The sequence below is a fragment of the Mycobacterium sp. E1747 genome (assembly GCF_001667775.1).
Lineage (GTDB): Bacteria > Actinomycetota > Actinomycetes > Mycobacteriales > Mycobacteriaceae > Mycobacterium.
In genome coordinates, this window is the sequence record NZ_LZJI01000249.1 from 55961 (window position 1) to 112127 (window position 56167).

The following is a 56167-nucleotide window of genomic DNA, read 5'->3' on the forward strand; positions in this document are numbered from 1 at the left end:
GCCGGCTACATCGGCGTCGTCGCCACCAACTGCGAACAGACCTATCACCGTTACCTGAGGCCCGGCGAGCAGGTCAGCATCACCTCGGAGATGGGTGACGTGATCGGGCCCAAGCAGACCGGTTTGGGCGAGGGCTACTTCATCAACCAACACACCATCTGGCGGGTGGGCGACGAGGACGTCGCCGAGATGGACTGGCGCATGCTGAAATTCAAGCCTCGGGAGGCCGCGTCCGGGCCCGCGGTGCCCGAGGACCTGGATCCCGATGCCATGATGCGCCCCGCGTCTTCGCGGGACACTGCCTTCTTCTGGGAAGGCGTCAGGGCGCACGAGCTGCGGATCCAGCGGCGGCCCGACGGTACCCTGCAGCACCCGCCGGTGCCCGCGGTGTGGCAGGACAAAGCAGCGCCGATCGACTACGTCGTGGCCAGCGGCCGCGGTGAGGTGTTCAGCTTCGTCGTGCACCACGCCCCGAAGGTGCCCGGCCGCGCACTGCCCTTCGTCATTGCCCTGGTCGAGCTCGAGGAGGGCGTGCGGATGCTGGGCGAGCTGCGGGGCGCGGACCCGGCCGAGGTGAGGATCGGAATGCCCGTGCGCGCAACGTATATCGACTTCCCTGCCAGTGACACCGGCCCGGAGTGGACCCTCTACGCCTGGGAGCCCCGGGCATGAGCGCGCCGGCCATCGAAGTGGGTACCACGCTGCCCGAGCTCAAGATCTACGGCGACCCCACGTTCATCATCTCGACCGCCATCGCCACCCGCGACTTCCAAGATGTCCACCACGACCGTGACTTGGCGCAGGCCAAAGGGTCGAAGGACATCTTCGTCAACATCCTCACCGACACCGGTCTGGTGCAGCGCTACGTCACCGACTGGGCCGGCCCGTCGGCGCTGATCAAGTCCATCGGGTTGCGGCTCGGGGTGCCGTGGTACGCGTATGACACCGTCACCTTCTCCGGCGAGGTGACCGCCGTACAGGCCGGTCTGATCACCGTGAAGGTGTTCGGCCGCAACAGCCTTGGCGATCACGTCATCGCGACCGTGACGTTGACGATGGGAGACGCTTAGATGTTGGCGGGCAAGGCTGCGATCGTCGGCATCGGCGCCACCGACTTCTCGAAGGACTCTGGTCGAAGCGAATTGCGTCTGGCGGCCGAGGCCGTGCTGGACGCTTTGGACGACGCCGGCCTTTCGCCGTCGGACGTCGACGGGCTCACCACCTTCACGATGGACACCAACAAGGAGATCGCCGTCGCGCGGGCCGCCGGCATCGGCGAGCTGAAGTTCTTTGCCCAGACCCATTATGGCGGCGGTGCCGCGTGCGGGACCGTTCAGCATGCCGCGATGGCCGTCGCGACGGGGGTGGCCGACGTTGTCGTCGCATACCGGGCGTTCAACGAGCGGTCGGGCATGCGGTTCGGTCAGGTGCAGACCCGGCTGGCGGGAGACGCCCGCGCGCAGGCGGATTCGACGGCGGCCGACAATTCGTTCTCCTACCCGCACGGCCTGTCCACACCGGCCGCCCAGGTCGCCATGATCGCGCGGCGCTACATGCACCTGTCCGGTGCGACCAGTCGCGACTTCGGCGTCATCTCGGTGGCCGACCGCAAGCACGCCGCCAAGAACCCTAATGCGTACTTCTACGAGAAGCCGATAACCATTGAGGACCACCAGAATTCGCGGTGGATCGCCGAGCCGCTGCGGCTGCTGGACTGCTGCCAGGAGACCGACGGCGCGGTGGCGATCGTGGTGACCTCACCTGAGCGCGCCCGAGACCTCAAGCAGCGGCCGGCCGTCATCGAGGCCGCGTCACAGGGTTCGAGCCCGGACCAGTACACGATGGTCAGCTACTACCGACCGGAACTGGGCCTACCCGAGATGGGTGTGGTGGGGCAGCAGCTGTGGCAGCAGTCCGGTCTTTCGCCGTCGGACATCCAGACCGCCATCCTTTACGACCACTTCACCCCCTTCACGCTGATTCAGTTGGAGGAGTTGGGATTCTGCGGCAAGGGCGAGGCCAAGGACTTCATCGCCGACGGCGCGATCGAGGTCGGTGGCCGGCTGCCCATCAACACGCACGGTGGCCAGCTCGGCGAGGCCTATATCCACGGCATGAACGGCATCGCCGAGGGTGTGCGGCAATTGCGTGGGACCTCGGTTAACCCGGTCCCGGATGTCGAGCACGTCCTCGTCACCGCGGGAACCGGCGTGCCCACGTCGGGCCTCATCCTCGGTTAGCGCTCGCTACGTCCTCCTCTCTGCGCCGAGTGCCCGGCTGGTCGGGCACTCAGCAGCTGCGGCCCGGCCAGCCGGGCACTCGACAGCTGAAGTGACGTCGGTGGTTCGGCATGCGACGCTGCGCCGATGGGTGAGCCATTTGTCGGGAGTGAAGCCGTTGCCTGCGGACTGCTGACCAAAAGTCATTTGGAAACGCGCTATGTTCGGCTGTTCCGGGGCGTCTACATCGATCGTGATGCTGAGCTCACCGCGGTAGTACGCGCGAAGGCTGGATGGTTGTGGACCGGCCGGCGGGGCGTTGTCGCGGGCTTCTCGGCGGCTGCGCTGCACGGGAGCAAATGGGTCGACGATCGAAGACCTGTGGAGCTGATCCACGACAACCACCATTTCGCGCCCGGGATACAGCTGCATAGGGAAACCGTCGGCGCGGATGAGGTCGAATCAATCGACGGCGTTGCGGTGACATCACCGACCAGGACAGCGCTGGACCTCGGGTGCTGGTACCCGTCGATGACCGCTGTGGCGGGTATCGACGCGTTGGCGGGTGCGACAGAAATCAAGGCGGCTGACATCGAGCTGCTAGCCCGTAGATACGCGGGACGCCGAGGCATCGCACGAGCACGGCGAGCAGCCGAACTATTCGATGCGGGGGCGCAGTCGCCAAAGGAGTCTTGGCTTCGGGTTCTGTTGATCGAGGCCGACCTGCCGCGGCCCCAGACACAGATTCCGGTACTTGACGAGTTCGGCAGCGTGTTCGCTTATCTGGATATGGGTTGGGAAGACGTCAAAGTCGCTGTGGAGTACGACGGTGAGCAGCACCGCAACGATCGCCGCCAATACGCCTGGGATGTCCGGCGATTGGAAACGCTTCAGCGGCTGGGTTGGATCGTAGTAAGGGTGGTCGCCGGCGATCGTCCCGGTGACATCATCCGCAGGGTGCGCGGCGCGCGTGCTCGTCGCATGCCCGGCGAGCCGGGCATGCGAGGCCTACGGCCCGGCTAGCCGGGCGCTCGGCGAGAAGCCGAACGACCCTAGGCCGGGACCAGCTCGACGCCGGCCACGAAACGGCCACCTTCTTTCCACACGTTGACGCGCAGGGTCTCGCCGGGGAACGCCACGCCGGCGAAGCGGGCGCCGTAGGCGGCGACCGCGCCGGCATCGCCGTCCAGCAGCGTGTCGACGATGGCTTTGCACGTCATGCCGTATGTGCACAGACCGTGCAGAATGGGCTGCGAAAAGCCTGCGGCCGCAGCGAATTCCGGGTCGGAGTGCAGCGGGTTTCGGTCGCCGCACAGCCGGTAGAGCAGCGCCTGCTGCGGCAGGATGGGCACCGCGATCTCAACATCGGGCGCCCGCTCGGGCGCGGCGTCCGAGGTCGAAGGCCCACGCTCGCCGCCAAATCCGCCCTCACCGCGCGCGAAGATCGATCGCCGCTGCGTCCACAGCAGCGTGCCGTCGGGCGCGCTGACGGTCGTCTCGCTCCAGATCACCGCGGCCTTGCCCTTGTCCCAGATGTCGGTGAACCGGGTGACGGCGCGGGCCGAACCCGACGGTGGCAGCGGGCCGGGCACCTCCACCCGCTCGCTGGCGTGCAGTACCTTGCCCAGCTCGATGTCGATGCCGGGGAATTGCACGGTCGGCGGCTTGGTCATGTGAAAGGACGCCGCCACGTTGCCGAACGTCGGCAGCACCTGCGGGGTGTCGTCAACCAGGTAGCGCAGTTCGCGCGGATCCACCGGGTCCTTGCCGGCGCCCAACGCCAAGTGGTAGAGCTGCACATCGCTGCTCGTCCACGAGAAGTCGATGGGCTCCAGCTCGGCGGCCAGCGCGACGTCCACATCGATGGGCATCAGCGTTCCCCCGCAATGTGCAGAGCGGCCAGGTAGCCGAAAGTCATCGCCGGGCCGATGGTTCCGCCCGGGCCCGGATAAGTGTGGCCCATCACCGGCGCGCTGACATTTCCTGCGGCGTAAAGGCCTTCGATGATCGAGCCGTCGTCGCGCAGCGCACGTCCGTGGACGTCGGTGCGGACGCCGCCCTTGGTGCCCAGGTCACCGGGCACCATCTTGGCGGCGTAGTACGGCGCGCGGGCGAGCTCGCCCAGGTTGGGGTTCGGCTTATTGGTCGGGTCACCGTAGTAGCGGTCGTACGCGCTCTCGCCGCGGTGGAAGTCCTCGTCGACGCCGGAGCGGGCGAAGCCGTTGAAGCGCGCCACCGTCGCGGTGAAGTCGGCAACCGGAAGGCTGGCCTTCTGCGCCAGCTCCTCGAGCGTGTCGGCGGAGATGATGACCCCCGACTCCAGCCACTTGCGGGGAATGCGTTGTCCCGGCTGTAATCCCGCGAAGATATAGCGGTCACGGTATTGCTGGTCGAACACCAGCCACGCCGGAATGTTCTCGCCCGGCCCGGGGCCCTGGCCGAATTCGCCGCCGTACATGTGGTGGCAGGCCTCGACATAGGGCATCGACTCGTTCATGAACCGCTTGCCCGACATGTTGACGATGATCGATCCCGGCGAATTGCGCTCCGACAACGCGAACCATGGCGCGCCCACCAGCGGCACCGTCGGGCCCCACCAGGCGTCTTCCATCAATTCGAGTGCCGCGCCGAGCTTTTCGGCGGCGACGATGCCGTCGCCGGTGTTGGCCTTGGCCCCGACGGTCCACTCGGTGGTGATCGGCGCGCGCTGATACTTCACCCGCATCTGCTCATTGTGCTCGAAACCGCCCGATGCCAGGATCACCCCGCGCCGGGCCCGGATCAGCCGCGGTTCGGACGATTCCGACGCTGTGGTGTCGCGCACATAAACGCCGCGCACCACGCCGTCCTCGACGTACAGGTCGGTCAGCGCGGTGTTGAGCAACACCGGGACGCCAGCCTGCTGCAACCCGATCCGCAGCGGGCCGATCAGCGCCCGGCCCATGCCGACGAGGTTCTTACCGGTCGCCTTCGCCCACATGGTGCGCGCGCCCACCTTCAGGCTGCGCAGCACGCCCCGCGGGTGCCGCTTCAGCTGGTTCAGTCGCACGTAGTCCTGTTGCATGACAACGACGTTGAGTGGCACTTTGCCGTATGCCGGCTCGAGGCCGGCCATGTCGGCGCCGAGCTTGCGTGCGTCGAACGGCTTCGGCTCGATCGAACGTCCTTCGGCGCGGCCGCCCGGCGCCTCCGGGTAGTAGTCGGAGTACCGCGGAACCCAGCACATCTTCAGCGGGGTGTGCTTCAGCACGAACGAGAGCATCTCGGGTCCACGCTGGAGGTAGGTGTCGATGCGTTCCGGGTCGACGACGTTGCCGACGATGCTGTGCAGGTAGGTCCGGGCCGCCTCGGGGTCGTCCCGCACCCCGGCGCGCTTGAGCACTTCGTTATTGGGAATCCAGACGCCTCCACCGGATCGGGCGGTGGAGCCACCGAAGTGCGCAGCCTTCTCGATGACTACTGCGGAAAGGCCCCGGTGAGCGGCGGTAAGGGCAGCCACCATGCCGGCTCCGCCGCTGCCGACCACGACGACGTCGAGCTCCTGTGCTGTCATGTAGAACACGTTATAGAATTGCCGGGGCCGGGCGCTACTGGGCCGGTCACACGAACGAGGGGACTTCTGCAGATGCTCAGTGTTGCGACACGAGATGAGCTTGCTGCCGACTTGGCGCAGGCTGAGCGGAGCCGCTCACCGATCGCTCCGCTGACCGCCGTTCACCCGGAGATCGACGTCGTCGACGCCTACGAGATCCAGCTGATCAACATCCGCCAGCGGGTAGCCGAGGGAGCGCGCGTGCTGGGCCACAAGGTGGGCCTGTCGTCGAAGGCGATCCAGCAGATGATGGGGGTCGACGAGCCGGACTACGGGCATTTGCTCGACGAGATGCAATTGTCCGAAGACACCCCGGTGCAGGCGAGCCACTACCTGTGGCCGCGGGTCGAGGTCGAGGTCGGTTTCATCCTCAACGCCGACCTGCCGGGAGCCGACTGCACCGAGGACGACGTGCTGGCCGCCACCGAGGCGCTGGTGCCGTCGATCGAGTTGATCGACACCCGGATCACCGACTGGAAAATCGAGTTGTGCGACACCATCGCCGACAACGCCTCGTCGGCGGGCTTCGTGCTGGGGAAGGCGCGCATCTCCCCGAACGACGTCGACGTCAAAGGGATCGATGCGGTGCTGAGCTGCAACGGTGAGGTCGTCGCCAAGGGTCGCACCGACGCGGTGCTGGGCAACCCCGTCACCGCGGTGGCCTGGCTGGCCCGCAAGGTGGACGGCTTCGGCGTGCGGTTACGCAAGGGCGACCTGGTCCTCCCGGGGTCGTGCACGCGCGCCATCGACGCGCACGCCGGCGACGAGTTCGTGGCCGACTTCACCGGCCTGGGCGCTGTCCATCTATCGTTCGAATAGCTCGAATTAAATCGTCGGACTTAAATACGAGAGCTTCGCGAAGGAGCGTCATGCCGGCTAAGGCGAGTGTGGCCATTGTCGGGTCGGGAAACATCAGTACTGACCTGCTCTACAAGTTGCTGCGGTCGGAGTGGTTGGAGCCGCGCTGGATGGTGGGCATCGACCCGGAAAGTGAGGGCTTGGCGCGGGCCCGCAAACTGGGTTTGGAGACCACGCACGAGGGTGTGGACTGGTTGCTGGCCCAGCCGGAAAAGCCCGACCTAGTGTTCGAGGCCACCAGCGCCTACGTGCACCGGGACGCGGCGCCGAAGTACGAAGCCGCCGGGATTCGGGCCATCGACCTGACACCGGCCGCCGTCGGGCCGGCGGTCATCCCGCCGGCGAATTTGCGCCAGCACCTGGATGCGCCGAACGTCAACATGATCACCTGCGGCGGGCAGGCCACCATTCCGATCGTCTACGCGGTGAGTCGCGTCGTCGAGGTGCCCTACGCCGAGATCGTGGCGTCGGTGGCGTCGGTATCGGCCGGCCCGGGCACGCGCGCCAACATCGACGAGTTCACCAAGACCACCAGCAAGGGTGTGCAGACCATCGGCGGCGCCGAGCGGGGCAAGGCCATCATCATCCTCAACCCGGCCGATCCGCCGATGATCATGCGCGACACCATCTTCTGCGCGATCCCCGAGGATGCCGACCGGGACGCGATCGCGAAGTCCATTCACGACGTGGTGGCCGAGGTGCAGACGTACGTGCCGGGCTACCGCCTGCTCAACGAGCCGCAGTTCGACGAGCCGTCGCTGCACTCCGGTGGGCAGGCGGTCGTCACGACGTTCGTCGAGGTCGAGGGCGCCGGCGATTACCTGCCGCCGTATGCGGGCAACCTGGACATCATGACCGCCGCGGCCACCAAGGTCGGCGAGGAAATCGCGAAGGAATCCCTCTCCGCTGCGGCGCCAGGAGCGCAGGCATGACAACCGACATCTTCTTCAATCCGATCTGGGACGTGCGGTTGACCGACACGTCGTTGCGGGACGGCTCGCACCACAAGCGCCACCAATTCACCAAAGAAGAGGTCGGCGCGATCGTGACCGCCCTGGACACCGCGGGCGTGCCGGTCATCGAGGTGACCCACGGGGACGGGCTGGGCGGCTCGAGCTTCAACTACGGGTTCTCCAAGACGCCCGAGCAGGAACTGATCAAGCTGGCCGCCGAGACGGCCAAGGAAGCCAAGATCGCCTTCCTGATGCTGCCCGGGGTGGGCACCAAGGACGACATCGTCCAGGCCCAGGACAACGGCGGCTCGATCTGCCGGATCGCCACCCACTGCACCGAGGCCGACGTGTCGATCCAGCACTTCGGCCTGGCCCGCGAACTCGGCCTGGAGACCGTCGGGTTCTTGATGATGAGCCACACCATTGCGCCCGAGAAGCTGGCCGCCCAGGCCCGCATCATGGCCGACGCCGGTTGCCAGTGCGTCTACGTGGTCGACTCGGCGGGCGCGCTCGTCCTCGAAGGGGTGCGCGACCGGGTCGCGGCGCTGGTCGCCGAGCTCGGCGACGACGCCCAGGTCGGCTTCCACGGTCACGAGAACCTCGGGCTCGGGGTGGCCAACTCGGTCGAGGCCGTCCGCGCGGGCGCCAAGCAGATCGACGGTTCGTGTCGGCGGTTCGGCGCCGGAGCGGGCAACGCACCCGTGGAGGCGCTGATCGGCGTGTTCGACAAAATCGGCGTCAAGACCGGCATCGACTTCTTCGACATCGCCGACGCCGCCGAAGAGGTGGTCGCGCCCGCCATGCCCGCCGAGTGCCTGCTGGACCGCAACGCCCTGATCATGGGCTACTCCGGGGTCTACTCGAGCTTCCTCAAGCACGCCATCCGCCAGTCCGAGCGCTACGGCGTGCCCGCCCACCAGCTGCTGCACCGTGCCGGTCAGCGCAAACTCATCGGCGGTCAAGAGGACCAACTCATCGACATCGCGCTGGAGATCAAGCGCGAGCTGGGGGCACCTCCCGCTCGCGGGGGAGAGAGCGGTGCCGCCGCCAAGTAGCCGGCCGTCGCACGCACAGGCGACGCAAAGCAACGCGGAGTAGCCTGGACGCATGACCGTGACATCCAGGAAATCTCGTGGCCGCGGACTGTACGGCGTCCTCGCCGGGAGTTTGCTGGCCGCCACCGCCGCGACGGTGATCGCGCTCCCGGTCGCCGGTGCCGCGCCCCAATGCAATCAGACCGTGGGTAACTCCATCGACCAGTACCTGCAGCGTCATCCCGACCTCCATGCGCAGCTGCAGGCCAAGTCGGAGGCGGAAGGCGGTGGCCCCAACGTCATCGACTACCTGAATCGGCATCCGGACGTGCGGCAGCATCTGATCGACCTGTCCCAGCAGTGCGCATCGTAGTGAGTCGGCCTCGTCGGTGAATGCCGCGGCGGACGCGCGGGGACGTTCGCCATTGACGAAAAAGTAGAACACGTTCTAGCGTCTATGCGTGTTCTCTGATCCTCTCACCGCCGCGATCGCCGAAGCCGAGAAATTGGTCGCCGACGCGCCCTTCATCGAGACCGAAGCCGACCTGCTCGAAGGGCTGCAGTATCTGGCCGGCTGTGTCTCGGCATGCATCCACCTGGCCTTCGACTACGACCGGGACCACCCCTTCCTGCAGTCGGGCACCGGGCCGTTCACCAAGATGGGCCTGGACAACCCCGACACCCTCTACTTCGGCACCCGGGTGCACGCCAACCACGACTACGTGGTGACCGGTCGGCGTGGCACCACCACCGACCTGAGCTTCCAGCTGCTCGGCGGCGAATACACCGACGACAACGTACCGGCCAGTCAGGCCGCGTTCGACGACCGCGAGCTGGAGATCGCGGCCGACGGCAGCTTCGAGTGGCGGGTGCGGCCCACCAGCAATGGGCAGCTGGTGATCCGCGAGGTGTACGGCGACTGGTCGGCACAGCGCGGCACGCTGGCCATCTCCCGGCTGGACACCGCGGGCACCGCGCCCCCGCCGCTGACCCGCGAGACGATCGAAAAGCGTTACGCCACAGCCGCAAAGCAACTCGTCAACCGGGTGAAGACGTGGCTGCAGTTCCCGCAGTGGTTTTACCTCGATCTCCCGGTGAACACCATGGTCGCGCCCCGGTTGACGCCGGGCGGCCTGGCCACCCAGTACTCGTCGGTCGGCCACTACGACCTGCGGCCAGATCAGGCGCTGGTGATCACCGTGCCGGTTTCCGACGCGCCATACCTCGGCTTCCAGCTGGGCAGCCTGTGGTACATCTCGCTGGACTACATCAACCACCAGACATCGCTGAACAACACTCAGGCGCAAGCGGATCCGGATGGCAAGGTGCGCATCGTCGTCGCCGACCAGAATCCGGGAGTGACCAACTGGGTGGAGACGCTTGGCCATCGGCGGGGCTTCTTGCAGTTCCGCTGGCAGCGGGTGTCGCGTCAGCTCACCGAGGCGGACGGGCCCACGGTCGAGCTGGTCGACTTCGACGCCGTCCCGGCCGCGTTGCCGTACTTCGAGCACAATAAGATCTCCGATGACGAATGGCGTGCGCGAATAGTGCTGCGCCAACAACAAATTGCGGCCAGGATGCTGGGGTGACGATGTCAGGCTTGCTCAACGAGAAGGTGGTCGTCATCAGTGGCGTCGGGCCGGGGCTCGGTACCACGCTGGCGCACCGGTGCTCCCAGGACGGCGCCGACTTAGTGCTGGCGGCGCGGACGGCGGAACGGCTGGAAAGCGTCGCCAAACAGGTCAACGACGCCGGGCAGAGGGCGTTGGCCGTGCGCTGCGACATCACCGACGACGACGAGGTCAACTACCTCGTCGAGACCACCATGGCGACCTACGGCAAGGTCGACGTGTTGATCAACAACGCCTTCCGCGTGCCGTCAATGAAGCCGTTGGCCGGCACCAGTTTTCAGCACATCCGCGACGCGATCGAGCTGAGCGCGCTCGGCGCGCTGCGGCTCATTCAGGCCTTCACGCCCGCGCTGGAGTCCTCGCACGGATCGATCGTCAACGTCAACTCCATGGTGCTACGGCACTCCCAGGCCAAGTACGGCGCGTACAAGATGGCCAAGTCGGCGCTGCTGTCGATGTCGCAATCGCTGGCCACCGAGTTGGGCGAGAAGGGGATCCGCGTCAATTCCGTTGCACCCGGCTATATCTGGGGTGAGACACTACAGGCTTATTTCGAGCACCAGGCCGGCAAGTATGGCACCACGGCGGACCAGATCTACGCCGCCACCGCGGCGAACTCCGACCTGAAGCGCCTGCCCACCGAAGACGAGGTGGCCTCGGCGATCCTTTTCCTGGCCAGCGACCTGTCCAGCGGCATCACCGGGCAGACGCTGGACGTCAACTGCGGGGAGTACCACACCTGATGCCGCCATCGACGATGCAGTGGGGGCACCTCCCGGTTGCGGGGGACGAAGCGATGTGGGGGTACCTCCCGCTTGCGGGGGAGAGGAGATGGCGACATGGGAGCTGATCGCACCGATATCGGTACCGTCGACGAGCTGCACGCGTCGGCCAGCAAGCTCACCGGGCTGGACGACTTCGGCGCCAACGACGACAACTATCTGGAGGCGCTGGAGGTGCTGCTGGACTCCTACCGCCGCGAGGCCGGCCTAACGGTGTTGGGCAGCAAGATGAATCGGTTCTTCCTGCGCGGCGCGCTGGTGGCCCGGCTGCTGTCCGAGGCTTCCTGGAAGCAGTACCCGCAGCACGCCGACGTCGTGATCGAACGCCCGATCTTCGTCACCGGCCTGGTGCGCACCGGCACCACCGCGCTGCACCGGCTGCTGGGCGCCGACCCCGCGCATCAGGGCCTGCACATGTGGCTGGCCGAATTCCCGCAACCGCGGCCGCCGCGCGAAACCTGGGAATCGCACCCCCTTTATCGCCAGCTCGACGAGCAATTCAACCAGCACCACCGGGAGAATCCCGGCTATACCGGCCTGCACTTCATGGCCGCCTACGAGCTCGAGGAATGCTGGCAGCTGCTTCGGCAGTCGTTGCACTCAGTGTCTTACGAGACCCTGGCGCACCTGCCCAGTTACGCACAATGGCTGTCGGAGCAGGACTGGACGCCGTCCTACCGGCGACACCGCAAGAACCTCCAGCTGATCGGCCTCAACGACGCCGAAAAGCGTTGGGTGCTGAAGAATCCTAGCCACCTGTTTGCGCTGGACGCCTTGATGGCGACCTACCCCGACGCGCTGGTGATCCAGACCCACCGGCCCGTCGAGACGATCATGGCCTCCATGTGCTCGTTGGCCCAGCACACCGCCGAGGGCTGGTCGACGTCATTCGACGGGGCTCAGATCGGTGCCGACGCGATGGACACCTGGTCGCGCGGACTGGAGCGCTTCAACACTGCCCGCGCCAAGTATTCACCGGCCCAGTTTTACGACGTCGACTACAAGGAGCTGATCGCCGATCCGATCGGCACGGTGGCCGACATTTACCGGCACTTCGATTTGACGCTCACCGACGAGGCGCGCGCGGCCATGGAGAAGACGCACGCCGACAGCCAGTCCGGCGAGCGCGCGCCGAAACATCGGTACTCGCTGGCCGACTACGGGTTGACCGTCGAAACCGTCAAGGAGCGCTTCGCTGGGCTGTGATCAGTCGTCGTCCGGATCGCCGAGATAGCCCTCCGCGACCGCGTGCTCGATGCTGTCGCTCAGTTTGGGGCACGACCGGGTGCGGGCGGTATCACCACCGGAGTTGCGCACCTCGGTGAAGTGGGCGCAGCGCTGCCACGCGTCGGTGTTCCATTGCACGGCGGTGTGACCCGGGCCCAGTCTCCGGACGGTTACGGCGACGTGGCAGAACCGGCAATCCACCGGCAGCAACCCCGAGCTGAGGTAGCGCTCGCGGTCCGCGCGGCTGGCTTCGGCGACGGCCGCGGCGCGCTGCGGATCGTTGGCGAAATCCCATGATTTGGACCAGGATCCCGAGCCGCCGTTGCGGGCCGGCGCGTCATCGTGGTCGTGATGGTCGCCGTGCAGCATCAGCATCGACCGGGCGAGCCGGTCGACGTCGGGGACTGCCGGTTGATCCTGGGTCATGGAATCAGTGTTGCTCCGCGGGCACTTCGTCCTTGGCCGCCTTGAGGTTCTCCTCGACCTCGGCGTTCCAGTACTCGTTGGCGCGGGTGGTGTCCACCTCGATCTCGAAGCGCTCCACCATTTCCGGTTGGATGTCGGCCACGTCGACGTAGAACTGCTGATACCAGCGGCGCAGCTGATAGACGGCGCCGTCCTCCTCGACCAGCAGCGGGTTGTCGATGCGGGTCTTGTGCTTCCAGATCTCGACGTCCTGCAGGAAGCCCTTGCTGACGCCCTCGGTGAATACCCGCGACAGCTTCTCGGTCATCGCGTCGTCCATGCCCTTGGGCTTTTCGACGATGACGCCCCACTGCAACACGAACGAATTCTGGGTCACCGGGTAGTGGCAGTTGATCAGGATCGACTCGGCCTTGTAGCCGCCGTAGCTGTTGTGCAGCCAGTTGATCATGAACGACGGCCCGAAGTACGACGCCTCGGAGTCGAGGTGCGCCTCGCCGTACGACGTGCCCAGGTCGTTGACGTCCGGCCGGCCCACGTTGTGCAGGTACTGCGACGCGATGTGACCCTCGAACACGTTCTTGAAGTACGTCGGCAACCCGAAATGGATGTAGAAGAAGTGCGCCATGTCGGTGACATTGTCGATGATGTCGCGGCAGTTCGAACCCTCGATGAGGATGCGGTTCCACCGCCATTCGGTCCACTCCTCGCTGGCGGCTTCTGGGATGTCGGGGATCCGGACCGCGGGGTCGGGCGGATTCTGTTCGTGGTCGTGCCAGACGAACAACAGGCCGCCGCGCACATCGGTCGTCCACGAGCGGGTGCGCGCCGTCTTGGGTGTGCGCTTGGCGTATGGCACCAGCTTGCAGCGGCCATCGCCGCCCCAGCGCCAGTCGTGGAACGGGCAGGCCACCTCGTCGCCCTTGATGGTGCCCTCCGAGAGGTCGCCACCCATGTGCCGGCAGTAGCCGTCCAGGACCTTCAGGTCACCGTGCGAGTCGGCGAAGACCACCAGCTTGGTGCCGAACGCCTCGATCGAGTGCGGCTTGCCGTCCTGGAAGTCCTTCGCGACGCCCAGGCAATGCCAGCCTCGGGCGTACCTCGTCGGCAAAGCACCGGGATCGATCTCCCGAACGCCGACCGCCTTGGTGTCGGTAGTCACCTGTCACCTCCAACTCACTGGCCCTCTAACTAGAACACGTTACAGTTTTGCGGTGGCGGCGCGCAATGACGGTGAGTCTGGCCACGGCATATGCACGGCGAATGCGCGCTCGGGGTATATCTAGACGATGCCGCTGTTTGCTTTCGAGGGTCGGGCGCCGCGGGTCGATCCCACCGCCTTCGTGGCCCCGACCGCCACCCTGATCGGCGACGTCGTCGTCGAGGCCGGTGCCTCGGTGTGGTTCAACACCGTGCTGCGCGGCGACTACGGGCCCATCGTGGTGCGCGAGGGCGCGAACGTGCAGGACGGGTCGGTGCTGCACGCGCCGCCTGGCATCCCGGTCGACATCGGCCCCGGCGCCACGGTGGCGCACCTGTGCTGCATTCATGGGGTGCACGTGGGGTCCGAGGCCCTGATCGCCAACCACGCCACCGTCCTCGACGGCGCGGTCATCGGCGCGCGCAGCCTGATCGCGGCCCACTCGCTGGTGACGGCCGGCACCCAGATTCCGGCGGGCATGCTGGCGGTGGGCGCGCCGGCGCAGATCAAGGGACCTGTCGCCGGAACGGGCGCGGAGATGTGGGTCAAGGCGAATCCGCAGGCCTACCGCGAACTGGCCCAGCGGCACCTGGCCGGGCTCGAGCCGCTCTAGACCTTCCGGGCCGATCCGGCCGCGCGGTCCATCTCCCAGTAGGCGCGCAGGGCGGTCATCTGGCCCTCGTCGTTCGCCTTGTACGTGAAGACGCCCTCCGCGGTCACCTGATAGTCGCCGTGGGTGATCAGGATGTGGCCGACGTTGGCTTCCTCGTTGCCGCATTGGTAGGTGTCGCGGAAGACGAACTCGATCCTGGTGGTGGGGGCGATGGCCTTGTCCCAGAAGGCAGCGATCGCGTCGCGGCCCCGGTGGCCCTTGCCTTCCGGGTCGAAGGCCGACGGGCCGATCGGATCCTCGACGATGGCGTCGTCGGCGAACACCGCCAGCCACGCCTCTTTGTCCCTGGCGATGACCGCCTCGCGTGAGCGCCGGCCGGCCTCGTGCGCGGGGTTCTGGGTCACGAGCCGACTTTTTCGCGCGCGGGCTTGGCGGGCTTTTCAGAGCCGACCACCCACATGGAGTAGTACTGCGAGCCGCCGCCGTAGGCGTGCCCCAACGCCTTGCGTGCGTTGGGGACCTGGTGATCTCCGCCCTTGCCCATCACCTGAATCGCGGCCTCGGCGAACCGAATCAGGCCAGACGCGCCGATCGGATTCGATGACAGCACACCGCCCGACGGGTTGACCGGCAGTCGTCCCCCGATCGCCGTCTCGCCGGCTTCGGTGAGCTTCCAGCCCTCGCCTTCGGGCGCAAAGCCGAGGTTTTCCAACCACATCGGCTCGAACCATGAGAACGGCACGTAGATTTCCGCGGCGTCGATCTCGTCGATCGGGCTCGTGATGCCTGCCGCCTTCCACAGCGCCGCGGCGGCGTCGCGCCCGGCCTGGGGGCTGACCTGGTCGCGTCCCGAGAACTGCAGCGGCTCGGTGCGCAGCGCGGTCGCGTGGATCCACGCCACCGGCTGTCCCTGTGCCAGACGGGCTTCGGCGGCCTCCTCGTTGCCGATCACCACGGCGGCGGCACCGTCCGACGACGGGCAGGTCTCGTCGTAGCGGATCGGGTCCCACAACATGGGCGACTCCATCACCTTCTCGACGGTGATGTCGGGCTGATGTAGGTGCGCCAACGGATTGCGGGCTCCGTTGAGCCGGTCCTTGACGGCAACCATCGCGCCGATGTTCAACGGTGCGCCGGACCGGCGGATGTAGGACCGCACGTGCGGGGCAAAATAGCCCCCCGCGCCGGCGCCGACGGGCTTGATGAACGGGATCGGGATCGACAACGCCCACATGGCATTTGACTCCGACTGCTTCTCCCAGGCCATCGCCAGCACGCGGCGGTACTTTCCGGACTGCACCAGGCTGGCGGCCACCACCGCGGTGGACCCACCGACCGAACCCGCGGTGTGCACCCGGATCAGCGGTTTGCCGGTGGCCCCGACGGCGTCGGCCATGAACAGCTCGGGCATCATCACGCCCTCGAAGAAGTCGGGCGCCTTGCCGACGACGACGGCGTCGATGTCATCGAACGTCGAACCGGAGTCTTCCAGCGCGCGGTCGATCGCCTCGCGCACCAGGCCGTTCATCGAGACGTCCTTGCGCTTGGCCACGTACTTGGTCTGCCCGGTACCCAGTACCGCGGCCAGGTATGCTCCCGCTCCGGCCATCAGTTCTTTCCTTCCATGACCGCGACCAGGTTCTGTTGCAACGCGGGCCCGCTGGTGGCGTGCGCGAGCACCCGCTTCGCTGATCCGTTCCAGATATGTTGTGCGGCAAAGCCGATTCGCTCGAGGCCGGCGACGAACATGGGGTTGGCGGCCAGCGCTCCACCGGACGGGTTGACCTTGGTCGGCCCGGGTATCCGGATGGCTTGCTCGATGATCAGGTGCTGGTGGGTGAACGGCGCGCAGATCTCCGCGACGTCGAGGTTGTCGGTCCGGCCCCCCGTGGCCACGTGGGCCGCCGCCTTGGTCGAGGGGGACTCGGTGAGGTCACGCGCGCCCAGGACTGGGGTTTCGATGCGGTGCTCGATTCCCGTGATCCAGGCGGGGTTTCCGCGCAGCTCGCGCGCCCGATCGTCGGCCGCGAGCACGATGGCCGCGGCACCGTCGGTGATGGGCGCGATGTCGTGGCGCCGCAACGGCTCCGCGAAGAACGGCCGCTCGAGCAGTTCGGCCACGCTGATGGACCCCTCCACCTTGTCGACCCGTCGCGCATTGGCGAAGGAGTCGTACGCGACGCGCGCCATCTGCTCTTCGGTCCAGGTGCCGTTGTCGAGCCCGATGCGGGCCTGTAGCCCGGCCATCGAGATCGAGTCCGGCCACAGTGGCGCAACGGTGTAGGGATCGGTCTGCCGCGACAGGATCTGGCGCAGGATGCCGGCCGAGGACTTGCCGAACCCGTACACCAGCGCGGTGTCGACCTCGCCGGTCAGGATCTTGATGTAGGCCTCGTAGAGGGCCCACGCCGCGTCCATCTCGACGTGCGATTCGTTGATCGGCGGCACGGCGCCGATCGAGTCGATCGCCGAGATAAACGAGAATGCCCGTCCGGCAAGGTAATCGGACGACCCCGAGCACCAGAAGCCGATGTCGGCCTTCGTGATGCCGAGGTCCTGGTAGAGCTCGGCGAAACACGGCATCAACATTTCAACGCCGTTGGTGGTGCCGTCGGTACGGCGTACGTGTGGGGCGTGGGCGAAGCCGACGACCGCAACGTTGCGAGCGCTCATGTGTTGGATGTGCCCTTTACAGGTGGTGCTTGTAGGTGTCGTATTCGGCGTCGGGTTCCCCTGTCGGCCGGAAGTACTCGATGTTGTCGATGCCAAAGCCCCACTCCTCGCGGGGTTTCCACACCGCCTCGACGCGCATACCCATGCGTACCTCGTGTGCGTCGATGTCGGCGACCAGATGCAGGAAGGGAATGTCGGAGCCGTCGAGCAGCACGTAGGCCGCCACGTAGGGCGGTTTGATGCGCTGCCCCTGGAACGGGATGTTGATGATCGCGAATGTCGTAACGGTGCCCTTGTCGGGCAGCTCGACGAATTCGGTGGTGGGTTGGCCGGTGGCCGGATCCGCGCCGTGCGGCGGGAAATACACCTTTCCGTCCGCGCCGGTGCGCGCGCCGAGCAGCTTGCCCTGGGCGATGGCGCGCAGGTAGGCGCTCTCCTCGTGGGAGGCGGTGTGCTGGATCGTCAGCGAGATGGGCGTGACGATCATGGTCACCGGATCTTGTTCGCCCGCAGCCTGTTCCGACACCGGTTCGGCTTCGTCACCCGGCTTGAAGTAGGCGATGTCGGTGATGGCGCCGACCGGCTCGTCAGCCCAGTGCACGTGCACGCGGGCACCGGTCCGGATGGCGCCGGGGTCGCCGGCGTCCACGGCGTGGATCAGCGGGGTGTCCGCACCGTCGAGCTTGATCAGCGCCCAGGCGAACGGCCGGTCCAGCGGCTGACCTTCGATCGGATCCGGTTGCCACGCCCAGGAAACCACGGTGCCGACGCTGGACACCGGTACCATCTCGCCCAGCGGCTCATAGGTCACCGGGTCATATTCGGCCGGCGGCACGTGTACCCGGCCATCGGATCCGCGCACCCCCAGGATGTGGCGCTCACGCAGTGCGGTGAAGAACTTGCTCAGCGTGGGGCCGACCGAACGGGTGTAGTCGAAAGACAACGTCAGCGGCGCGGAGAGCGGTGGCTCAGTGGGATCTGTCAAGGTCGGGCTGCTCGAACTGGCTGTCACGCCATCGAGTAGAACAGGTTCTAAGAACGGTTTCAAATTTTTCTTATCGGGACGCTGTCGGGAAAGGTTGAGTGGCTATGAAGCTGGGGTTGCAGCTCGGGTATTGGGGCGCTCAGCCGCCGGAGAACCACGCGGCGCTCGTCGCCGCCGCCGAGGACACCGGATTCGATGCCGTGTTCACGGCCGAGGCGTGGGGATCCGACGCCTACACACCGCTGGCCTGGCTGGGCTCGTCGACGCAACGGCTGCGGCTGGGCACATCGGTGATCCAGCTGTCCGCGCGTACCCCCACCGCCACAGCGATGGCCGCGCTGACGCTCGACCACCTGTCCGGGGGTCGGCACATCCTCGGCCTGGGCGTCTCGGGCCCGCAGGTGGTGGAGGGCTGGTACGGTCGGCCGTTCCCCAAGCCGCTGGCCCGCACCCGTGAGTACGTCGACATCATGCGGCAGGTGTGGGCCCGCGAGAAGCCGGTGACCAGCGACGGCCCGCACTACCCGCTGCCGCTGACGGGCGAGCAGACGACCGGCCTGGGCAAGCCGCTCAAGTCCATCACCCACCCGTTGCGTCCCGACATTCCGATCATGCTCGGCGCCGAGGGGCCGAAGAACGTGGCGCTGGCCGCCGAGATCTGCGACGGCTGGCTGCCGATCTTCTACACGCCGCGGATGGCGGACACCTACAACGAATGGCTCGACGAGGGGTTCGCGCGGCCCGGGGCGCGGCGCAGCCGCGAGGACTTCGAGATCTGCGCGACCGCCAACATCGTCATCACCGACGACCGCCCCGCGGCGTTCGCTGCGATGAAGCCCTACATCGCGCTGTACATGGGCGGGATGGGCGCCGAGGACACCAATTTCCATGCCGACGTCTACCGGCGGATGGGCTACGCCGAGGTGGTCGACGACGTCACCAAGCTGTTCCGCAGTGGAGACAAGGACAAGGCCGCCGAGATCATCCCCGACGAGGCGATCGACGACGCCGCGATCGTCGGCGATGTCAACTACGTCCGTGAGCAGGTCAAGGTCTGGAAAGCCGCCGGCGTCACCATGATGGTGGTCAACGGACGCAATGAGGCGCAGATCAGGGAGCTGGCCACGCTAACCTGACCCGGTATTGCCGAACGAATAGAACACGTTCTAGATTGGCCCGATGACAGCCTCGCAGCACACCGTCGCGGGCACGGTGCTCACCATGCCGGTGAAGATCCGCAAGGCCAATCAGCACATGGCGATGTTCTCCGTCGACGCCGATGCCGCGCAGCAGATGATCGACTACAGCGGCCTGCAGGTCTGCCGCTACCTCCCCGGCCGCGCCATCGTGGTGCTGATGTTGATGCACTACATCGATGGCGACCTGGGCCAGTATCACGAGTTCGGCACCAGCGTGATGGTCAATCCGCCCGGCTCGAGGGCCAGCGGCCCACGAGCGCTGCAATCGGCCGGCGCCTTCATCCACCACCTCCCCGTCGACCAGGCGTTCACCCTGGAGGCGGGAACCAAGATCTGGGGCTACCCGAAAGTGATGGGCAACTTCACCGTCACCGAAGGGCGCCGGTTCGCGTTCGACCTCACCATCGACGGCCAGCCGGTGATCGGCATGGAATTCCGCCGCGGTCTGCCGTTGCGGTTGACCCCGCGCCAGCAGTCGCAACGCACCTACTCGCATCGCGACGGAATCACCCGCGAAACCGCCTTCGAACACACGCTGGACGGCGTACACACCCGGTTCGGCGGCGTAAGCGTCCGGCTCGGTGAGCATCCGTATTCGAAAGAACTTGCGTCGCTTGGCCTTCCGAAGCGCGCGTTAGTGTCCAGCTCTGTCGACCAAGTACAAATGTCCTTCGGTGATGCCCAGGAGATCTCATGACGATGACCAGACCCGACGTGGATCTGACCGACGGCGCCTTCTACTCGGGCGATTCGCGGTCCGTCTACCGCTGGATGCGTGAACACGAGCCAGTTTTCCGGGACCGCAACGGATTAGCCGCCGCCTCCACGTATCAGGCGGTGATCGAGGCCGAACGCAACCCCGAGCTGTTCTCCAATGCCGGCGGCATCCGGCCCGATCAAGACGGCATCGAGATGATGATCGAGATGGACGATCCGCAACATCTGTTGCGCCGCAAGCTCGTCAACTCCGGGTTCACTCGCAAGCGTGTGAAAGACCTTGAGGCCAAGATTGTTTCACTGTGTGACACGCTGATCGACGCGGTGTGTGAACGCGGCGAGTGTGACTTCGTCTGGGACCTCGCGGCGCCCCTGCCGATGGCCGTGATCGGCGACATGCTCGGGGTTCGTCCCGAAGAGCGCAAGATGTTCCTCAAGTGGTCCGACGACCTGGTCAGCTTTTTGAGCAGCACCGCGGCAGAGTCCGATTTCCAGGTCACCATGGACGCTTTCGCGGCCTACAGCCAGTACATGATGGGCATGATCGAGGCCCGCAAGTCCGAGCCGACCGACGACCTGGTCAGCGTGCTGGTGCACGCGGAGGTCGAAGGCTCGCGGCTCGAGGACCACCAGATCGTCACCGAGGTGCTGTTGCTGTTGATCGGCGGCGACGAGACCACGCGCCACACGCTGTCCGGCGGTACCCGGCAGCTGCTGCTGCATCCCGATCAGCACCGGCGCCTGGCGGCCGATCTGAGCCTGCTGCCCAACGCGATCGAGGAGATGCTGCGCTGGACCGCGCCGGTGAAGAACATGGCACGCACGATCACCGCCGACGCCGAGTTCCATGGCGCCCAGCTGCGCCAGGGCGAGAAGATGATCCTGTTGTTCGAATCGGCGAACTTCGACGAGAAGGTCTTCGACGACCCGGAGAGCTTCAACATCGAGCGCTACCCGAACAACCACCTGGCCTTCGGTTTCGGCACGCACTTCTGCCTCGGTAACCAGCTCGCCCGGTTGGAACTGTCCATCATGCAGACCCGGCTGCTGCAACGTCTGCCTGACATGCGGCTGGCGTCTCCGGGCACCGACCTGCCCCTGCGGCCGGCCAACTTCGTCTCAGGCCTGGAGAAGATGCCGGTGGCGTTCACGCCGACCGCGCCGCTGGGCTAGGCGCCGTCCTGCGCCGAACGTGAAGCCAGGGCGAGTTTCCGGCCGGATTTCCGCCCTGGCTTCACGTTCGGCGCGCCCAGGCCGCGGCCACCCGGGCCATGATGCCACCCTGCGTGTCCACGGACGTCACACGAATGGCTATCCACCCCAGTGCGGGCAGGGCTTCGAAGCGGGCGATATCCCTGCGGAATTGCCTGCGGTCGGTCCGATGGTGACCGCCTTCGTACTCGAGCGCGATTTTGACGTCCTCCCACCCCATGTCAAGCACGGCGACAAGCTCTCCGTACTCGCCGTAAACCGGGATCTGCGTTCGTGGTCGCGGGTAGCCGGCTTCGATGAGCAGGAGCCGCAGCCACGTCTCGCGCGGTGACTCGGCGCCGGCGTCGACGAGCGGCAACGCCCGCTTCGCGCGCCGGATGTTGCGGTGGCCTTTGTAGCGTTCGGCGAGCAGTTCGACATCCGCGATCTTGAGGTTGGTGGCCCGGGCGAGCGCATCGATGGCCGCGACTGCCGTTCCGGTGGGATTTCGGCAGGCCAGGTCCAAAGCGGTGCGCGCGGGCGTGGTGGTGACAATGCCGCCGACCAGCTGGGTCTCATCGAAGCACACCCGATCAGACCAGGTATGAATCCCGTTCGGCGGCCGACGGTGCTCGTAGAGCAATTGTGCGGGCGTCCGGCCCTCTACCCACTTGGCGCCGTGCAGCGCCGACGCGGAATGCCCGGCGACGATGCCCCGGCGCCGCGACCACAGCCAGGCGGCATGGGCGCGCGTCGTAGCGCTCAGTTCCGCGCCGCGTGGGACGTAGACGTCGGGATAGATTGCGGCGAATCGGGTTCGCAGCCGGTGCCGGGTCAGCGACGCGGACGCGAGTGCTTCGCTGCCGACAAATGGTTCCGCCACGCGGGCAGTGTGTCTCGGGCTACCGACAACCCTGCCGAACGTGAAGCCAGGCGGAAATCCGGCCGGAAACTCGCCCTGAGTTCACGTTCGGCGCAATCGAGAACTCAGCGGTTCTGGAAGTTGGGCTTGCGCTTCTCGGCGAATGCCCGGGGGCCTTCCTTGGCGTCGTCGGACAGGAAGACCTTGATGCCGATCTGGGTGTCGATCTTGAACGCCTCGTTCTCGTGCATGCCTTCGGTCTCGCGGATCGCCCGCAGGATCGCCTGCACGGCGAGGGGTCCATTACCAGCGATCACTTCTGCGATCTCTAGCGCCTTGGTCAGCGCCTGCCCGTCGGGCACTACGTGCCCGATCAGGCCCATTTCCTTGGCCTCGGCGGCGGTGATATGCCGACCGGTCAGCAGCAGGTCGCAGGCGACGGTGTAGGGAATCTGCCGCACCAGCCGCACGGCCGACCCGCCCATCGGGTACAGGCTCCACTTGGCCTCCGAGATGCCGAACTTGGCGCTCTCGCCGGCGATGCGGATGTCGGTGCCCTGCAGGATCTCGGTGCCGCCGGCGATCGCGGGGCCCTCGACGGCCGCGATGAGGGGTTTTGTGAGTCTGCGACCTTTGAGCAGTGCGTCGATCCGCGACGGGTCGTAGCTGCCGTCCTTAAAAGATTCACCAGGTGGCCGTTTCGTTGCCGCCTTGAGGTCCATGCCGGCGCAAAAGTAGCCACCCGCCCCGGTGAGGATGCAGCACCGGATGTCCGGGTCGTTGTCGACGCGGTCCCAGGCCTCGACCATGATTTGCATCATTTCGGTGCTCAGGGCGTTGCGGGCGTGTGGCCGGTTCAACGTGACGATCAGGGTGTGCCCGCGCTGCTCGACCAGCGCGTCGGGTCCCGTCTGTTCGTTTGCTGGAGCCTCGGCCACGGCTAGTGCCTTTCCCTCGACGTTGGGCATGAGCTTGTCAAGAAATGTAACACGTTCTAATTTGGTGGCCGTGGCCCTGAATATTGCCGATCTCGCAGAGCACGCCATCGACGCTGTGCCGGACCGTGTCGCCCTGATCTGCGGCGACGAGAAGCTCACCTACGCGCAACTGGAGGAGAAGGCCAACCGCCTCGCCCACTACCTGATCGACCAGGGGGTGAAAAAGGACGACAAGGTCGGGCTGTACTGCCGCAACCGCATCGAGATCGTCATCGCGATGCTCGGCATCGTCAAGGCCGGCGCCATCCTGGTGAACGTCAACTACCGCTACGTCGAGGGTGAGCTTCGCTACCTGTTCGACAACTCCGACATGGTCGCCCTGGTCCACGAGCGCCAGTACTCCGACCGGGTCGCCAACGTGCTGCCGGAAACGCCCAACGTCAAGACGATCCTCGTCGTCGAGGACGGCACCGACGCTGACTACCAGCGCTATGGCGGCGTCGAGTTCTACTCGGCCATCGCGCAGTGTTCACCCGAGCGCGACTTCGGAGAGCGCAGCGCCGACGACATCTACCTGCTGTATACGGGTGGCACTACGGGCTTTCCCAAAGGCGTGATGTGGCGCCACGAGGACATCTACCGGGTGCTGTTCGGCGGAACCGACTTCGCGACAGGCCAATTCGTCGAGGACGAGCACGACTTGGCCAAGGCCGCGGCCGCCAACCCACCCATGGTCCGCTACCCGATCCCGCCGATGATCCACGGCGCCACCCAGTCGGCCACCTGGATGTCGATCTTCTCGGGTCAAACCACCGTGCTCGCGCCGGAATTCAACGCCGACGAGGTGTGGCGCACCATCCACGAGCACAAGGTCAACCTGCTGTTCTTCACCGGCGACGCGATGGCGCGGCCGCTGCTCGACGCGTTGTTGGCCCATCAGGACAACGGGAACGAGTACGACCTGTCCTCGCTGTTCCTGCTCGCCAGCACCGCGGCGCTGTTCTCGCCGAGCATCAAGGAGAAACTTCTCGAGTTGCTGCCCAACCGGGTCATCACCGATTCCATCGGCTCCTCGGAGACCGGATTCGGCGGCACCAGCATCGTCGCCAAGGACGCGCCGCACGCCGGCGGCCCGCGGGTGACCATCGACCACCGCACGGTCGTGCTCGACGAGGAGGGCAACGAGGTCAAGCCCGGTTCCGGGGTGCGCGGCTTCATCGCCAAGAAGGGCAACATCCCCGTCGGTTACTACAAGGACGAGAAGAAGACGGCCGAGACGTTCAAGACCATCAACGGCGTCCGCTACGCGATCCCGGGTGACTGGGCGCTCGTCGAGGAGGACGGCACCGTCACGATGCTGGGCCGCGGCTCGGTCTCGATCAACAGCGGCGGCGAAAAGATCTACCCCGAGGAGGTCGAGGCGGCGCTCAAGGGACACCCCGATGTCTTCGACGCCCTGGTGGTCGGCGTGCCCGACCCCCGGTACGGGCAGCACGTGGCGGCCGTCGTGCAAGCGCGGCCGGGAACCCGTCCGACGCTCGCCGAACTGGACCGCTTCGTGCGCTCCGAGATCGCGGGATACAAAGTGCCGCGCAGCCTTTGGCTGGTCGACGAGGTCAAACGCTCGCCGGCCGGCAAACCCGATTACCGCTGGGCCAAGGACCACACCGAGGCACGGCCCGCCGACGACGTGCACGCCGCGCACGTAACTGCTTGACAGACTTCGTCAAGCAACACCCCGCCGCCCCCAGCGGCTACTTCGGGTGGGAAGCCGCCGGGCTGCGGTGGCTGGCAAGCGTCGACGGCGGCGTGCCGTGCGCCCAGGTGGTCTCCGTCGACGCGACGAGCCTGACCCTGCAGCGGCTCGACCCGGCGACCCCGGCGCCCGAGGCGGCGCGGACGTTCGGTGGCCGGCTGGCCGTCACGCACGATGCCGGCGCCCCCGCCTTCGGTGCCGGGCCCGAAGGATGGGACGGGCCGGGGTTCTTCGGGCCGCTTTCCCAGCCGCTGCCGATGTCGCTGCGGCGGCACCGCCGCTGGGGTGAGTTTTACGCCGAGGAGCGGCTGGCGCCGATGGCCGACCTGGCGGCAGCGCGGCTCGACGCCGCCACCCGTGGCGAGATCGACTCCGTGATCGAGCGCTGCCGCGCCGGCGACTTCGACGACGACGACCGGCCCGCCCGGCTGCACGGCGACCTGTGGGGCGGCAACGTGATGTGGACGCCCGACGGGGTGGTGCTGATCGACCCGGCCGCGCACGCCGGCCACCGCGAGAGCGACCTGGCGATGCTCGCGCTGTTCGGCTGCCCGCACTACGACGCCATCGTCGACGGCTACGAGCAGGTGAGACCCCTGCGGGCCGGCTGGCGCAACCGCATCGGGCTGCACCAGCTGTTCCCCTTGCTGGCACACGTGGTGCTGTTCGGCGGCGGGCACGCCCAGCGGACGCGCGCCTGTGCCCGCGCCACACTGGCCCTGTAGCTCCGGCGTCTACTGTTGATCGCGATGACGGTCGACGTGTGGATGCAGCACCCCACTGCGCGGTTCCTGCGCTGCGACATGCTGGCATCCCTGCGGCGCTGGACCGGCGACTCCATACCGGACGCCGACATCCCGATCGAGGCGAGCGTCGCGACGATGGACGCCGCCGGCGTGCGCTTCGGACTGCTCAGCGCGTGGCGCGGCCCGGGCGGGCAGGATCTGATCTCCAACGACGAGGTCGCCGAGTGGATCAGCCTGCACCCGAAGCGGTTCGGTGGATTGGCCGCGGTCGACCTCGACCGGCCGATGGAAGCGGTCCGCGAACTGCGCCGCCGCGTTCGGGAGGGATTCCTCGGCCTGCGGGTGGTGCCGTGGTTGTGGAACGCGCCGCCCACCGACCGCCGTTACTATCCGATGTTCGCCGAATGCGTGGAGCTGGGAGTGCCGTTCTGCACCCAGGTGGGCCATACCGGTCCGCTGCGCCCCTCCGAGACCGGCCGCCCCATTCCCTACATCGACCAAGTCGCCCTCGACTTCCCCGAGCTGGTGATCGTCTGCGGACACGTCGGCTATCCGTGGACCGAGGAGATGGTCGCGGTCGCCCGCAAACACGAAAACGTCTACATCGACACCTCCGCGTACACGATCAACCGGCTTCCGGATGAGCTCGTCCGATTCATGAAAACCGGTACCGGACAACGAAAAGTATTGTTCGGTAGTAACTATCCGATGATGACCCAGGCGCACGCTCTGGTGGGGTTGACCGAACTCGGCCTCTCGGTCGAGGGCCGCCGAGACTTCTTGCACTGCAATGCCAAGCGCGTTTTCAAACTGGAGGCAGTCACGTGAATGGTGCCCAGGCCCTGATCAACACCCTGGTCGACGGCGGCGTCGACGTGTGCTTCGCCAACCCCGGCACCTCGGAGATGCACTTCGTGGCCGCACTGGACAGCGTCCCGCAAATGCGCGGCGTGCTGGCCCTGTTCGAGGGTGTCGCCACCGGGGCGGCCGACGGATACGCCCGAATCGCCGGCCGGCCGGCGGCGGTGCTGTTGCACCTGGGTCCCGGCCTGGGCAACGGCCTGGCCAACCTGCACAACGCGCGGCGCGCTCAGGTGCCGATGGTGGTCGTCGTCGGCGACCACGCCACATACCACAAAAAGTACGACGCCCCATTGGAATCCGACATCGACGCGCTCGCCGGAACCGTTTCCGGGTGGATGCGTCGCACCGAACGCACCGCGGACGTCGCCTCCGACGCCGCGGAGGCGATCGCCGCGAGCCGCGCGGGCTCACGGATCTCTACGCTGATCCTGCCCGCCGACGTGTCATGGTCGGACGGGGCGCAACCGGTCGAGACGACACCCGCGGAGCCGGCGGGGGCCGAACCGCGGTTGGCGTTCGAGGTGATCGAGGTGCTGCGGTCGGGGGAGCCGACGGTCGTCATGATCGGCGGCGACGCCACCCGCGCACCGGGCCTAACCGCCGCCGCGCGGATCGCGCAGGCGACCGGCGCGCGGGTGCTGTGCGAGACGTTCCCGACGCGACTGGAGCGCGGCGCCGGCGTCCCCGCCGTCGAGCGGCTAGCCTATTTCGCCGAGGCCGCCACCGCCCAGCTGGACGGTGCCAAGCATCTGGTGCTGGCGGGCGCCAAATCGCCGGTGTCCTTCTTCGCCTACCCGGGCATGCCGAGCGACCTCGTGCCGGCCGGCTGTGAGGTGCATCTGCTCGCCGGACACAGCGGCGCCGCCGAGGCGCTCGCTGCGGTGGCCGATGAGCTGGCACCCGAAACCGTTGCGCCCGTTGCCGTTGCGGCGCGGCCCCAGCTGCCGACGGGGGCCCTGACGTCGGTATCGGCGGCCGACGTGATCGGTGCGCTGCTGCCGGAGGGCGCGATCGTCGTCGACGAGTCGAACACCTCCGGCGTGCTGCTGGCCCGGGCGACCGCGGGGGCGCCGGCCCATGATTGGCTGACGTTGACCGGCGGGGCGATCGGGTACGGCATCCCGGCCGCCGTGGGCGCCGCGGTCGCCGCCCCCGACCGGCCGGTGCTATGCCTGGAATCCGACGGATCCGCGATGTACACGATCTCCGGGTTATGGACTCAGGCGCGGGAAAACCTCGACGTCACCACCGTGATCTACGACAACAGCGCCTACGACATCCTGCGGATCGAGTTGGCGCGGGTGGGGGCCGGATCGGCTCCCGGGCCCAAGGCGCTCGACCTACTCGACTTATCGCGTCCCGCAATGGATTTCGTTAAGATCAGCGAAGGGATGGGCGTGCCCGCCCGGCGTGTCACCACCGCCGAGGAACTCGCCGACGCGCTGCGCCACGCGTTGAGCGAACCCGGGCCGCACCTGATCGACGCCGTGGTGCCGTCAATAACGGGCTAACCCCGGAAGTCGGCTGAGGACCCACTCCGACATCGTGTTGAGGACATCGACGCCCGTCTCCAGCACGCCGTCATGGACCCTGGCGGCCAGGGCCACGCCCCACTGCCCCGACGGCGTGGGCACGATCCCGAACTGCCGCACCAGGTAGTCGCCCTGCATTCCGGGGCCCCAACCGCCTTTGGCTGCAAAGCCTTTGGCGGCCAGCCCCCAGCGGTGGTCGCTGCTGAGGCGGTGCATCAGGTCGATGACATCGGACGAATCGGGGATCGACGGCAACTCCGCCGCGAAGCGGGCTTGCCGCTGCAGGGTCCACTGCGTCTGGCCGAAGGCCGTATAGCCGCGCCGGAGCCGACGTGATTCCACGACAGTGGCGGTGTCACCACCCTCGGCGATCACGCCCTGCACCCGGCGCGCCGCTTCCCCGGGATCGCCCAGACCGGACCACAATTGCTCCGACGCGTGATTGTCGGACTCGGTGATGGCCTTGACGGCCAGATCCTTCGCGCGCAACCAATCGCAGCGCAGCGCCGCGATCGTCAACGGCACCTTGATGGTCGACCATGCGACACCCGACCACCATCGACCCAGCGAATAAGTGCGGTCCGGGCGGGCGATCGCGATGCCGACCTCCGCAGGCACCGCCGCGGACAGCTGATCGAAGCTCGCTTCGAGAGCGGTCTCTAGGGGCCGGGAAGTCATGCGCTGATCGGACCCACCATCGCGTCTCCTTCGATCCCGACCTGTCCGTGCCGTCAAGCATTATCGTCGACGGTCCTATCGCACGGCGCGCCGCTGCGGGACGGCGCGTCGCTAGCCCGGCGGCAGCGCCGGCAGCGGAAGTCCCGGTTCCTGCGGTGGCGGTTCCCACGGGACGCGTTCCGGCGTCTGCGGCGCGTAAACCAGCGGGGGCGGCGGAGGCAGCGGGGGAGGCGGTGGCACCGGATCGCCGGCGGCGCAACCGGCGCCGAATCCGAGCGCCGCGCCGCCCAGCGACGCGAGGAGGGCCGACCCGGCGATCAACTCACGAATTTTCGGCATGGGCCGATCTTCCCCTTCCCGTTTGCGGCTGGATCCGCACTACAGGATCGTCGCAGTCGACGCCCTGCGCCGCCAACTGGCGCTTGAGCACCTTGAAGGTCACCGTACGCGGCAGTTCCGTGCTGACCCGGACGTAGGACGGCCATTGCTTGGGTCCCAAGTCGGTCTGCTCGGCGAGGAAGGCGCGGAACTTCTCGGCGTCGAACTCGGCGCCGGGAGCCATCACCAGCGCGGCCATCACCTGGTCCCCGACCACCGGGTCGGGCACCGCGTACACGGCCACCTCGGTCACGTCGGGGTGCCGCAGCAGCACCTGCTCGATCGGAGCGGCGCCGAGGTTTTCACCGTCCACGCGCATCCAATCGCCGAGCCGCCCCGCGAAGTAGGCGTAGCCCGCGTCGTCGCGGTAGGCGAGGTCGCCGGTGTGGTAGACCCCGCCCGCCATCCGCTCGGCCTCGGCGGGCTCGTCGTTGTAGTAACCCTCGAACCGGCCCGCGCCGGCGGTGTTCACCAGCTCGCCGACCACGCCAACCGGGCAGGGTTCACCGGTATCGGGGTCGACGATGTCGACGCCCTCGGGAAGCGGACCCAACGCACCATCCGGGGTGTCCGGGGTGCGCGCGATCGCCACGCCGCCCTCGGTGGAACCGAATCCGTCCTGCACGACGCATCCGAACCGGCGCGCGAAGCGTTCGACATCGCGGGGCACGCCCTCGTTGCCGTACACCGCTCGTAGCGGGTTGTCCGCATCGTCGGGCTGCTCGGGCGTGGCCAGCACGTAGGACAGGGGCTTGCCGACGTAGTTGGCGTAGGTGGCGCCGAAGCGGCGGACGTCGACCAGGAAGTTGGAGGCAGAGAACTTGCGCCGCAACGCCAATGAGCCCTGACACGCGGCCGCCACCGCCCAGCCGACCAACACCGCGTTGGAATGAAACAGCGGCATCGACACGTAACAGACGTCGTCGGGGCCGAGGGAGAATCGCTGGCTCATCGTCACGCCCGCGATCGCGACCTTGCCGTGGCTGCACTTCACCGCCTTGGGTTCGCCGCTGGTGCCAGACGTGAAGATCAGCATGAAAAGATCTGCGGCGGTTGCGGCTTGGAAGCGCGGTTCGACGTCGCGATATGCGGCCACCTCGTCGGCCCACTCGGGGGAGTCCACGTTCACGTAGTCGATGTCGCCCAGTGCGGCAGCCGAAGCGGAGTCGGCCAGCAACACCTGGCAGTCGGCGTGCGCGATGTCGCGCGCCAGCGCGTCGCCGCGGCGCACCGGGTTGAGCCCCACCGGCACGATGCCGGACATGCCGGCCGCCGCCAGCATCGCCGAGAAGAACGGGGTGTTCTCCAACAGCACTCCGACGTGCGGCGGCTGCCCCGCGTCGAGGCGGTGCCGCAGCGCCGCCGCGACGGCGGCGCCGTGACGCAGGTGATCCCGCCAGGTGGTGTACGTCTCTTCGAAGTAGACGCCCCGGTCATCGATCTCTGCCAGCGGTGCCAGCAGTTTGGTGACCGTCGGATCGGGAGGAAGCACGAAGGTCAATGTGCCCGCTCGCCCCCTCCCCGCTTCGCGGCTGGGGGTGTCCCCACCTCAATCCCTTGCCCGGACGGCATCGTCACCGGGCGATCAGGCAGGGGTTTCCGCCAGTTCGCGGCCGATCCGGCGCAGCTGACCGGTGGCGCCGCCCAAGGCGAACTCGGCCTCCTTGGCTGCCAGGAAGTAGCGGTGCACCGGGTGATCGGTGTCGACGCCGACACCCCCGTGCACGTGCACGATGGTGTGTGCCACCCGGTGCCCTGCGTCGGCGGCCCAGAACGCGGCGCTGGCCACGTCGATCTCGGCGGGAACATCCTCGGAGACGCGCCAGGCCGCCTGGGTGAGGGTGAGGCGCAAGCCCTTGACGTCGATGTACCCGTCGGCCAGCCGCTGCGACACCGCCTGGAAACTGCCGATCGGGCGATCGAATTGCTCCCGCTCCCTGGCGTATTCGGCGGTGAGCTGCAACCCGCGTTCGAGCACGCCCAGCTGGTAGGCGCTGCGGCCCAGAGCCGTGAGCGTGTCGAGCCAGACGACGACCTCGGCGCCGCCGACCATCCGGGCGCCGTCCACCTCGGCGCCGTCCAGCGCCAGGTGTCCGACGCTGCCCAGGCCGGTGGTCTCGAGCGGGCTCGCCGAGACCCCGGAATCGGCGGCGGCGACCAGGAAAACGGCGGTGCCGGAATCGGTCTCGGCCGGAACGAGGAACGCGTCGGCCACCGGTCCGAACCCGACCTGGGTGCGGGTGCCGGTGAGGCGGTAGCCGTCGCCGGCGCGGGTGGCCTGCACCGGCCCCTCACCCATCTCGCCCAGGAGCGCGACGGTGAGAATCTTCTCGCCGCTGACCGCCGGGGCGCCCCAATCCTGTTGCAGCTCTTGGGTGCCGAATCGCGCCAAAGCCCCGGCGCCCAGCATCACCGATTCCAGGTACGGCACGGCCGCCAGCTGGTGACCGAGCGCCACCAGGATGGCGACCTGCTCGAGTACCCCGAATCCGTCGCCGCCCACCGAGGTGGCCGAGGCACTGGTCAGGATGCCGGCGTCGATGAGTTTGCCCCACAGCGCGCGGTCGAGCCGTTGGTCGAGCTTGTCGAGTTCCCGGTGGTGCTCCGGTGTGCAGATCGAGTTCACGATCGTGTCGACCAGTCCGCCGAGGTCGGTGGCCGCTTCGGTCGTCGAAAAGTCCATCGTCATTCGTCCTTTAAGGGAAGTGGGGCTCAGCGGTTTCGGGGCAGTCCCAGCGCGACCATGCCGATGATGTCGCGCTGCACTTCGTTGGTGCCGCCGCCGAAGGTCAGGATCAGGCACGCGCGGTGCATCCGCTCGACCCGGCCGCGTAGCAGCGCACCCGGCGAATTCTGACGCACCGTGGCCGCGGTGCCCAGCACCTCCATCAGCAGCCGGTATGCCTCGGTGGCCAACTCGGTGCCGTACACCTTGGCCGCCGAGGCGTCCGCCGGCGACAGCGACTGGCCGTCCGAGCCCCCTTGGGCGGAAGCCAACTCCCAGTTGATCAACTTCAGCACCTCGGCCTTGGCATGCACCCGGGCCAGGTTGATCTGCACCCACTCCGAATCGATCAGCCGGGCGCCGCTGGAGTCCTTGGTGTTTTGCGCCCACTCGCGAACCTCGTGCAGCGCGAGGAAGATCGGTTGCGCCGACACCAGGGCGACGCGTTCGTGGTTGAGCTGGTTGGTGACCAGCTTCCAGCCGCCGTTCTCCTCACCGATGAGGTTGGTCACCGGGACTCGCACGTCGGAGTAGTAGGTGGCGCTGGTGTCCACCCCGGCCATGGTGTGCACCGGCGTCCACGAGAAGCCTTCGGCGGTCGTCGGCACGGTCAGCATCGAAATGCCGCGGTGTTTTTTTGCCTCCGGGTTGGTGCGCACCGCGAGCCAGACCCAGTCGGCGTAGGCGATCAGGCTGGTCCACATCTTCTGGCCGTTGACCACGTAGTCGTCGCCATCGCGGACGGCGGTGGTGCGCAGGTTGGCCAGGTCGGTGCCGGCGCCCGGCTCCGAGTAGCCGATCGAGAAGTGCAGTTCGCCGGCGGCGATCTTGGGCAGGAAGAACGTCTTCTGTTCCTCGGTGCCGAATGCCATGATCGTCGGCGCCACGCTGTTGATGGTCAGGAACGGCACCGGCACGCCCGCGATCGCGGCCTCATCGGTGAAAATCAGTGAATCCATCGGGGAGCGGTCCTGGCCGCCGTACTCCTTGGGCCAGTTCAGCGTCAGCCAGCCGTCCTTGCCCATCTGCGCGACGGTGTCGCGGTACGCGGTGCCGGTTCCCACCTCGCCGGCACCCGAGGAGGTCAGCGCTTCGCGGCGCTCCGGCGTCATGAGGTTGGTGAAGTACGACCGCAGCTCGCGACGCAGCTCCTCCTGTTCAGGGGTGTAACTGATGCGCATCCCAGCCGTCCTTTGTTAACGTGATTCGCCTCGATTAGCCGACGTTACTCGGCCGACGCCTACCGCTTCGCCTTCCGGTTGTAACACGTTCTAGTCTGAGATTCCAGCGACCGTTTCCCTAGCGGTATCCGGGCCCTATGGTGGTCCTACATACTGATGGGGCATGTCCTCGGTTGAAGGCCAGGTGCAAGGAGGGTGCTGTGCGGGTGATCGTCGACCATGACCGGTGTGAAGGTAACGCCGTGTGCTTGGGAATCGCGCCGGATATCTTCGACCTGGACGACGAGGATTACGCAGTCGTGAAGCTGGATCCGATCCCCGCCGATCAGGAGCAGCTGGCCGAGCAGGCGATCGCCGAATGCCCGCGGGCCGCGCTGTTGCGCGGTGATTAGCTCGAGCCCGAATGCGTCCTAAGAAACTAGAGGTATTCATAAATTGACTAGCAGCGCGAACGCGACGGATCTATCCGGGAAGGTCGCGGTGGTGACCGGTGCCGCCGCGGGCCTGGGTAGGGTGGAGGCACTTGGCCTGGCCCGGCTCGGCGCGACCGTCGTCGTCAACGACATCGCCGCCGCCCTGGACGCCTCCGATGTCATCGACGAGATCAACTCGGCGGGCTCCAAGGCCGTCGCGGTGGCCGGCGACATCAGCGAACGCGCGACCGCCGACGAGTTGGTCGCCCAGGCCGACGGCCTCGGGGGGCTCGACATCGTCGTCAACAACGCGGGCATCACCCGTGACCGGATGCTGTTCAACATGTCCGACGAGGAGTGGGATCTGGTCATTGCGGTGCACCTGCGCGGCCATTTCCTGCTGACCCGCAACGCGGCCACCTACTGGCGGTCGAAGGCCAAGGACGCGGGGGGAACGGTCTTCGGTCGTCTGGTTAACACCGCGTCCGAGGCGGGGCTGGTCGGCCCGGTGGGGCAGGCGAACTACGGCGCGGCCAAGGCCGGCATCATCTCGCTGACCCTGACAGCCGCGCGGGCGCTGGGCCGCTACGGCGTGTGCGCCAACGCGATCTGTCCGCGCGCCCGCACCGCGATGACGGCGGACGTCTTCGGTGCCGCGCCGGAAGTGGAGGCGGGCGGCATCGACCCGCTGTCGCCCGAGCACGTCGTCAGCCTGGTCAAGTTCCTGTCATCTCCGGCGGCCGCGGAAGTCAACGGGCAGGTGTTCATCGTCTACGGTCCGCAGGTGACCCTGGTCGCCGCGCCCACCGCGGAGCATCGATTCAGCGCCGAGGGCGAGGCCTGGGAGCCGGGGCAGCTGAGCGCGACGCTGCAAGGGTACTTTGCTGGGCGGGATCCCGAACGCAACTTTTCCGCGGTCGGGTTGATGGAGCAATAACCTTGTGAGGGCACTTCCTGGGGGGCGAATCAGCAGCTAGAACATGTGTCAATTTCAAATAATACAATGGTGTCTGACCTGGATAATTAACGTTTTGGACAAAGAAATGTTATTCATTGATATTGATTGACACCCTTGTCTTGTTCTGAGTTACTATGATCCGGCTCACATCGAGCCGCGTGCGACGAAAGACACCGCTAAGGCGACGCACAGACTTCGCCGCGAGCAGCCGAGGGGGGTAGCCAAGTTGAGGGAACAACTTGCGGTTCCCGCTCGCGCCGTCGGCGGGTTCTTCGAAATGATGATCGACACCGGCCGGCAGAGCTTTCGCCGGCCGTTCCAAATTGGCGAGTTCTTGGAACAGACCTGGATGATCGCGCGGGTGTCGCTGCTCCCGACCCTGCTGGTGTCGATCCCCTTCACCGTGCTGGTGGCGTTCACGCTCAACATCCTGCTCCGCGAAATCGGGGCCGCCGACTTGTCCGGTGCCGGAACGGCTTTCGGCACCATCACCCAGTTGGGCCCGGTGGTGACGGTGCTCGTGGTGGCGGGGGCCGGAGCCACGGCGATCTGCGCGGATCTCGGCGCGCGAACCATCCGCGAGGAGATCGACGCCATGCGGGTGCTCGGCATCGATCCGATCCACCGGCTGGTGGTTCCCCGGGTGTTGGCGTCCACCGTGGTCGCGCTCTTGCTCAACGGTTTGGTGTGCGCCATCGGCTTGTCCGGCGGCTATGTGTTCTCCGTCTTTTTGCAGGGCGTGAATCCGGGTGCGTTCATCAACGGGCTCACCGTTCTGACCGGGCTGCGCGAGCTGGTGCTCGCCGAGGTCAAGGCGCTGCTGTTCGGCGTGATGGCCGGGCTGGTCGGTTGTTATCGCGGGCTGACCGTAAAGGGCGGACCCAAGGGCGTCGGCAATGCGGTCAACGAAACCGTGGTCTACGCGTTCATCTGTCTGTTCGTCATCAACGTGGTGATGACCGCCATCGGCGTGCGAATCTCGGCGAAGTGAGTCCTCGATGAGCTACGACGTCACCTACCGGCTACGCAGCCTCGCCTCCAGGTTGCAGGAGCCGGTCGATGACTTCGGTGAGCAGGCGCTGTTCTACGGGCAAACCGTCCGGTACGTCCCGAACGCGCTCACCCGCTACCGCAAGGAGACGGTCCGGCTGATCGCCGAGATGACGATGGGCGCGGGAGCGCTCGTCATGATCGGCGGCACCGTCGGCGTCGCGGCCTTCCTGACGCTGGCCTCCGGTGGGGTCATCGCAGTGCAGGGGTATTCGTCGCTGGGCAACATCGGCATTGAGGCGCTGACCGGCTTCCTGTCGGCATTCCTCAACGTCCGGGTCGTGGCGCCGGTGATCGCGGGTATCGCGCTGGCCGCCACCATCGGTGCCGGCGCCACCGCGCAATTGGGTGCCATGCGGGTCTCCGAGGAGATCGATGCGGTCGAATGCATGGCGGTGCATTCGGTGTCCTACCTGGTGTCGACCCGGCTGATCGCCGGACTCATCGCGATCGTCCCGTTGTATTCCCTGTCGGTGCTGGCCGCGTTCTTCGCCGCCCGCTTCACCACGGTGTACATCAACGGACAGTCCAAGGGCCTCTACGACCACTACTTCAACACCTTCCTCATTCCCTCGGACCTGCTGTGGTCGTTCCTACAGGCGATCGTCATGTCCGTCGCGGTGATGCTGGTCCACACCTACTACGGCTACAACGCCAGCGGCGGGCCGGTCGGGGTCGGGATCGCGGTCGGTCAGGCCGTGCGGACCTCGCTGATCGTCGTCGTCGTCATCACACTGTTCATCTCACTCGCTGTCTACGGCGCGTCCGGTAACTTCAACCTCTCTGGGTAAGAGGACCGCTTAAGAGACATGGCAGAAACAGATACGCGACGCATACACGTCCGGCTGGCGGCCGCGGTGCTGGCCGGGCTGCTGGTGGCGTTCGCCGGCGTGACTTACCTTTCCTACACAGCGGCTTTCGCCTCGATCGACAACGTCACGGTCTCGGCACCGCGGGCCGGACTGGTGATGGAGAAGGGTGCCAAGGTCAAGTACCGCGGCATTCAGATCGGCAAGGTCGAGAGCATCGACTACTCCGGTGACCAGGCCCGACTGACGCTGGGCATCAACAGCGACGACATGCACTTCATCCCCTCCAACGCGGCGGTGCACATCGCGGGCAACACTATCTTCGGGGCTAAGGCCGTGGAATTCCTTCCGCCGCAGAACCCTTCGCCGACCTCGCTGCGCCCCAACGCGCACGTCGCGGCGTCGGCGGTGCAGCTGGAGGTCAACACCTTGTTCCAGTCGCTGATCGACCTGCTGCACAAGATCGACCCCGTCGAGCTCAACGGCACGTTGAGCGCGCTGTCCGAGGGACTGCGCGGTCACGGCGACGACTTCGGTGGCATCTTGTCCGGCCTGAACACGCTGACCCAGCAAACGAACCCGAAACTGCCTGCGCTGCAGGAGGACTTCCGTAAGGCGGCGGTGGTCACCAACGTCTATGCCGACGCCGCCCCGAACCTGAACACCGTCTTCGACAACCTGCCGACGATCAACAAGACCGTCGTCGACCAGCAGAACAACCTCAACGACACGCTGCTGGCCACGATCGGCCTGGCCAACAACGCCTACGACACGTTGGAGCCGGCCGAACAGAATTTCATCGACGCCATCAACCGGCTGCGCGCCCCGCTGAAGGTGGCCGCCGACTATTCGCCGGAATTCGGCTGCCTGTTCGCCGGCATCGACAGGGGCCTCAAGGAATTCGGGCCCATCATCGGCGTGCGGAAGGCCGGCCTGTTCACTTCCTCGAGTTTTGTGCTGGGCGCGCCGGCATACACCTATCCCGAATCGTTGCCCGTGGTCAATGGCTCCGGCGGGCCGAACTGCCGGGGGTTGCCGGACATCCCGAATAAGCAACACGGTGGATCGTGGTATCGGGCGCCGTTCCTGGTGACCGACAACGCCAACATCCCGTACGAGCCGTTCACCGAGTTGCAGTTCGATGCGCCGTCGACCCTGCAGTTCCTGTTCCACGGCGCCTTCGCTGAGCGGGACGACTTCTGATGGCCGCCCAGAGCATGCCCTCGCACCGCTCGATGATGATCAAAGTCAGCATCTTCGCGGTGGCCATGCTGATCGTGTCCGCGGGTCTGGTGGTGGTCTTCGGTGACTTCCGGTTCGGCCCCGAAAGCACCTACCACGCAACGTTCACCGATGTGTCGCGGTTGAAGGCGGGCCAGAAGGTCCGCATCGCCGGGGTGCCGGTCGGAGCGGTGTCCGGCGTGAAGCTCAACCCCGACAACACCATCGACGTTACGTTCGGGCTCGACAAGCGCTACACCCTCTATTCCTCTACCCGCGCGGTGATCCGCTACGAAAACCTGGTCGGTGACCGGTATCTGGAGATCACCTCCGGCCCGGGAGAGCTGCGCAAACTGCCGCCTGGCGCGACGATCAACGCCCAGCACACCCAGCCGGCACTGGATCTCGACGCGCTGCTGGGCGGCCTGCGGCCGGTGCTCAAGGGGTTGGACGCGGACAAGGTGAACACGATCAGCGGCGCCGTCATCGAACTGCTGCAGGGCCAAGGCGGGGCGTTGTCCAACGTCCTGGCCGACACCAGCGCGTTCTCGTCCGCGCTCGGGCAGCGCGACCAGCTCATCGGTGACGTGATCAACAACCTCAACACGGTGCTCAAGACCGTCGATGCGCGCAGCGCCCAGTTCTCGGCCAGCGTCGACCAGCTGCAGCAGCTGATCAGCGGCCTGGCCAAGAACAAGGATGACATCGCCGGCGCGATTCCGCCGCTGGCCTCGACGACGACGGATCTGACTGAGCTGTTGAAGAATTCGCGTCGGCCGCTACAGGGCATCCTGGAAAACACCCGGCCGCTGGCCACCGAAATCGATAATCGGAAGGCCGAGGTCAACAATGACGTCGAGCAGCTGGGCGAGGACTATCTGCGGTTGGCCGCGCTCGGTGCCTACGGATCGTTCTTCAACATTTACTTCTGCTCGGTGACGATCAAGATCAATGGCCCCGCCGGCGGCGACATCCTGCTGCCGCTCGGTGGTCAGGTGGATTCCAGCAAGGGGAGGTGCGCTTTTGTCAAGTAACGCAAAGCATGAGCGCGATCCGTTGCGCACGGGCATCTTCGGGGTGGTGCTGGTGGTCTGCGTCATGCTCATCGCATTCGGCTACGCGGCGCTACCCTTCTGGCCGCAGGGAAAGATCTACGACGCCTACTTCTCCGACGCCGGCGGCATCAATCCCGGTAACGCCGTTTATGTTTCGGGTTTGAAGGTCGGGAAGGTGACGTCGGTCGGCCTGGCCGGGGACAGCGCCAGGATCAGCTTCAGCGTGGACCGGCACGTCACCGTCGGCGACCAATCGCTGGCCGCGATCCGCACCGACACCATCCTCGGCGAGCGTTCCATCGCGGTGACCCCGGCCGGCAGCGGCAGGTCGACCACGATCCCGCTTAGCCGCACGGCCACTCCATACACGCTCGCCGGGGCGCTGGAGGACCTGGGCCAGAACGCCAACAACCTGAACAAGCCTCAGTTCGAGCAGGCGCTGAACGTCTTGACCGACACGTTGCACGATGCGACTCCCGAACTGCGCGGCGCGCTTGACGGTGTAACCACGCTCTCGCGCACCCTCAACCGGCGCGACGAGGCCCTGCAAAGCCTGCTGGCGCATGCAAAGTCGGTCACGGGCGTGCTCTCCCAGCGGGCCGAACAGGTCAACAAGCTGGTCGACGACGGTAACGAGTTGTTTGCCGCGCTCGACGAGCGGCGCGCTGCCCTCGGACAACTCATCGGAGGAATCCAGGCTCTGTCGGCGCAGATATCCGGTTTCGTCGCCGACAACCGCAGGGAATTCGGTCCGGCGCTGAGCAAGCTGAACAACGTGTTGAGCGATCTCAATGATCGCCGTGACTACATCACCGAGGCCCTCAAGCGGCTGCCGACCTACGCCACCGAGCTTGGCGAGGTGGTCGGATCCGGTCCCGGCTTCAACGTCAACGTCTACGGCGTGATCCCAGCGCCGCTGGTCGCGACGATGTTCGACTTCTTCTACCAGCCCGGCAAGATGCCGGCCAGCCTCGCCGACTATCTGCGCGGTCTGATTCAGGAGCGCTGGATCATCAGGCCGAAATCGCCGTGATGCAGCGGATCGCCCGCAGCCCGGGGCTGCGTTACACCACCGCCGTCGCGCTCGTCGCGGTGTTGGTGGGAGGCGTGTACGTGTTGTCCTCGACCGGCAATACGCGAAGTGTCGTCGGCTATTTCACGTCGGCCGTCGGGCTCTACCCGGGCGACCAGGTCCGGGTCCTCGGGGTTCCGGTGGGTCAAGTCGACACGATCCAACCGCGGCCATCCGACGTCAAGATCACCATGTCGGTGTCCAAGGACGTGAAGATCCCTAAGGACGCCAAGGCGATCATCATGTCGCCGAACTTGGTGGCGGCCCGGTTCATTCAGTTGACCCCGGCCTATACCGGCGGCGAGGTGATGCCCGACGGCGCAAGCATCGGCCTCGGTCGCACCGGCGTCCCGGTGGAGTGGGATGAGGTCAAGGAGTCTTTGACTCAACTGGCCGTGCAGCTCGGGCCGACGACCGGGTCGATGCAGGGGCCGCTGGGCCGGGCGATCAACCAGGCGGCGGACACGTTCAACGGTAACGGCGATTCGTTCCACAATGCGCTGCGCGAACTCTCGCAAGCCGCTGGGCGGCTGGGGGATTCACGCAGCGACATCTTCGGCACGGTCAAGAACCTTCAGGTTCTCGTCAATGCGCTGTCGGCCAGCAACGAACAGATCGTGCAGTTTGCCGGAAACGTCGCCTCGGTCTCGCAGGTGCTCGCCGACAGCTCGCGTCACCTCGACAACACCTTGGGCACGCTGAACAAGGCGCTCTCCGACATCCGCGGGTTCCTGCACGAGAACAACTCGACCATCATCGATACGGTCAACAACCTCAACGACTTCGCCAAGACGCTCAGCGACCAGAGTGACAACATCGAACAGGTACTGCACGTCGCGGGTCCGGGTATCTCGAACTTCTACAACATTTATGACCCGGCCCAGGGCACGCTCAACGGCCTGCTGTCGATACCGGAATTCGCCAACCCCGTGCAATTCATCTGCGGCGGGTCCTTCGAAACGGCCGCCGGACCGAGGGCGCCCGACTACTTCCGGCGTGCGGAACTATGTCGTGAGCGGCTGGGGCCGGTGCTGCGCCGGCTCACGGTGAACTACCCGCCGATCATGTTCCACCCGCTCAACACGATCACGGCCTACAAGGGCCAGATCATCTATGACACCCCGGAAACCCAAGCGAAGTCGGCGACTCCGGTCCCCGAGCTGACCTGGATTCCGGCCAACGGCGCCAAAACGCCGCCCGCCGCGCAGAACCCAGCGGACCTACAGGCGTTGCTGGTTCCACCGGCCCCGCAAACAGGCCAGGCGCCGGCGCCTGCCCTGGGGAATGCCGGGCCCGCGCCCGGGCCAGCGTCGGGGAGCGCCTTCGGACCCCTGCCGGGGCCCCCGCCGAGCCCAGCACCGGCGGCACCCCCGACCCCGGGGGGCAGCTGATGCGGCGGATGTGGTTGCGCGGCGGCGCCTTAGCCGCGGCCAGCGCGCTGCTGGCCGGCTGCCAATTCAGCGGGCTGAACTCGCTGTCGATGCCCGGTACCGCTGGCCATGGCGGCGGGGCCTACTCGATCAGTGTCGACCTGCCCGACGTCGCGACGCTGCCGCAGAACTCACCGGTGATGGTCGATGACGTCACCGTCGGCAGCGTCGCCGGCATTCAGGCGATGCAGCGTTCCGACGGATCGTTCTACGCCGCAGTGAAATTGGCGTTGGACAAGAACGTCGTGTTGCCGGCCAACTCGACGGCGACGATCGCGCAGACGTCGCTGTTGGGTTCGATGCATGTCGACCTGGCGCGCCCGAAGGACAAGCCGGCCGTCGGGCGGCTCACCGACGGGTCGAAAATTTCGGAGGCCAACACCGGCCGGCATCCGACCACGGAGGAGGTGCTGTCGGCCCTGGGTGTGGTGGTGAACAAGGGCAATGTCGGTGCATTGGAAGAGATCACCGACGAGACCTATCAGGCCGTCGCGGGCAGGCAGGACCAATTCGCCGGCCTGGTGCCCCGGCTGGCGGAACTCACCGCCGGGCTCAATCGTCAGGTCAATGACATCATCGACGCCGTCGACGGCCTGAACCGGTTTTCGGCGAGCCTGGCTCGGGATAAGGACAACCTGGGCCGGGCGCTGGACACGTTGCCCGACGCGATACGCGTGCTGAACAAGAATCGTGAGCACATCGTCGAGGCATTCGCCGCGCTCAAGAAACTGGCGACGGTCACGTCCAACGTGCTCGCGAAAACCAAGGTCGACTTCGCCGCCGACATGAAAGACCTTTACGCGGTGGTCAAGGCCCTCAACGACAACCGGAAGAACTTGGTCACCTCTCTACAGATCTTGCTGACGTTCCCGTTCCCCAATTACGGCATCAAGCAGGCCGTCCGAGGTGATTACCTCAACGTGTTCACCACCTTCGACCTGACTCTGCGTCGGATCGGTGAAACGTTCTTCACCACGGCATATTTCGACCCGAACATGGCCCACATGGGTGAGATCCTCAATCCGCCCGACTTCTTGACCGGTGAACTGGCGAACCTGTCCGGACAGGCGGCCGACCCGTTCAAGATCCCGCCCGGCACGGCTTCAGGACAATAGGGGGCCGACGCACATGCACGACAGACTGACCAAGATCCAACTCTGGATCTTCGCGGTGATCACCGCCGTCACATTGACCGTGATGGCAGTCTTCTACCTGCGACTGCCGGCCACTTTCGGCCTGGGAACCTACGCCGGGACCGCCGATTTCGCCGCCGGCGGCGGCCTGTACAAGAACGCCAACGTCACCTATCGCGGCGTCGCCGTGGGCAGGGTGGAGTCGGTGGGTCTCAACCCCAACGGCGTCACCGCCGGAATGAGATTGAACAGCGGAACCGCCATACCGTCGAACGTCACCGCGACCGTCAAGAGTGTGTCGGCGGTCGGTGAGCAGTACATCGACCTGGTGCCTCCGGGTACACCCGCGACGACCAAGCTGCGCAACGGCTTCCGCATCGAGCGGCAGAACACCCGGATCGGCCAGGATGTCGCCGACCTGTTGAAGCGGGCGGAGGCTCTGACCAACAGCCTGGGCGACACCCGGCTGCGCGAGCTGCTGCATGAGACGTTCATCGCGACCAATGGGTCGGGCCCCGAGCTGGCCCGGCTGTTCGAGTCCGCCCGGCTGCTGGTGGACGAGGCCAACGCGAACTACCCGCAAGCCTCGCAGCTGATCGACCAGGCCGGCCCCTTCCTGGAAGCACAGATTCGCGCCGGTGCCGACATCAAGTCGCTGTCCGACGGGCTGGCGCGGTTCACTTCCGAGGTGCGGCAGGCCGACCCGGAGCTGCGCCAGACACTGGCGACCGCCCCGGGAGCGACCGACGAGGCCAGCACGGCGTTCTCCGGCATTCGTCCCTCCTTCCCGGCACTGGCGGCCAGCCTGGCCAATCTGGGCCGGGTGGGGGTGATCTACCACAAGTCCATCGAGCATCTTCTGGTCGTTTTACCGGCACTCTTTGCCGCGATCATCACCATGGCGGGTGGTCCTCCCCTCGACGAGGGCGGCAAGCTCGACTTCAAGCTGGACCTCAATGACCCGCCACCGTGCGCCGTCGGCTTCCTGCCGCCGCCGTTGATGCGCACACCGGCCGACGAAACGGTGCGCGAGCTGCCGAAGGACATGTACTGCAAGGTCGCCCAGAACGACCCCAGCACGGTCCGCGGTGCGCGTAACTACCCCTGCCAAGAATTTCCCGGCAAGCGCGCGCCCACGATTCAGCTCTGCCGTGACCCCAAGGGCTATGTTCCCCTCGGCCGCAATCCCTGGCGCGGCCCGCCGGTGCCCTACGACACCCCGATGACCAACGGCCTGAACGTGTTGCCGCCCAACAAGTTCCCCTACATCCCGCCGGGTGCCGAACCCGATCCGGGCACCCCGATCGTCGGGCCGCCCCCGCCCGGGGTGGTGCCGGGGCCTGGGCCGCTGCCGAACAAGCAACCGGCATTCGATCCGCCACCGCCCAACGACAACGGGCCGCCACCGCCGTTCACGTCGTGGCAGCCGCCGGGGGTTCCGCCCGTGCCGCCACAGCTGCCCTATCCCAAGTGGCTGCCGCCGCCGGCGCCGCCGGAAGGGATCAATCCCCCACCGGGGGGACCGGGTCCCGAAAAGCCGTGGGGTCCCCCGCCCGGCCCGCAACCGCAGGCCAGCGGACCGGCGTACACCACCTATGACGAGAAGACCGGCGCATTCAAGGACCCGGCCGGAGGCACTGGTATTTTCGCGGCCGGTGCTAGCGGCGCGTCGAGCGCCGAGAATTGGGTGGACCTGATGCTTGATCCAAGGCCTATGTGATGGACGCTGCCGCAGCAGAAGAGCACACCACCAAACCCCGCGTCCGCCGTCGAGCGTCCCGCGCGGCGGGTCCGGCAAGAATCGAAGACACCAAGGCCACGCCGGTGAGCGTCGACGTCCCGGCCGTACCCAAGTCGTCGACGAAGCCCCCCAAGGTCGGGAAGTCCCTGAAACCTCCGCCGCGGCGCCAACCGAACCGGAGGCTGGTGGGGTGGATCTCATTCGCGGCCGCGCTGTTGGCCGTTGGTGCGCTTGCCGGCTGCGTGGCCCTGCTCGTCGTCCAGCAACGGCACGCCGACACCGCCCAGGCGCGCGACCAGCGTTTCGTCGACACCGCCAGGCAGACGGTGGTCAACATGTTCAGCTACAAGCAGGACAACATCGACGAGAGCGTCAATCGGTTCGTCGACGGTACCAGCGGCCCGCTTCGCGGCATGCTCGGCGCCAACAACAACGTCGAAAACCTCAAGGCCATCTTCCGCACCACCAACGCGACGTCGGAAGCGGTCGTCAACGGCGCAGCGCTCGAAGGCATCGACACGGTCACCGACAACGCATCCGTGCTGGTCTCGGTGCGCGTCACGGTCGCCGACATCGATGGGGTCAATAAGCCCTCCATGCCATATCGTTTGCGCGTGATCGTGCACGAAGACGAAACCGGTCGGATGACCGGTTACGACATCAAATACCCCAACGGCGGTAATTGATGCGATGGTTGCGCTGGCTGGCGATCGTCGCGGGTTACCTGATGGTCGTGGCGTTCGTCGGCTTGTCCGCAGCGGGCGGCTGGCTGTACTGGGACCGAGCTCAAACCCGTGGCGAGCAGGCAGCGCGCGCGGTCCTGCCCGGCTTGGCGGCCAAGGAGATTCCCGAGGTCTTCGCCTACGACTATCAGACGGTGGAGCGCAGCCTCAGCGAGGCTTATCCGTTGTTGACCCCCGACTATCGCCAGGAGTTTCGGAAAAGCGCTAACGCGCAGATCATTCCGGAGGCCAAAAAACGCGAGGTTGTCGTCCAGGCCAACGTGGTGGGCGTGGGAGTCATGTCCGCCAAGCGGGATTCGGCGTCCCTCATGGTCTACATGAACCGGACCGTGACCGACAAATCACGTCAGCCGCTCTACGACGGCAGCCGGCTCCGGGTGGACTTCAAAAAGATCGGCAAGCAATGGCTGATCGCCTACATCACGCCTATCTAAAAGGCCCTAGTAGCACATCGCAATGCCGTTGCAGTACAACGGGTATCGTTCGACCGGACTGGGCGGTGGACCCGTCATCCGCAGTGAAAACGGCTGCTTCTTCATGGCCGGTTCCATCCCACACACGGCGCCGTGCAGCGTGGTGTGGGTGCCGCTCATCGTTTCGTCGCTGAAAGCCCACGTTTCGGTGGAGGGGGCGGTGCCGCCACCGGGGCAGGACACACCGTCGGCCTTATCGATCTTGAAAGTCCACAGCATGCCCGACATCCGCGCCCGGCCATTGAAGTTCTGCAGTTTGTCCGCGGCGCTGATCTGCTCATCCGTGAAACTCACGATGTTCAGGGCGCATTGCATCGCGAAAACGATCGGGTCGGAATAGTCGTTCATGTTCCGTGTTCCGGAAGGCTGATCGCAGATAGCGGTGACAGTCCAGGTCACCCCTGAGACGCCCGCTTCGTTGTAGCTGTAGTTGCCGTCCGGCGGCGGTCCGAGCGCTTTGGCCGGTTCCCCGGAGTCCAGGGCGATTCCGATGGCGACTGCCGAGAAGATGCCGGCGCCGGCGGCCAGTCCGCGACGAAGCTTCACGATGCCCTCCCTTCCCGACCTTCCCCTGCACCGATCCATCGAGTATCACAGCGTTTGCGCGGCGACACCATGGGTTCGCGCCGCTTACTCGGTGTCGGGTGGGTCCGCCAACGCGTCGAGGAACGACCGCGCCCAGCGGTCGACGTCGTGGGCCAGCACCTGGCGCCGCATCGACCGCATCCGGCGCCTGCCTTCCTCGGCGTTCTGGTTGAGCGCCGCTTCGATCGCATCCTTGACACCGTCGAGGTCATGCGGATTGACCAGGTAGGCCTGCCGGAGCTCGGCGGCCGCGCCGGTGAACTCGGACAGCACCAGCGCACCGCCCAGGTCGCTGCGGCATGCGACGTACTCCTTGGCCACCAGATTCATGCCATCGCGCAGCGGAGTGACCAGCATGACGTCGGCGGCCACGAAGAAGGCGATCAACTCGTTGCGGGGGACCGGGCGGTGCAAGTAGTGCACCACCGGGTGGCCGACCTCGGCGTATTCGCCGTTGATGTGGCCCACCTGGCGTTCGATGTCGTTGCGCAGGATCTGGTAGCTCTCCACGCGTTCGCGGCTCGGCGTCGCGAGCTGGACCAGCACGGTGTCGTCGCGTTTCGCGCGGCCCTCCGCCAGCAGCTCGGAAAAGGCCTTGAGCCGCACATCGATGCCCTTGGTGTAGTCGAGACGGTCGACCCCCAGCAGCACCTTGCGGGGGTTGCCCAGTTCGGCCCGGATCTCACGGGCGCGGCGCTTGACGTCGCGGTCGCGGGCGGCCTGGTCGAGCGAGCCGGAGTCGATGGAGATGGGGAAGGCCCCCACCCGGACGACGCGCGAACCGAGCTCGACCTCACCGAACCGCGATCGCACGCCGACCGAGCCGCGGGAGGTGTTGACCCCGATCAACCTCCGCGCCAGAAACAGGAAGTTCTGGGCGCCCCCGGCCAGGTGGAAACCCACCAGGTCGGCGCCGAGCAAGCCCTCGACGATCTCGGTGCGCCACGGCAACTGCATGAACAGCTCCACCGGCGGGAAGGGGATGTGCAGGAAGAAACCGATGGTTAGGTCCGGCCGCAGCTCCCGCAGCATCTTGGGGACCAGCTGCAGCTGGTAGTCCTGGACCCAGACGGTCGCGCCCTGGGCGGCGGCGCGGGAGGTGGCTTCGGCGAAGCGCCGGTTGACCTCCACGTAGCGTTCCCACCATTCCCGGTGGTAGATCGGCTTGACGATGACGTCGTGGTACAGCGGCCACAGCGTGGCGTTCGAGAACCCCTCGTAGTACCGGGCGATGTCGTCGGCGCTCAGCCGCACCGGGCGCAGCTCCAGGTCCTCCTGGACGATGGGCTCGTCATCGAAGTCGGTCTCTTCTTCGGCGACGCCCGCCCAGCCGACCCACGCGCCCCGCCGGCGGCGTAGCAGCGGCTCCAGCGCGGTGACCAGGCCGCCGGGGCTGCGTTTCCACGCCCGGGTGCCGTCGGGAAGCCGCTCCTGGTCTACCGGCAGCCGATTGGCGACCACCACGAAGTCGGAATTCCCGAAGGTTGAGTCGTGCCCGTCCCCGGGAGTCATCTACGCGTCGAGTTTTGCGGGCCCAATGCCGAGCATGGACAGGAAGACGCGGCACTCGTCGGCGTCGTTCGCGTACGCCGCGACGACTCGCCTGGCCTGGCTGGCGGTGCTGTCGGCAACCGGTTCGACGTCGCCGATCTCGCCAGGGTCAGATTTCGTAGGCATGACTTAACTGTAGGTGATAAGACGATGAGCAGGTGGGCGAGGACTTGATGTTCGGATTTCCGGGGCCCACCCTGCCGGGCCCCGCTTACACACTGGCCGTAATCTGTAACGACGTCGAACCTGACAACGAGTGAGGTGGGCCGAATGACACTCTCAGAGCAAGCCGGTTCCCAGACGGGCGACTCCGAGGCTGACGAGTTGGTGAGCTATGAAACCCTCGACGAGGGCCGCATCGCGCGGATCTGGCTCAACCGGCCCGACGCCCACAATGCGCAAAGCCGCGGACTGCTGGTCCAACTCGACGAGGCGTTTCTGCGCGCCGAGGCCGACGACACCGTGCGCGTGGTGATCCTGGCGGCGCGCGGCCGCAACTTTTCCGCGGGCCACGACCTGGGCTCCGAGTTGGCGATCGCCGAGCGCGGCCAGCTGCCGAGCTTTCGCATCAACGGCGGGACGCGGGAACCGATCGCGGAGAACATTTATCTGCAGGAGTGGCACTACTTCTTCCAGAACACCTGCCGCTGGCGCGACCTGCGCAAGATCACCATCGCCCAGGTGCAGGGCAATGCCATCTCCGCGGGCCTGATGCTGATTTGGGCGTGCGATCTGATCGTGGCCGCCGACAACGCCAAGTTCAGCGACGTCGTCGCGGTCCGGTTGGGCATGCCGGGCGTCGAATATTACGCCCACCCTTGGGAATTCGGGTCGCGCAAGGCCAAGGAGCTGTTGTTGACCGGCGATTCGCTGGACGCCGACGAAGCCTACCGACTCGGCATGGTCTCCAAGGTGTTCCCCGTCGACGAGTTGGCCGAGAAGACACTCGAATTCGCCCGGCGCATCGCCGACCGCCCCACGATGGCGGCGCTGCTCGTCAAGGACTCGGTCAACGCCGCCTCCGACGCCATGGGATTCACCGAGGCACTGCGGCACGCGTTCCACATTCACGAGTTGGGGCATGCGCACTGGGCGGCCCACAACGAGAACCGGTACCCGGTCGGCCTGCCGCCCGACGTCGAGGACTGGCGCAAAGCCAAGCCGACGCAGGTCGCCCGCCGCGATACGCCGTAGCGCCTCCGCTCGGGCCGAAACGACCGGTTGCCGCGCGGAGGCGGGCAAATCGTCCGTCGCCCTCGCCTGGGTGACGCTGTGCCCCATGTGGTGAGCACCCGTCGCCACGGCGAGGTTTCCGCGTGGTTCGATATCTAGAACCTGTTCCATTTCGAGAGGGCGTCGCGTGCAGCTTTCATTCGAAAACCGGACGTATCTGGTCACCGGCGGTGGCAGCGGGATCGGCAAGGGCGTGGCCGCCGGCCTGGTCGCGTCGGGTGCCTCGGTCATGATCGTCGGCCGCAACCCCGACCGGCTGGCGGCGGCTGTCAGCGAAATCGAAGCACTTCCAGGCAGCGGTTCGATCCGCTACGAACCGGCCGACGTCACCAACGAGGAGGAGGCGGCCCGCGCGGTGGACGCCGCGACGGCCTGGCACGGTCAACTGCACGGGGCGGTGCATTGCGCGGGCGGCTCGGAGACGATCGGGCCGATCACCCAGATCGACTCGGAAGCCTGGCGGCGCACCGTCGACCTCAACGTCAACGGCACCATGTACGTGCTCAAACACGTCGCGCGCGAGTTGGTCCGCGGCGGGGGCGGTTCGTTCGTCGGCATCTCGTCGATCGCGGCCAGCAACACCCACCGCTGGTTCGGCGCCTACGGGGTCAGCAAGTCTGCGGTAGACCACATGATGCAGTTGGCCGCCGACGAGCTCGGCCCGTCCTGGGTGCGGGTCAACAGCATCCGGCCAGGCCTTATCCGTACCGATCTGGTGGCGCCGGTGTTCGCCCTGCCGGAGGTGAGCGAGGACTACCGCGTGTGCACGCCGCTGCCCCGCCCCGGCGAGGTGGAGGACGTCGCCAACCTGGCGATGTTCCTGCTCAGCGACGCCGCGTGTTACATCACCGGGCAAGTCATCAACGTGGACGGTGGGCTGATGCTGCGTCGCGGCCCGGACTATTCGGCGATGCTGGAACCCGCATTCGGGGCCGACGGGCTACGCGGGGTCGTCTGACGCCAGGCCGGCGTCCCGGTCGGCGAGCGTGGCGAGCGCCGACCAGTCCAGGTGCCCGCCGCCGGTCGCCACCAGCGTGAGGAAGCGGTCGCGCAGCAGGCTGGCCACCGGCAGCGGCACTTCCAGCTGTTCGGCGGCGGCCAGGGCCAGGCGAACGTCCTTGAGGCCCAGCTGGGCGGCGAAACCGGCCGGTTGGAATTGCCGCCGCGCGATCAGCCCGCCGTAGGTCTGATAGGCAGGCGCGGAGAACAACGTCGACGTGAGGATGTCCACGTACTGCTGCCTGTCCACCCCGGCCTTGGCGACCAGCGCGACGGCTTCGCTGAGGCTCTCGATCACCGAAGCGATCAGGAAGTTGCCGCTCAGCTTCACCAAGTTGGCGGTGTGCGGCTGCTCGGACACCACGAAGGTGCGCTGCCCGATCGCCTCGAACAACGGGGTCAGTGGCTGCAGCACCTGCGGCTCGCCCGCCGCGACCACGAAAAGCTTTGCGGCCGTGGCCGCCTCGGGCCGGCCGAACACCGGCGCCGCGGCATACCGCTGGCCGGCATCGGCGTGCGCGGCCGCCAGGCTCTCCGAGAGGGCGACGCTGATGGTGCTCGACGAGACGTGCGTGGCACCCGGTGCCAGCGACGCGACGATCCCGCCCTCGCCGAAGGCCACGCCCTCGACGGCCCGGTCGTCGGCCAGCATCGTGAACACGACCTCGGCGGTGTCGCACGCCTCGGCGACGGTGCGCGCGGCCGTGGCGCCCCGCTGCGCGAGTGCCTCGGCCTTTTCGGGCGAGCGGTTGTAGACGGCGACGCGATGGCCCGCCTGCACGAGGTTCGTGGCCATGCCTTGGCCCATCTTCCCCAGGCCGATGAATCCGATGTCCATGCCTCCACTGTGCCCTTCTGGGGAGCGACACGGCCCGCTCCTTACGATGATGGGCGCGCCTAGCGACGGGAGCGGCAGATGAAGCGACTCGAGGGCAAACGGATCCTGGTGACCGGCGCCGCGTCGGGCATCGGGCAGGCGACCGCGTTGCGTTTGCTCGATGAGGGCGCCACCGTGGTGGCCTCCGACGTCGCCGAGGACGGCCTGAACGCCACCAGATTCCGGGCTGACGAGACCGGCACCGCCGACCGCCTCACCACCCTGCCGATGGACGTGGGCAACGAGGAATCGGTGATCGACGGCGTGCGCCTGGCCGTCGAGACGCTCGGCGGCCTGGATTCGTTGGTCAACGCCGCCGGCATCCTGCGCGCGGCGCACACCCATGAGACCACCCTGGATCTTTGGAACCAGATCATCGGTGTCAACCTGACCGGCACGTTTCTCGTTGTCCGCGAAGCGCTTCCGACGCTACTGGCGAACTCGCGCAGCGCGATTGTCAACTTCAGTTCAACCTCGGCCTCGTTCGCTCACCCCTACATGGCGGCATACGCCGCGAGCAAGGGCGGAATCCAGGCCTTCACCCATTCGTTGGCGCTCGAATACGCGCGCGACGGCCTGCGTGCGGTGTGCGTGGCACCGGGCAGCATCAAGTCCGGAATCACCGACGCGACCGGCGGGTATATCCCGAAAGATGCGGATTGGGCGCTGTTTTCGAGGCTGATGCCGATCCTGCCGACCACGGTGGAGTCCAGCGGCACCGGGATGGCCGATCCGAGCGTGGTCGCCGGGGTGATCGCCATGCTGGTGTCCGAGGACGGCGCGTTCATCACCGGAACCGAAATCCGCATCGACGGTGGAACCCACGCCTGAGCGATCGCCGGGCGAAGTGGCGGCGACCCGCCGCGCCCGGCGTCGCCGCGCTTGCGATCGCCGCTAGCTAGTTAACGCAGGGCACGCCGCCGCCGGCGATCGGCTTCCCCTGATCGGGCGTCGGGTAGGTCGTGGTGGTGCCGTTGTAGTAGTACGGCTTGGCCTTGCTGGACGTTGTGGTGCTTGACGTTTCATCCGTCGTGCCGTCGTCCACCGTCGACACGGAGAAGTTGGTGTCGACGGTCACCCTGATGTGTCCGGGTGAGATGTTGGGATCGGGATGGCTGGGCGCATCGAGGCCGAGTAGCTTGGCCACGCTACGCGCATCGGTCTCGGCGCCCGCGCCGTAGGCGACGGTGCTCGCGGTCGGTTCGCCCGAGTTGCGGTCGCGAGTCTGACCGGTGGTGTAGCCGTGGTTCTTCAGCGCGTGCGACACCTCGGTCGCGAGCCCGCTCATGCTGCCGGCATTGATCACATCGACCACGGTCGAGGGGCTCGGCTTGGGGGTCGTGGTGGCGGGCGCCGTGCTGGGGGGCGAGGCGCCGATCGCCGTCGCCACCTCGGCCTTGATCGCGGCCGGGTCGATGATGTTGACGTCCTGGCCGTCGATGTTGTCGTAGCGCACCACCGGCAGCGTCCGGAACTCGACCTGGCCGCTGGAGGCGAGCGAGCCCAGCCGCTGGATCATCTCCTCGTCCCAACCGGCCGAGAGCACCACATCCTTACGCGCCACCGCCATCAGGCTCTTGAGCTTGTCCAGGTTGGTGAAGGTGCCCGCGGCCTGCAGCTCCTGCATCACCGACGAGATGAACGCCTGCTGGCGGTGGGTGCGGTCCAGGTCCCCGTTTTCCAGTCCGTGGCGTTGCCGGACGAAGGACAAGGCCTGGGAGGCATCCAACGTTTGCCGCCCGGCTGGGAAGTCGGCGCCGGAGTAGGAGTCGTAGACCGGATGGTTGAGGCAGACCTCCACCCCGTCGAGCGTCTGGGCCAGGTCGTAGAACCCGGCCAGGTTGACCTCGGCGAAGTAGTCGATGGGAACGCCGGTCAGGTTGCGCACCGCGCGCAGCGTCGCAGCCCGGCCGGCCTCACGTCCCTTCGTCTCGAGTTCCTTTTGGCTGCTGTTGCCCTGATTTGCGAGCTTGTTCGCCACGTACTGCTTGGTGAGGCCGTACGCCTCCTTGATCTTGATGTGGTTGTAACCGGGGACCCCGTTGAAGGACACCCAGTCGTCGCGGGGGATGGAGAATGCGACGACTTTGTTGTCGGCGCTGACGTGCACGAGGATCAGCGTGTTGGTGTTGTAGCCGCCGTCGTCGGAATCGCCGGCGTGCAGGTGTTTCAAGATCGACCAGGGCAGGTCGTTGCCGTCCTGATCCTTGCGCGAGTCCAGCCCGATCAACAGGATGTTCATGTCGTCGCCGCTGGACCGTGGGTCGTCCGGCTGCAGGGCGTTCGACACGGTGATGCCGCCCAGCGCGCCGTGGGCGACGTAGTAACCCGCGCCGGTCAGCCCGACCGCGGCCACCGAGATCAGCGCGCCCAGGGTGCGCGTCAGCCCTTTGCGGAAACGGGAGGGTTGACGGACGGCTCGGTGGCGGCGATGGGCACCGCCCGAGCGGGCCATCACAAACCTCTGCCCACACCCAGCGCATCGCCAGAGACCGCACCGGCGGTTTGCGGCGATGTCGCTTCAAGCATGGTGTCAAGTATGCGTTAGCTTGCTGTGAAGCCCCCAATTGAGAACGAGCCCAGGCCCGGCCCCGCCCTGCGGACCGCGCCCGAATTTTTCGGCCGAATCTTCGCCTGACCAGCATTTTCTGCCTAGAGCGTCGCGCGGTGGTCTCGATTAGGTCACACCGCCGGCGAGACCGACTCGAAGTCGTTACCGACCCGGTAAGCCGGCTAGCGGGCTTTGACGATGTCGTCGCCGGATTCGTAGAAGATGGTGATGTTCGTGCCGGCAATGACCTCGGCGACGTACACGCCTAGCGGCTCGACCTCGTAGTAGTAGTGGCTGTTGCCTTGGGGGTCCACCGCTGTCGCGCACGAGAGGCCCGGCGCCCCGCATCGTTGTTTGATGGGTGCGGCCAGAATGGCGAGCCCCACCAGCACAGCTATCCCGACCCTCACCGCGGCCTTGTTGAAGCCTTGCTTCGTCGTGGGTGCCGGATGCATCACCGTTGGAGTGTAAGCGGCATGCCTGCCCGGTTCGGCCATGCGCAGTAGGTTTCTCAGCTATGGCCACTGCAAACCCGGACGGCGCGCCGTCGCCGCACACCCGGGTCGAGGTACTGGGCAACATTGGACCCAACTGGTTCGCCTCGGTGATGGGCACGGGCATCGTGGCCATCGCCGGTGCCACCCTGCCGGTCCACGTGGTCGGGTTGCGCGCGTTCGCCCAAGTGGTCTGGGTGATCGCGGCCGTCCTGCTGGTGGCACTGATCGTCCTGGTGGGTGGTCACTGGCTGCGTCACCCCACCGTGGCGCGCACCCACGCGCGCAACCCGCAGATGGCGCACTTCTACGGCGCGGCGCCGATGGCCCTGATGACGGTCGGCGGGGGAGCGGTGCTGGTCGGAAGGGACCTGATCGGTGAGCGCGTCGCCGTCGACCTGGATTGGGTGCTGTGGACCGGGGGCACGCTGGGCGGGTTGTTCACCGCGGTGAGCATTCCGTACTTGATGTTCACCCAGCACAACGTCGAGCCCGACGCGGCGTTCGGTGGCTGGCTGATGCCGGTGGTTCCGCCCATGGTGACCGCGGCCATGGGTGCGTTGCTGCTGCCACACATGACGGCCGGCACCGGGCGCGTGACCATGCTCTTCGGCTGCTACGCGATGTTCGGACTGTCGTTACTGGCTTCTCTGAACATCATCGCGATGATCTGGGCGCGCCTCACGTTGTATGGCACCTCGGGCTCTGCGCGCGTGCCCACGCTGTGGATTGTGCTGGGCCCGCTCGGGCAATCCATCACGGCCGCAGGCATTTTGGGGGCCAACGCCGGACTGGCCGTGGATCGCGAGCTGGCCGAGGACCTGAACGCCTTCGCGATCCTCTATGGGGTTCCGGTGTGGGGCTTCGCGGTGTTGTGGATCGCGCTCGCCACCGCGCTGACCGTGCGCACACTGCGGCGCGGGATGCCCTTCGCCCTGACGTGGTGGAGCCTGACTTTCCCAGTCGGAACGTTCGTCACGGGCACATCGCAGCTCGCCGGCCACACCCATCTGCCCGCGTTCCGGGTGGCCGCGGCCATCGGGTACGCCGGGTTGCTGTTCACCTGGCTGCTGGTGGCGGTGCGTACGACACGCGGGAGTGTGCGCGGCAACCTGCTCAAACTGCCGCCGAGCACGGCGCCGGTCAAGGCCAGCAAAGAACCGGTGAACTGATCGAAGGGTCGTACGCGTTTTGACCCCCCGGGTCGGCGGGTAGGCCTCCATGAGCCGGTCGGAGGGCGCGATGGTGGGCACCACCGAGCCGCCGGAACGTTCGGCGTCGTCGGAGCCGCCCGAGCGTCCCGGGGCGGAGACACGAGCTTGATGAGCAGTGGAGGTCAAGGATGCGCGCTGAGGAAGGCGACGAAACCGTCAAGGACTACGCCGTGGAAGGGAAACAGGCGCTCGGCAGGATCAAAGCTTCCCAACGGTCAGGGCACCGGCTCGCCGACGTGGCAAAGCGGTTCGCCCGGCTGTGGCGGGGCGATCGCGGGCCGGAAGACGGAGCCGGTACGCCGGGCTAGTTAGGCCGGTGCCGGGTATCGGTGAGCCCATGGGCTCGCTTCTTCGAGCTGGGCTGCCAACTGGAGAAGGCCGCCGTCCGCGCCGAGCCGACCCACCAACTGCACACCGAGCGGGAGCCCGGCGGCCGTCCAATGCAGCGGAACGCTGATCGCGGGGCGCCCGGTGATATTCGCGAGTTGTGTGTAGGGCACCCAGCCGAGACTCTCCTGAATCAGTTGATCGAGAATTCCGCTGTGCGCCATGATTTTTCCCGCGCGCAGCTTGCTGGCTACCCGGGCCATCCGCTGTAGCAGGCGCGGCGTCGCCGTGGCCCCGATGCTCAGCGGCGGCGTGGCCAAGGTGGGGGTCAGCAAATAGTTGAAGCTCTCATGGAACGTGGTCAGGGAACGGATGTGGTCGTTCCGATTCTCCAGCGCCAAGATCGGCGCCAAAACGCCGGTGGCCCTGGCGAGTTCGCTGACGGCCAAGGTGTCGGCCTCGAAATCGCGATTACCGGCGCCGGTGCGTCGCTTGGCGTCCGCGACGTGGTGATGAAGCTGCGCGAACCAGATGGTGAGGAAGTCACGGGCCAGGGCGGCGTCGTCGTACGGGGGCGCCACCTCCTCGACCCGATGCCCCAGATCGCTCAGGAGGCTCGCCGCCCGTTCCACCGCCGCAACGGATTCCCGATCGGGCTCCGGGTTGATCGCTGAGGACCAGCAATACCCGATCCGCAGCGCGTCCGGTCGACGCTTGATGTGGTCGGCGAAAGTGCTTCGCGGAAGGGCGACTTCGTACGCTGCACGCGCATCACGGCCGACGATCGCGTCGCACAGCGCGGCACTGTCACGTACGGTGCGCGAAACGACGCCCTGGGTCACCATCCCGAACATCGGCTCGCCCATCTGCGGGCCGTATGGCGACAGCCCGCGGCTCAGTTTGAGGCCGACCAGCCCATTGCAGGCGGCGGGAATGCGGATCGATCCACCACCGTCGTTGGCCCCCGCGGCCGGAACGATCCCCGCCGCCACCGCCGCCCCGGACCCGCCCGAAGAGCCGCCCGGGGTGTGCGCGGTGTTCCACGGGTTGCGCGCGGGGCCCCAGTAATCGGATTCCGTCACGCCCTTGGCGCCGAACTCGGGGGTATTGGTCATCGCGAAGATCACCAGTCCCGCGTCCAGGAACCGCTCGGTGACCAACGCGTGCTGGTCGGCCACGTCGTTGGCCAGCGACCGGGAACCGCTCGAGGTCGGAAAACCGCGGTACTCCTGAGCGAGATCTTTGATCACGAAGGGCACGCCGGCGAACGGCCCGCTGAG

At 66.7% G+C, this 56167-nt stretch carries 58 protein-coding genes (2 of these 58 cut by a window edge); 36 read left to right on the forward strand and 22 right to left on the reverse strand.

Annotated elements, in window-relative coordinates; genetic code table 11:
- The 4 genes from A5695_RS26470 to A5695_RS26485 form a co-directional block, all read left to right on the forward strand.
- Positions 1-672: the 3' portion of a bifunctional MaoC family dehydratase N-terminal/OB-fold nucleic acid binding domain-containing protein gene (locus A5695_RS26470; RefSeq protein WP_068089684.1), read on the forward strand. The gene continues 279 nt to the left of window position 1, outside the view; the window shows 672 of its 951 coding nt (coding positions 280-951); the start codon falls outside the window, past its left edge; it ends in the stop codon at positions 670-672.
- Positions 669-1070: a MaoC family dehydratase gene (locus tag A5695_RS26475; RefSeq protein ID WP_068089807.1), complete on the forward strand. Its 402-nt coding sequence runs from the start codon at positions 669-671 to the stop codon at positions 1068-1070. The genes A5695_RS26470 and A5695_RS26475 overlap by 4 nt, the downstream gene beginning before the upstream one ends.
- Positions 1071-2240 (forward strand): lipid-transfer protein, encoded by a 1170-nt coding sequence (locus A5695_RS26480; RefSeq protein ID WP_068089686.1) that lies wholly within the window; start codon positions 1071-1073, stop codon positions 2238-2240.
- A gap of 126 nt (positions 2241-2366) precedes the next feature.
- Positions 2367-3242: a DUF559 domain-containing protein gene (locus tag A5695_RS26485; protein ID WP_068089689.1), complete on the forward strand. Its 876-nt coding sequence runs from the start codon at positions 2367-2369 to the stop codon at positions 3240-3242.
- Between the two features lie 29 nt (positions 3243-3271).
- On the opposite strand, the gene A5695_RS26490 is transcribed toward A5695_RS26485, so the two are convergent.
- Together A5695_RS26490 and kstD are read right to left on the reverse strand one after the other, a co-directional pair.
- Positions 3272-4090 carry a MaoC/PaaZ C-terminal domain-containing protein gene (locus A5695_RS26490; protein ID WP_068089691.1) on the reverse strand — a complete coding sequence of 273 codons (819 nt, stop codon included), beginning with the start codon at positions 4088-4090 and terminating at the stop codon, positions 3272-3274.
- Positions 4090-5772, reverse strand: a complete 1683-nt coding sequence (gene kstD, locus A5695_RS26495) for a 3-oxosteroid 1-dehydrogenase (protein ID WP_068089809.1) — start codon at positions 5770-5772, stop codon at positions 4090-4092. The genes A5695_RS26490 and kstD overlap by 1 nt, the downstream gene beginning before the upstream one ends.
- Positions 5773-5844: 72 nt before the next feature.
- On the opposite strand from kstD, the gene A5695_RS26500 reads away from it, so the two are divergent.
- From A5695_RS26500 to A5695_RS26530, 7 genes are all read left to right on the forward strand, one after another.
- Entirely contained in the window at positions 5845-6630 is a 786-nt protein-coding gene (locus A5695_RS26500; protein WP_068089694.1) for a 2-keto-4-pentenoate hydratase, read from the forward strand.
- A 50-nt stretch (positions 6631-6680) separates the two neighbouring features.
- Positions 6681-7601, forward strand: coding sequence for an acetaldehyde dehydrogenase (acetylating) (locus A5695_RS26505; protein WP_068089696.1), 921 nt, complete (start codon positions 6681-6683; stop codon positions 7599-7601).
- Positions 7598-8677 carry a 4-hydroxy-2-oxovalerate aldolase gene (gene dmpG, locus A5695_RS26510; RefSeq protein WP_068089698.1) on the forward strand — a complete coding sequence of 360 codons (1080 nt, stop codon included), beginning with the start codon at positions 7598-7600 and terminating at the stop codon, positions 8675-8677. The genes A5695_RS26505 and dmpG overlap by 4 nt, the downstream gene beginning before the upstream one ends.
- A 52-nt stretch (positions 8678-8729) precedes the next feature.
- Positions 8730-9029 carry a hypothetical protein gene (locus tag A5695_RS26515; protein ID WP_068089700.1) on the forward strand — a complete coding sequence of 100 codons (300 nt, stop codon included), beginning with the start codon at positions 8730-8732 and terminating at the stop codon, positions 9027-9029.
- A gap of 88 nt (positions 9030-9117) precedes the next feature.
- Positions 9118-10245 (forward strand): hypothetical protein, encoded by a 1128-nt coding sequence (locus tag A5695_RS26520; protein WP_068089702.1) that lies wholly within the window; start codon positions 9118-9120, stop codon positions 10243-10245.
- Between the two features lie 2 nt (positions 10246-10247).
- Positions 10248-11030 carry an SDR family oxidoreductase gene (locus A5695_RS26525; protein WP_068089704.1) on the forward strand — a complete coding sequence of 261 codons (783 nt, stop codon included), beginning with the start codon at positions 10248-10250 and terminating at the stop codon, positions 11028-11030.
- Positions 11031-11126: 96 nt separating this feature from the next.
- Positions 11127-12275: a sulfotransferase gene (locus tag A5695_RS26530; RefSeq protein ID WP_068089706.1), complete on the forward strand. Its 1149-nt coding sequence runs from the start codon at positions 11127-11129 to the stop codon at positions 12273-12275.
- Here A5695_RS26530 and A5695_RS26535 read toward each other — a convergent pair whose 3' ends face one another.
- Together A5695_RS26535 and A5695_RS26540 are read right to left on the reverse strand one after the other, a co-directional pair.
- Positions 12276-12722: a hypothetical protein gene (locus A5695_RS26535; RefSeq protein ID WP_068089708.1), complete on the reverse strand. Its 447-nt coding sequence runs from the start codon at positions 12720-12722 to the stop codon at positions 12276-12278. It lies immediately after the preceding gene.
- Between the two features lie 4 nt (positions 12723-12726).
- The gene (locus A5695_RS26540; protein ID WP_068089710.1) at positions 12727-13881 is read right to left on the reverse strand and encodes a Rieske 2Fe-2S domain-containing protein; all 1155 of its coding nucleotides are present in this window, start codon (positions 13879-13881) and stop codon (positions 12727-12729) included.
- A 127-nt stretch (positions 13882-14008) separates the two neighbouring features.
- On the opposite strand from A5695_RS26540, the gene A5695_RS26545 reads away from it, so the two are divergent.
- A complete protein-coding gene (locus A5695_RS26545; protein WP_068089711.1) occupies positions 14009-14533 on the forward strand; it encodes a gamma carbonic anhydrase family protein in 525 nt (174 codons plus the stop codon).
- On the opposite strand, the gene A5695_RS26550 is transcribed toward A5695_RS26545, so the two are convergent.
- The 4 genes from A5695_RS26550 to A5695_RS26565 are packed head-to-tail and all read right to left on the reverse strand — an operon-like array spanning position 14530 to position 18218.
- Complete coding sequence (locus A5695_RS26550; protein ID WP_068089713.1) at positions 14530-14937, reverse strand: nuclear transport factor 2 family protein; 408 nt, start codon at positions 14935-14937, stop codon at positions 14530-14532. The genes A5695_RS26545 and A5695_RS26550 overlap by 4 nt on opposite strands.
- On the reverse strand, positions 14934-16142 hold the full coding sequence (locus A5695_RS26555; RefSeq protein ID WP_068089714.1) for a thiolase domain-containing protein: 1209 nt from the start codon (positions 16140-16142) through the stop codon (positions 14934-14936). The genes A5695_RS26550 and A5695_RS26555 overlap by 4 nt, the downstream gene beginning before the upstream one ends.
- Positions 16142-17206: a thiolase domain-containing protein gene (locus tag A5695_RS26560; protein ID WP_068089716.1), complete on the reverse strand. Its 1065-nt coding sequence runs from the start codon at positions 17204-17206 to the stop codon at positions 16142-16144. Before A5695_RS26560 ends, A5695_RS26555 begins: the two co-directional genes overlap by 1 nt.
- Before the next feature lie 16 nt (positions 17207-17222).
- Positions 17223-18218, reverse strand: coding sequence for a Zn-ribbon domain-containing OB-fold protein (locus A5695_RS26565; RefSeq protein WP_068089718.1), 996 nt, complete (start codon positions 18216-18218; stop codon positions 17223-17225).
- A 77-nt stretch (positions 18219-18295) separates the two neighbouring features.
- Between A5695_RS26565 and A5695_RS26570 the strand changes: the two genes are divergently transcribed.
- Genes A5695_RS26570 through A5695_RS26580 form a run of 3 tightly spaced genes read left to right on the forward strand, consistent with a single transcriptional unit; the run spans position 18296 to position 21280 of the window.
- Positions 18296-19327: an LLM class F420-dependent oxidoreductase gene (locus A5695_RS26570; RefSeq protein WP_068089720.1), complete on the forward strand. Its 1032-nt coding sequence runs from the start codon at positions 18296-18298 to the stop codon at positions 19325-19327.
- A 43-nt stretch (positions 19328-19370) separates the two neighbouring features.
- The gene (locus A5695_RS26575) at positions 19371-20087 is read left to right on the forward strand and encodes an acetoacetate decarboxylase family protein (protein ID WP_068089721.1); all 717 of its coding nucleotides are present in this window, start codon (positions 19371-19373) and stop codon (positions 20085-20087) included.
- Positions 20084-21280: a cytochrome P450 gene (locus tag A5695_RS26580; RefSeq protein WP_068089725.1), complete on the forward strand. Its 1197-nt coding sequence runs from the start codon at positions 20084-20086 to the stop codon at positions 21278-21280. The genes A5695_RS26575 and A5695_RS26580 overlap by 4 nt, the downstream gene beginning before the upstream one ends.
- Positions 21281-21341: 61 nt before the next feature.
- Here A5695_RS26580 and A5695_RS26585 read toward each other — a convergent pair whose 3' ends face one another.
- Positions 21342-22181 carry a hypothetical protein gene (locus A5695_RS26585; RefSeq protein ID WP_068089727.1) on the reverse strand — a complete coding sequence of 280 codons (840 nt, stop codon included), beginning with the start codon at positions 22179-22181 and terminating at the stop codon, positions 21342-21344.
- Positions 22182-22285: 104 nt separating this feature from the next.
- Complete coding sequence (locus tag A5695_RS26590) at positions 22286-23128, reverse strand: crotonase/enoyl-CoA hydratase family protein (RefSeq protein ID WP_156749867.1); 843 nt, start codon at positions 23126-23128, stop codon at positions 22286-22288.
- 34 nt (positions 23129-23162) lie between these two features.
- Between A5695_RS26590 and A5695_RS26595 the strand changes: the two genes are divergently transcribed.
- From A5695_RS26595 to A5695_RS26610, 4 genes are read left to right on the forward strand one after another with little or no spacing between them, the layout of a single operon-like run.
- Entirely contained in the window at positions 23163-24815 is a 1653-nt protein-coding gene (locus A5695_RS26595; RefSeq protein ID WP_068089729.1) for an acyl-CoA synthetase, read from the forward strand.
- Entirely contained in the window at positions 24812-25579 is a 768-nt protein-coding gene (locus tag A5695_RS26600; RefSeq protein WP_068089730.1) for a fructosamine kinase family protein, read from the forward strand. The genes A5695_RS26595 and A5695_RS26600 overlap by 4 nt, the downstream gene beginning before the upstream one ends.
- Before the next feature lie 24 nt (positions 25580-25603).
- The gene (locus A5695_RS26605) at positions 25604-26428 is read left to right on the forward strand and encodes an amidohydrolase family protein (RefSeq protein WP_068089731.1); all 825 of its coding nucleotides are present in this window, start codon (positions 25604-25606) and stop codon (positions 26426-26428) included.
- Positions 26425-27975 (forward strand): acetolactate synthase large subunit, encoded by a 1551-nt coding sequence (locus tag A5695_RS26610; protein WP_068089733.1) that lies wholly within the window; start codon positions 26425-26427, stop codon positions 27973-27975. Before A5695_RS26605 ends, A5695_RS26610 begins: the two co-directional genes overlap by 4 nt.
- Here the strand turns inward: A5695_RS26610 and A5695_RS26615 are convergent.
- The 5 genes from A5695_RS26615 to A5695_RS26635 form a co-directional block, all read right to left on the reverse strand.
- A complete protein-coding gene (locus A5695_RS26615) occupies positions 27961-28674 on the reverse strand; it encodes a serine hydrolase (RefSeq protein ID WP_068089735.1) in 714 nt (237 codons plus the stop codon). The genes A5695_RS26610 and A5695_RS26615 overlap by 15 nt on opposite strands.
- Before the next feature lie 111 nt (positions 28675-28785).
- Entirely contained in the window at positions 28786-29013 is a 228-nt protein-coding gene (locus tag A5695_RS26620; RefSeq protein ID WP_068089737.1) for a hypothetical protein, read from the reverse strand.
- Complete coding sequence (gene fadD17, locus A5695_RS26625; protein ID WP_068089741.1) at positions 28997-30544, reverse strand: long-chain-fatty-acid--CoA ligase FadD17; 1548 nt, start codon at positions 30542-30544, stop codon at positions 28997-28999. Before fadD17 ends, A5695_RS26620 begins: the two co-directional genes overlap by 17 nt.
- A gap of 93 nt (positions 30545-30637) precedes the next feature.
- Positions 30638-31735 (reverse strand): acyl-CoA dehydrogenase family protein, encoded by a 1098-nt coding sequence (locus A5695_RS26630; RefSeq protein WP_068089813.1) that lies wholly within the window; start codon positions 31733-31735, stop codon positions 30638-30640.
- Between the two features lie 29 nt (positions 31736-31764).
- Entirely contained in the window at positions 31765-32958 is a 1194-nt protein-coding gene (locus tag A5695_RS26635) for an acyl-CoA dehydrogenase (protein WP_068089743.1), read from the reverse strand.
- Between the two features lie 200 nt (positions 32959-33158).
- On the opposite strand from A5695_RS26635, the gene A5695_RS26640 reads away from it, so the two are divergent.
- The 12 genes from A5695_RS26640 (at position 33159) to A5695_RS26695 (ending at position 45017) form a co-directional block, all read left to right on the forward strand.
- Entirely contained in the window at positions 33159-33350 is a 192-nt protein-coding gene (locus A5695_RS26640) for a ferredoxin (protein ID WP_067280870.1), read from the forward strand.
- A gap of 43 nt (positions 33351-33393) precedes the next feature.
- Complete coding sequence (locus tag A5695_RS26645) at positions 33394-34308, forward strand: 3-oxoacyl-ACP reductase (RefSeq protein WP_068089744.1); 915 nt, start codon at positions 33394-33396, stop codon at positions 34306-34308.
- A gap of 247 nt (positions 34309-34555) precedes the next feature.
- Entirely contained in the window at positions 34556-35320 is a 765-nt protein-coding gene (locus A5695_RS26650) for an ABC transporter permease (protein WP_068089745.1), read from the forward strand.
- A gap of 7 nt (positions 35321-35327) precedes the next feature.
- Complete coding sequence (locus A5695_RS26655) at positions 35328-36170, forward strand: ABC transporter permease (protein ID WP_068089747.1); 843 nt, start codon at positions 35328-35330, stop codon at positions 36168-36170.
- Between the two features lie 18 nt (positions 36171-36188).
- The gene (locus tag A5695_RS26660) at positions 36189-37391 is read left to right on the forward strand and encodes an MCE family protein (protein WP_068089749.1); all 1203 of its coding nucleotides are present in this window, start codon (positions 36189-36191) and stop codon (positions 37389-37391) included.
- The gene (locus A5695_RS26665; RefSeq protein WP_068089751.1) at positions 37391-38443 is read left to right on the forward strand and encodes an MCE family protein; all 1053 of its coding nucleotides are present in this window, start codon (positions 37391-37393) and stop codon (positions 38441-38443) included. The genes A5695_RS26660 and A5695_RS26665 overlap by 1 nt, the downstream gene beginning before the upstream one ends.
- Complete coding sequence (locus A5695_RS26670; RefSeq protein ID WP_156749868.1) at positions 38433-39497, forward strand: virulence factor Mce family protein; 1065 nt, start codon at positions 38433-38435, stop codon at positions 39495-39497. Before A5695_RS26665 ends, A5695_RS26670 begins: the two co-directional genes overlap by 11 nt.
- Entirely contained in the window at positions 39497-40927 is a 1431-nt protein-coding gene (locus A5695_RS26675; protein WP_369830242.1) for a virulence factor Mce family protein, read from the forward strand. The genes A5695_RS26670 and A5695_RS26675 overlap by 1 nt, the downstream gene beginning before the upstream one ends.
- A complete protein-coding gene (locus A5695_RS26680) occupies positions 40927-42081 on the forward strand; it encodes an MCE family protein (RefSeq protein WP_068089756.1) in 1155 nt (384 codons plus the stop codon). Before A5695_RS26675 ends, A5695_RS26680 begins: the two co-directional genes overlap by 1 nt.
- A 13-nt stretch (positions 42082-42094) precedes the next feature.
- On the forward strand, positions 42095-43819 hold the full coding sequence (locus A5695_RS26685; RefSeq protein ID WP_068089758.1) for a virulence factor Mce family protein: 1725 nt from the start codon (positions 42095-42097) through the stop codon (positions 43817-43819).
- A complete protein-coding gene (locus A5695_RS26690; protein WP_068089760.1) occupies positions 43819-44526 on the forward strand; it encodes a mammalian cell entry protein in 708 nt (235 codons plus the stop codon). The genes A5695_RS26685 and A5695_RS26690 overlap by 1 nt, the downstream gene beginning before the upstream one ends.
- A gap of 8 nt (positions 44527-44534) precedes the next feature.
- Positions 44535-45017 (forward strand): mammalian cell entry protein, encoded by a 483-nt coding sequence (locus A5695_RS26695; protein ID WP_156749869.1) that lies wholly within the window; start codon positions 44535-44537, stop codon positions 45015-45017.
- Between the two features lie 6 nt (positions 45018-45023).
- On the opposite strand, the gene A5695_RS26700 is transcribed toward A5695_RS26695, so the two are convergent.
- The 3 genes from A5695_RS26700 to A5695_RS28845 all read right to left on the reverse strand — a co-directional run bounded on the left by A5695_RS26700 (position 45024) and on the right by A5695_RS28845 (position 47318).
- Positions 45024-45602: a hypothetical protein gene (locus A5695_RS26700; RefSeq protein ID WP_068089763.1), complete on the reverse strand. Its 579-nt coding sequence runs from the start codon at positions 45600-45602 to the stop codon at positions 45024-45026.
- A gap of 84 nt (positions 45603-45686) precedes the next feature.
- Positions 45687-47153, reverse strand: coding sequence for a trehalose-6-phosphate synthase (locus A5695_RS26705; RefSeq protein ID WP_068089767.1), 1467 nt, complete (start codon positions 47151-47153; stop codon positions 45687-45689).
- Positions 47154-47318 carry a hypothetical protein gene (locus A5695_RS28845; protein ID WP_008263763.1) on the reverse strand — a complete coding sequence of 55 codons (165 nt, stop codon included), beginning with the start codon at positions 47316-47318 and terminating at the stop codon, positions 47154-47156. It abuts the gene before it with no gap.
- 144 nt (positions 47319-47462) lie between these two features.
- On the opposite strand from A5695_RS28845, the gene A5695_RS26710 reads away from it, so the two are divergent.
- Both A5695_RS26710 and A5695_RS26715 read left to right on the forward strand, forming a co-directional pair.
- Positions 47463-48386, forward strand: coding sequence for an enoyl-CoA hydratase (locus A5695_RS26710; protein ID WP_068089769.1), 924 nt, complete (start codon positions 47463-47465; stop codon positions 48384-48386).
- 166 nt (positions 48387-48552) lie between these two features.
- Positions 48553-49383, forward strand: a complete 831-nt coding sequence (locus A5695_RS26715) for an SDR family oxidoreductase (protein ID WP_068089770.1) — start codon at positions 48553-48555, stop codon at positions 49381-49383.
- Here the strand turns inward: A5695_RS26715 and A5695_RS26720 are convergent.
- Positions 49366-50262, reverse strand: a complete 897-nt coding sequence (locus A5695_RS26720; protein WP_068089772.1) for an NAD(P)-dependent oxidoreductase — start codon at positions 50260-50262, stop codon at positions 49366-49368. The two genes, A5695_RS26715 and A5695_RS26720, sit on opposite strands and share 18 nt — an antisense overlap.
- A gap of 78 nt (positions 50263-50340) precedes the next feature.
- On the opposite strand from A5695_RS26720, the gene A5695_RS26725 reads away from it, so the two are divergent.
- On the forward strand, positions 50341-51132 hold the full coding sequence (locus tag A5695_RS26725; protein ID WP_068089774.1) for an SDR family NAD(P)-dependent oxidoreductase: 792 nt from the start codon (positions 50341-50343) through the stop codon (positions 51130-51132).
- Between the two features lie 67 nt (positions 51133-51199).
- Here A5695_RS26725 and A5695_RS26730 read toward each other — a convergent pair whose 3' ends face one another.
- Positions 51200-52756 (reverse strand): LCP family protein, encoded by a 1557-nt coding sequence (locus A5695_RS26730; RefSeq protein ID WP_068089776.1) that lies wholly within the window; start codon positions 52754-52756, stop codon positions 51200-51202.
- A 278-nt stretch (positions 52757-53034) separates the two neighbouring features.
- The gene (locus A5695_RS26735; protein WP_068089817.1) at positions 53035-53307 is read right to left on the reverse strand and encodes a hypothetical protein; all 273 of its coding nucleotides are present in this window, start codon (positions 53305-53307) and stop codon (positions 53035-53037) included.
- A 62-nt stretch (positions 53308-53369) separates the two neighbouring features.
- Between A5695_RS26735 and A5695_RS26740 the strand changes: the two genes are divergently transcribed.
- Positions 53370-54518, forward strand: coding sequence for a TDT family transporter (locus A5695_RS26740; protein WP_068089778.1), 1149 nt, complete (start codon positions 53370-53372; stop codon positions 54516-54518).
- Between the two features lie 170 nt (positions 54519-54688).
- Positions 54689-54868: a hypothetical protein gene (locus A5695_RS26745; RefSeq protein WP_068089780.1), complete on the forward strand. Its 180-nt coding sequence runs from the start codon at positions 54689-54691 to the stop codon at positions 54866-54868.
- On the opposite strand, the gene A5695_RS26750 is transcribed toward A5695_RS26745, so the two are convergent.
- On the reverse strand, positions 54869-56167 hold the 3' portion of the coding sequence (locus A5695_RS26750; RefSeq protein WP_068089782.1) for an amidase. 186 nt of this gene lie beyond the right edge of the window; the window shows 1299 of its 1485 coding nt (coding positions 187-1485); its start codon lies off the right edge, out of view; the stop codon is at positions 54869-54871.

Bases quoted from the DNA above. Each gene is read 5' to 3' on its own strand.
- A5695_RS26475 (WP_068089807.1), top strand. From the start codon at position 669: ATGAGCGCGCCGGCCATCGAAGTGGGTACCACGCTGCCCGAGCTCAAG.
- A5695_RS26480 (WP_068089686.1), top strand. From the start codon at position 1,071: ATGTTGGCGGGCAAGGCTGCGATCGTCGGCATCGGCGCCACCGACTTC.
- A5695_RS26485 (WP_068089689.1), top strand. From the start codon at position 2,367: ATGGGTGAGCCATTTGTCGGGAGTGAAGCCGTTGCCTGCGGACTGCTG.
- A5695_RS26490 (WP_068089691.1), bottom strand. From the start codon at position 4,090: ATGCCCATCGATGTGGACGTCGCGCTGGCCGCCGAGCTGGAGCCCATC.
- kstD (WP_068089809.1), bottom strand. From the start codon at position 5,772: ATGACAGCACAGGAGCTCGACGTCGTCGTGGTCGGCAGCGGCGGAGCC.
- A5695_RS26500 (WP_068089694.1), top strand. From the start codon at position 5,845: ATGCTCAGTGTTGCGACACGAGATGAGCTTGCTGCCGACTTGGCGCAG.
- A5695_RS26505 (WP_068089696.1), top strand. From the start codon at position 6,681: ATGCCGGCTAAGGCGAGTGTGGCCATTGTCGGGTCGGGAAACATCAGT.
- dmpG (WP_068089698.1), top strand. From the start codon at position 7,598: ATGACAACCGACATCTTCTTCAATCCGATCTGGGACGTGCGGTTGACC.
- A5695_RS26515 (WP_068089700.1), top strand. From the start codon at position 8,730: ATGACCGTGACATCCAGGAAATCTCGTGGCCGCGGACTGTACGGCGTC.
- A5695_RS26525 (WP_068089704.1), top strand. From the start codon at position 10,248: ATGTCAGGCTTGCTCAACGAGAAGGTGGTCGTCATCAGTGGCGTCGGG.
- A5695_RS26530 (WP_068089706.1), top strand. From the start codon at position 11,127: ATGGGAGCTGATCGCACCGATATCGGTACCGTCGACGAGCTGCACGCG.
- A5695_RS26535 (WP_068089708.1), bottom strand. From the start codon at position 12,722: ATGACCCAGGATCAACCGGCAGTCCCCGACGTCGACCGGCTCGCCCGG.
- A5695_RS26545 (WP_068089711.1), top strand. From the start codon at position 14,009: ATGCCGCTGTTTGCTTTCGAGGGTCGGGCGCCGCGGGTCGATCCCACC.
- A5695_RS26555 (WP_068089714.1), bottom strand. From the start codon at position 16,142: ATGGCCGGAGCGGGAGCATACCTGGCCGCGGTACTGGGTACCGGGCAG.
- A5695_RS26560 (WP_068089716.1), bottom strand. From the start codon at position 17,206: ATGAGCGCTCGCAACGTTGCGGTCGTCGGCTTCGCCCACGCCCCACAC.
- A5695_RS26570 (WP_068089720.1), top strand. From the start codon at position 18,296: ATGAAGCTGGGGTTGCAGCTCGGGTATTGGGGCGCTCAGCCGCCGGAG.
- A5695_RS26575 (WP_068089721.1), top strand. From the start codon at position 19,371: ATGACAGCCTCGCAGCACACCGTCGCGGGCACGGTGCTCACCATGCCG.
- A5695_RS26580 (WP_068089725.1), top strand. From the start codon at position 20,084: ATGACGATGACCAGACCCGACGTGGATCTGACCGACGGCGCCTTCTAC.
- A5695_RS26590 (WP_156749867.1), bottom strand. From the start codon at position 23,128: ATGCCCAACGTCGAGGGAAAGGCACTAGCCGTGGCCGAGGCTCCAGCA.
- A5695_RS26605 (WP_068089731.1), top strand. From the start codon at position 25,604: ATGACGGTCGACGTGTGGATGCAGCACCCCACTGCGCGGTTCCTGCGC.
- A5695_RS26615 (WP_068089735.1), bottom strand. From the start codon at position 28,674: ATGACTTCCCGGCCCCTAGAGACCGCTCTCGAAGCGAGCTTCGATCAG.
- A5695_RS26620 (WP_068089737.1), bottom strand. From the start codon at position 29,013: ATGCCGAAAATTCGTGAGTTGATCGCCGGGTCGGCCCTCCTCGCGTCG.
- A5695_RS26630 (WP_068089813.1), bottom strand. From the start codon at position 31,735: ATGGACTTTTCGACGACCGAAGCGGCCACCGACCTCGGCGGACTGGTC.
- A5695_RS26635 (WP_068089743.1), bottom strand. From the start codon at position 32,958: ATGCGCATCAGTTACACCCCTGAACAGGAGGAGCTGCGTCGCGAGCTG.
- A5695_RS26655 (WP_068089747.1), top strand. From the start codon at position 35,328: ATGAGCTACGACGTCACCTACCGGCTACGCAGCCTCGCCTCCAGGTTG.
- A5695_RS26660 (WP_068089749.1), top strand. From the start codon at position 36,189: ATGGCAGAAACAGATACGCGACGCATACACGTCCGGCTGGCGGCCGCG.
- A5695_RS26665 (WP_068089751.1), top strand. From the start codon at position 37,391: ATGGCCGCCCAGAGCATGCCCTCGCACCGCTCGATGATGATCAAAGTC.
- A5695_RS26675 (WP_369830242.1), top strand. From the start codon at position 39,497: ATGCAGCGGATCGCCCGCAGCCCGGGGCTGCGTTACACCACCGCCGTC.
- A5695_RS26680 (WP_068089756.1), top strand. From the start codon at position 40,927: ATGCGGCGGATGTGGTTGCGCGGCGGCGCCTTAGCCGCGGCCAGCGCG.
- A5695_RS26685 (WP_068089758.1), top strand. From the start codon at position 42,095: ATGCACGACAGACTGACCAAGATCCAACTCTGGATCTTCGCGGTGATC.
- A5695_RS26690 (WP_068089760.1), top strand. From the start codon at position 43,819: ATGGACGCTGCCGCAGCAGAAGAGCACACCACCAAACCCCGCGTCCGC.
- A5695_RS26705 (WP_068089767.1), bottom strand. From the start codon at position 47,153: ATGACTCCCGGGGACGGGCACGACTCAACCTTCGGGAATTCCGACTTC.
- A5695_RS28845 (WP_008263763.1), bottom strand. From the start codon at position 47,318: ATGCCTACGAAATCTGACCCTGGCGAGATCGGCGACGTCGAACCGGTT.
- A5695_RS26710 (WP_068089769.1), top strand. From the start codon at position 47,463: ATGACACTCTCAGAGCAAGCCGGTTCCCAGACGGGCGACTCCGAGGCT.
- A5695_RS26720 (WP_068089772.1), bottom strand. From the start codon at position 50,262: ATGGACATCGGATTCATCGGCCTGGGGAAGATGGGCCAAGGCATGGCC.
- A5695_RS26725 (WP_068089774.1), top strand. From the start codon at position 50,341: ATGAAGCGACTCGAGGGCAAACGGATCCTGGTGACCGGCGCCGCGTCG.
- A5695_RS26730 (WP_068089776.1), bottom strand. From the start codon at position 52,756: ATGGCCCGCTCGGGCGGTGCCCATCGCCGCCACCGAGCCGTCCGTCAA.
- A5695_RS26735 (WP_068089817.1), bottom strand. From the start codon at position 53,307: ATGCATCCGGCACCCACGACGAAGCAAGGCTTCAACAAGGCCGCGGTG.
- A5695_RS26740 (WP_068089778.1), top strand. From the start codon at position 53,370: ATGGCCACTGCAAACCCGGACGGCGCGCCGTCGCCGCACACCCGGGTC.
- A5695_RS26745 (WP_068089780.1), top strand. From the start codon at position 54,689: ATGCGCGCTGAGGAAGGCGACGAAACCGTCAAGGACTACGCCGTGGAA.